Consider the following 55,854-nt stretch of genomic DNA (forward strand, 5'->3'; position numbering starts at 1 on the left):
GGGTTGGTGCCCGAGGTCCCGGGTTGGTGTCCGGACCCCCGACAGCTCCCCCGGGTCAGGGGACGAAGGCGCGCTGGGCGTGGTGGCGGAAGGCTCGGGGTGACAGGGAGTGGGCGGCGGTGAAGCAGCGGGTGAAGTAGGACTGGCTGGCGAAGCCGCAGCGGGTGGCGATCTCGGCGATCGGGTCGGAAGTCGCCGCCAGCAACGCTGCGGCGTGCTCCAGCCGGAGGTCGGCGATCAGGTTCGTCGGCGTCATCCCGTACGCGGCGCGCAAGGAACGAGACAGGTGCGCAGGACTGACACCGGCCAGCTCGAGCAATCGCGGCACTCCCCCACGCAGGTTCTCCTGGTCGCGCATCGCCGCGCAGGCCTCCACCAGCCAAGCCGGCGCCTTCTTGCCGGACGCTGTCGCCGGAAGTTCCTCGGGCGACACCTGGGGCAGCAGCTCGATCCAGAAGCGCATCAGGTCGAAGGTGCCGGGATCGTCGGAGAACCGCTCCAGCGCGCTCTCGAACGTTGCCATCACCGTCTGCGGGTCAGCCGGCCGGAACGTGATCGGTTGCCGGGCCGCGTCCCAGCTGCCGGTCGGGTTCGTCCTGGTCAGGTTCAGGAATCCCTGCCAGGCCGAACTCGGGAAAGCCACGTTGATGAACTCCAACCCGTCCGGCGCGCAGCCCCGGAACGCGTGCCGGTCGCGGGGGCGGACGAGGACGATGTCGCCCGTCTCCAGCGGGATCGTGCCGGTCTCCAGCAGGTGTTCGCCACGGCCGCTGGTCACGCCCATGAACTCGTGGAAGTCCGCGTGGGTGTGCAGCTCGGAATGAGGCGTCCGCGGCGCTAGCAGGACCCGCGCCGCGTGGTACGGACGACCGAACGCGGCGGACGCGAACCGCAGTACCTGACCCACATCAACAATCTACAAGTTTGCGTCAGCTTGTTGCTAGCGCTGCCGCGCGTGACGGACGACGATTTCTGGTAGGACGACCAGGGGGTGTTTGACGTGACATCAGTGGCGAAGAGTGAGATCTCCGCGGACGCGGTCGAGGCCTTCGAGCGTGACGGCTACGTCATTTTCCGCAACGTGCTCGACCAGGACCTGATCAACGAGGTGAACGGCCACGTCGAATGGCTGCAGGCGTGCCACCCGGAGGTCCGGCCCGAGCAACTCGGTCACGTTTTCGTGCGGAACGACCCCTTCTGGCTGCGTCTTGTGAGCGACCCGAGCTTGCTCGAGATCGCGTCACTGTTCGTCGGGCCGGACCTCGCGTTGTTCGCCTCCCACTACATCTCCAAGCCGCCGTACTCCGGCCAGCCCGTGCTCTGGCACCAGGACGCCGCGTTCTGGCCACTCGACCCGATGAATGTGGTCACCCTGTGGCTCGCGGTCGACCACTCCACCCCGCAGAACGGTTGCGTCCGGGTGGTTCCCGGCAGCCACCTCGGGCCGACGGCAGAGCTGCGCGACAACCTGGACGTGGAGAGCGTTCTCGGCAAGGAGATCGCGGTCGAGGTGGATGAGTCGCAGGCGGTCGACATGGTGCTGGCGCCCGGCGACGTCGAGGTGCACCACCCGAACATCGTGCACGGCAGTACTGCGAACACCTCACCCAACCGCCGCTGCGGGTTGACGATCCGCTACATCCCGACCTCGACCCGCATCACCGATCCCGAGGTGCCCTACCCGAGCGCCTTCCACCTCCAGGGCTCCCCCGGCACGAACAGCTACCAGCCGCGCCCGCGGTACGTCGAAGGCCGCGACTTCCCGTTCGCGGACAGCGCCAGATGGACCTAGCCGGCTCAGACTGCCTCTTCGAGGCAGATACGGAACGGGTGGCCGGCGGGGTCGGCGTACACGCGCCAGCCGCGTGCGTTCTCGGCGGGTGGGGCGTCGACCGGGTCGAGCGGTTCGGCGCCGAGGGCCACCACCGTCGCGTGCCCGCTGGCCAGGTCGTCCACGATGAGGTCGAGGTGAAGCTGCTGCGCTGCCGCCCCGGGCCAGGTGGCCGGGCTGTAGTCCTCAGAGCGCCGGAAGCCGAGCGTCGACCCGGGGCCGGTCAGGCTCCGCCAGTCATCGTCACCGTGCTCGTCGACCTCCAGACCGAACAGCGTCGAGTAGAACCGGGCAAGCTCGAGTGGGTCCGGGCAGTCCAGCACCACCGAGCCGAGCCGCCCGGCGGTGCTGCCCGGCTGCTCTGCCACCTGCGTCATCTGTCCTCCAGCTTCTTTGTCAGGATGATCCCTAGGCCGCGCCCACTCTGCTTGGCAGGCCCGGCCGACCGCCAACGATGACAGGTCGGACCGACAGTCCGCATCTTTCGACACGCCTTGTCGAGCAGTCTGTTGTCGCGGAGCGGCAGCAGACAGTAACCGAGCCCCTCAGACCCGTTAGGAGTACCCCATGGCTGTCCCAGTCAACGCTCCGGCTTTGTCCCCCCGCCGGGCGGCCGCCGCATTGACGATTCTGGCCGTCGCGACCTTCAGCTTCGTGACCACCGAAGTGCTGCCGATGGGGCTGCTCACAGTGATGGCGGACGACCTCGACCAGTCCCGATCGCAGGTCGGGCAGCTGGTCACCGGCTACGCGGTCGTCGTGGTCCTCGCCTCCATCCCGCTCGCGCGCCTCACCCAGAGACTGCCGCGCAGGCTCGTGCTGACCGGCACGCTCGGCGTCTTCGGTACGGCCACCTTGCTGTCCGCACTGGCCCCGACCTACCCGGTCCTGTTCGGCGCGCGCCTTGTCATCGCGCTGACCCAAGCGCTGTTCTGGTCGGTGGTCGCGCCCGCTGCCGTCGGACTGTTCCGGCCGGAGGTCCGCGGTCGCGTCGTTGCTCGCCTCGCCGTCGGTACTGCGCTCGCTCCCGTGCTGGGCATCCCGTTGGGCACCTGGCTCGGCCAGCAGGCCGGCTGGCGGACACCCTTCGTCGTGATGGGCGCCATGGGTTTCGTGGCCTCGGCCGGCATCGCGGTGCTTCTACCCACGATCGCGCCGGCGGACAGCAGTTCGGCCCGCGGTTCTGCGCCGGACAAACGCAGGTACCTCCTGCTGATGATCGCCACCGCGATCGCCGTCACCGGACTGCTGGTGGTCAACACCTACGTCGCGCCGTTCCTTCTCGATGTCGGCGGCTTCTCGCCCGCCGCGCTCGGACCGGTCCTACTCGCCACTGGGCTGGGTGGTCTGACCGGAACTCTGGTGATCGGCACGCTCCTCGACCGCCACCCCTGGGCGGCGGTCGTCTGGCCGCTCGGTCTTGCCGCCTGCGCGCTGCTCAGCCTCTTCGCCTTGGGCCAGTTCCGGCCCATGGCGATCGCCCTGCTGACGGTGACCGGCCTGGCCTTCAGCGCCTTCGCCGTGGCGGGGCAGAACAGGACCCTCGAGGTAGCGCCAGGCAGCACCGACATCGCGCTGGCAGGCAGCGGCTCCGCGTTCAACATCGGTATCGCAGGGGGCGCACTGATCGGCGGACTCCTGATCGACAACACCGGCGTGCGCAGCGTGGCACTGGCCGGCGGTCTGCTGACAGCCGTCGGGTTCGCGGTCATGCTCGCCGAACCCCGCCTGGTTCGCGGTCGCGCCCTGCCCGCAGACGAGGTCGGCCAGCCCCTGATCGCGCCTGCTCGGTCTGCGATAGAGGCTGCTCTGCCTGCGATCGGATCTCCTGCCGCCGCCGGCGAGGCGGCGTTGCCACCACTTGGAGTCGTCCTGCCCGCCACTGAACTGGTCGAGCCTCACCCGCCTCGTTGCCTCACTCAGTAGTCTCTCGCTCCTTTCCGCAGCTGCGGTCATGGCAGAGTGCCGCCATGACCGCCGGGCCCGACACCTTCGTGAAGCAGCGACACGACGCGCCGCCCGGATTCTTCGAGGTGGAAGCGGCGGGTTTGCGGTGGCTTGCCGTTCCGGGCGGCGTGCCCATCGTCGAACCGCTCGAGGTCTCCCCCGGCCGGCTAGCCACGCCGCGGCTCGACCCCGTACCGCCGACAGGCTCCGCAGCCGACGAATTCGGTCACCGCCTCGCCGCGATGCACAACGCCGGCGCGCGCTACTTCGGCGTACCGCCCGATGGGTGGCAGACCAACGGTTACATCGGCACCATCGAGCTGCCGCATGCGCCGCAGCCGGTGGAGCCGGTGGACTCGTGGGGCGAGTTCTACGCAAGCTTCAGGCTCCAGCCGTACCTGCGCACGGCGTACGACAATGGCACGATCGACGGGCATCAACTGGAGGCGTTCGAGCGGCTGTGCAGCAAGCTGGTTGCCGGTGGGTACGACGATCCGTCGGAGCAGCCGTGCCGGATCCACGGTGACTTGTGGTCCGGCAATGTCTTCTGGTGTGCGGATGGCGTCCACTTGATCGACCCCGCGGCGCACGGCGGCCACCGCGAGACAGACCTGGCGATGCTCGGCCTGTTCGGCATGCCGCAGCTAGAACGAGTACTGCGGGCCTACAACGAGGCACATCCGCTGGCAGACGGTTGGCGCGAGCGGGTCGGCCTGCACCGGCTGCACCCGCTCCTGACCCATGTGGTGATGTTCGGCTCGGCGTACGTTGCCCCCGCTCTGGCCATGGCACGCAAGTACGACTGAGTAATGCAGGGAGTTGGCTGAAAGATCTTGACTCGGGGAGTGAGCAGACGAACACTTCCGGTCATGAACCGACTAGTCCGCCCCAGTCGTCGGGTCTCGCTCGCAGGTCTCATCACGGCCGCCTTGCTCGCGACTCCCCTCATCGCCATCACCAGTTCCGCCGCCGCGCAACCGGAGGCAGCCATGCCCGCCGCGCTGATCCCCCAGCCCGTCTCACAGCACGCACTGCCGAACCAGACCTTCACACTGCAGCGGTCGAGCGTCGTCGGCGTCGATTCGAACGCCAAGGAGCTCCGGGCCGCGATGAAGGTCGCCGATCAGCTCACCGCGCAACTACGCCGGTCCACTGGCTATCCGTTGCCCGTAGTACCGGTCCGGCCTGGGTTCGCTGACATCAGGCTCTCCACGAACGGCCCGGCATCGCTTGGCGCGGAGGGCTACCAGCTGCGCGCCGACCGCTCGGGCGTCAGCATCACCGCGGCCACCCCGGAAGGCCTGTTCCGCGGGGTGACCACACTGCGCCAACTGCTGCCCGCCAAGGCCGACGCCACCACGCGGCAGGCCGGTCCGTGGACCATTGTCGGTACTGCGATCGCGGACTCCCCGCGATTCGGTTATCGGGGCGCCATGCTCGACGTGTCGCGGCACTTCTTCTCTGTGGACGAGGTGAAGCGCTATATCGACCTGGCCTCGCTCTACAAGCTCAACAAGCTGCACCTCCATCTCGCCGATGACCAGGGCTGGCGGATCCAGGTGGACAGCTGGCCCCGGCTCACGACGTACGGCGGAAGCCTGGAGGTCAACGGCACGCCCGGCGGCTCGTACACCAAGGCGCAGTTCGCAGAGATCGTCCGGTACGCCGGAGATCGCTACCTGACGGTGGTTCCCGAGATCGACACCCCGGGCCACACCAACGCCGCGCTGGCCTCCTACGCCGACCTCAACTGCGACGGGGTGGCTCCGCCGCTCTACACGGGCACCAATGTCGGGTTCAGCTCGCTCTGCGTCGGCAAGCAGGTCACGTACGACTTCCTGGACGACGTGTTCCGCGAGGTCGCCCAGCAGTCGCCTGGTGACGTCCTGCATCTGGGCGGCGACGAGGCGCACTCCACGCCGCACTCGGACTACCTGGCCTTCGTCCCGAAGGCAGCTGCACTCGTCACCAAGCAGCACAAGCGCGTCATGGGCTGGCAGGAGATCGCCGAGACACCCCTGCCGGCCGGCAGCATCGCGCAGTACTGGGGTACCGACGACGCGCGTTCGCAGGAGTTGGCCCGCAAGGCAGCTGCGCAGGGCGCCAAGGTTGTCCTGTCTCCTGCCAACCGGGCGTATCTGGACATGAAGTACGACGCGAACACGCCGTACGGGCTCAGCTGGGCCGGGCTGGTCAACGTGCAGAAGTCGTACGACTGGAACCCGTCGACCCTGATCCCGAATCTCCCGGAGAGCGCTGTCGCCGGTGTGGAGGCACCGATCTGGACCGAGACGCTGGACGACCTCGACAAGCTCGAGTTCATGGCGTTCCCGCGGCTGCCGGGCGTGGCCGAGCTCGGCTGGTCCCAGGCCTCCGCCCTCGACTGGACGGCCTACAAGGACCGGCTCGGAGCTCAGGGCTCCCGCTGGGACGTTCTCAGCGTGAACTTCTTCCGCGCTCCCGAGATCGACTGGCACTGACGGCTGCCAGGGAGCCCGGCGAACCGCTGGGCTCCCAGTCAGTGCTGCAGGACGCGGTCGAGGAGCCAGGCCGTGTCCTCATCCAGATCCTGCTCAGCGACCGTCAACTGGGTGGGCTCGGCCTCCGGGGCATCCCGGAGCTCGAGCCTGTAGACGTACCGATCGGGCTGTGGACGGCCGGAACCGAGCTGGGACGGGTCGAGCTTGCGAGCAGCCTGCTCGATTCGTTCGCTGTCCGGCTCGGCCGAGGTGTCCAGTTCGCCCTGGGCCACCAGGCCGGCGAATCCGCCGCTGCGTACCACTTTGAGGATCAACCTGGCCTCCAGTCGGCGTCGTACGCTCACCTTTTCGCGCCGTGCGGCGGATGTCCAGGCCGGCGCGACACGCCGAGAGAAGTCAGGGCGACAACCTGACCATTACCGGGCGTACAGGGCGCCTTGTCCCACCTTGTCTCGTGCCGGATTCACTGCTGGAACGGGGGTTCCAGCAGGGATCCCGGAGAAACCGCAGGTCGGCAGGGGTTTCGTTGTCTTGCGGCCTGGCCGGGCCCGCCCGGCCGGCAGCTGTCGGCGGCGCTACGGCGTGGACACCGAGCGTGGCGGGCGGCAACTTTATGCGACACGTGTTCCCGGTCACCCCCCACATCAGCCCCGAGATCGGCTACAGTTGTCGCGTTGCAGTTTTGGACTCCCACTGACTTTCGCTGTGCTGCATGGCCGGTTTTGTCGTCTGGGGCCTTTCGGCGACACGCGGCTCATGAGGTGTGGGTCGCGTCTTGTTACAAGCCATCAAGGAGATAGACACAAATGGCTGTCGGTACTGTCAAGTGGTTCAACGCTGACAAGGGCTTCGGCTTCATCACCCCGGATGACGGTGGCGCGGACGTGTTCGCGCACTACTCGGCCATCCAGACCTCGGGCTTCCGCTCGCTGGACGAGAACCAGCGCGTCGAGTTCGAGATCACCCAGGGCCAGAAGGGCCTGCAGGCGGAGAACATCCGCCCGATCTGATCTTTGGATCAGTCCTTCTAAGAACTGAAAACAGAGGGGCCGCACACCGACCGGTGTGCGGCCCCTCTCAGCGTTTCCGGACGGGTACATTCCAGGCGAGGCAAGGAGACCGATGACGACGGACGACGCGCGGGCCCGCTACACCCGGGACGACGAGAGCCCCGGCGAGCGACTGGACCGGCAGTGGAACGAGTTGCTGCAGGAACTGCGGCTGGCGCAGACCGGAACCCAGGTCCTGTTCGCGTTCCTGCTGAGCATCGCCTTCACGAACCGTTTCCAGGATGCCGACGACTTCACCCACGACGTCTATGCCGGCACGATGATCGCCTCCGCCTTCGCGGCCGCGCTGTTCCTGGCACCGGTCTCGTTCCACCGGATCCTGTTCCGGAAGAAGATGCGCGACCGGATGATCCCGATCGCCGGCCGGATGACCGCGGGCGGGTTGTTCTTCCTGATCCTGGCGATGAGTGGCGGCATCCTGATCGCGATCGACGTCGTGCTGTCCCGGACCGCGGCCTTCATCGTCGTCGCGTTCCTGCTCGCCTGGTTCATCGTCTTCTGGTACGCGATCCCCCTGTGGGTCCGCCGAGCTAGCCGCGTAGACGAGGGATGACGTCGGCCGCGACCTCCTCGAGCACAGCTTCGCTGCCGGCGTAGACCCCCTCGGTCCGCGGCCAGTGGGTGATCACGTCGGTGAACCCGAGCTCGGCGGCCCGCCCGACCGCGTCCTCGAACGCAGCCGCGCTGCTGAGCGAATACCGCTGCGAGTCCAGCGACAGGTACCGGTCGAACGGCTTCCCTTCGAGTAAGTCGTCCAGCCGGTGGCTGAGGTCCACCACCGAGGCGAACCAGCCGGCGAGATCGTCGGACTTCCTGCCGGTGGTCACCCAGCCGGCGCCGTACCGGGTGGCCAGGCGGAGTGAGCGCGGGCCGTTCGCCGCCATCACGAAGGGGACCCGTGGCTGCTGGACGCACCCCGGGAGCGTCCGGGCGTTCCGCGTCTCGAAGTACTCGCCCTTGAAGTCGACCTTGTCGGTGGTGAGCAGCCTGTCCAGCAGTTCCACGAACTCCGCCAGCCGGTCGACCTTCTGCCGCGGGCTCAGGTCGTCACCGCCGAGGATGGTCGTGTCGATACCACCGCCCGAGCCGATGCCGCAGAGGAACCGTCCGTCGGAGATGTCGTCGAGCGCCAGCACCTCGCGGGTCAGCGTCAGCGGGTGGCGGAAGTTCGGCGAGGTCACGAAGGTGCCCAGCTTGATCGTCGAGGTGACCAGCGCGGCGGCGGTCAGCGTCGGGGTGGTGCCGTACCAGGGCGCGTCCTGGAGCCCACCCCAGGTCAGGTGGTCGTAGGTCCAGGCATGGTCGAAGCCGAGCTCCTCGGCCCGCCGCCACTTCGAGGCCGCGTCCGACCAGCGGTACTCGGGCAGGATCGTGATTCCGAAACGCATGTCCGCACAGTAGCGGGGAACCAGGGTGTGTCCGAAACCACGATAGTTGCTTTCTGCCACGATCTTCGGCACGGTCGTGGGGCAGTTCCCCCTGGCAACCGGAAACGGAGGCGCGCCGAAGCAAGGCGTGATTCACACTGTGGCGACCGATCTCGACAGCCAGCCGACAACCACTGACCGAGCACCCGATGGCCAGGAGCATCCCGCGCTGGCGTCTCCACCACCGCCGGGCAGTCGAAGTCGCGATTCGGGACTCGACCGGGTCGTGTTCGGTGTCACCGCGGTGATCGCCCTGGCCTTCGTGGCCTGGGGGTTTGCGGATGCCACTGGCCTCGGTACGGCGTCCACCTCGGCCCTGGGCTGGGTCGAGCACAACACCGGCTGGTTGTTCGTCCTGCTCGCATCCGGCTTCGTCGTGTACGTCATCTGGCTCGCAGCCGGGCGGTACGGCCGGATCCCGCTCGGGGCGGACGATGAGGAGCCCGAGTTCAAGACCGTCTCCTGGATCGCGATGATGTTCAGCGCGGGGATGGGGATCGGGCTGATGTTCTACGGCGTCAGCGAACCGCTGTCCCACTTCACGAGTCCGCCGCCCGGGACCGCTCAGCCCGGAACCTCCGAGGCACTGCAGACGGCGATGGCGACGACGTTGTTCCACTGGACCCTGCACCCGTGGGCGATCTATGCGGTGGTGGGCATAGCGATTGCCTACGGCACCTTCAGGCGGGGCCGCTCCCAGCTGATCAGTTCCGCGTTCGCCCCGCTGTTGGGCCGGCGTACCGAAGGGCCGATCGGAAAACTGATCGACAGCCTGGCGATCTTCGCGACGCTGTTCGGATCGGCCGCTTCGCTGGGACTGGGCACGCTGCAGATCGGCTCCGGCGTGCGGATCCTGGGCTGGCTCGACCAGACCGGGAACGCGGTGCTGGTCGGCGTGATCGCCATCCTCACCGCGGCGTTCGTCGCCTCGGCGGTGTCGGGTGTCGCCAAGGGCATCCAATGGCTGTCCAACATCAACATGGTGCTGGCGGTTGTGCTGGCTGCCTTCGTGTTCGTCGTCGGGCCGACCGTGCTGATCCTCGACCTGGTGCCGACCGCGATCGGGGTCTACTTCCGCGATCTCGCCGACATGGCCGCCCGGACCGAGGCCAGTGGCGGTGACGCGATGGCGAAATGGCTGTCCGGCTGGACCGTCTTCTACTGGGCGTGGTGGATCTCCTGGACGCCGTTCGTCGGTATGTTCATCGCGCGGATCAGCCGGGGTCGCACCATCCGGCAGTTCGTCACCGGCGTGCTGCTGGTGCCGTCACTCGTCAGCCTGGTGTGGTTCTGCATCTTCGGCGGCGCCGCGATCGACACCCAGCGCAACGGCCTGGACATCGCCGGCCAGTCCACCACTGAGGGTCAACTTTTCGGCCTGCTGCACCACTTCCCGCTGGCTTCGGTGACCACCGTGCTGGTCGTGGTGCTGGTCGCCATCTTCTTCGTGTCGGGTGCGGACGCGGCCTCGATCGTGATGGGCACGCTGTCGGAACGCGGGGCGATCGAGCCGCGGAAGTCGCTGGTCGTGTTCTGGGGTGTGCTCACCGGGGCCGTCGCGGCGGTGATGCTGCTCGTCGGCGGAGGTGGCTCCAGGGCGCTGCAAGGCCTGCAGAACCTGACCATCGTGGCGGCGCTGCCGTTCGCGCTGGTGATGGTCGGGCTCGCCGTCGCCCTGGTGAAGGATCTCCGCACCGATCCGCTGATGCTGCGCAAGGAGATCGCCAGTGAGGCGGTCGAGGCGGCGGTGATCGAAGGGGTGTCTGCGCACGGCGACGACTTCGCGCTCGTCGTGACGGGGAGCGGGAACGACTCCTCTCCCGACAACCCCGAGACTCCCGGGTCGCCGCAGCCGCGCGGCGAGGTGCCGCCCCCGAAACCCTGACTGATCGCCGCGCCGCGTCCGGAGTACAGGAATATTCTCCGGACGCGGCGTGCTGTGCCCTGGGAATCAATTGAGGGTTCAACTATGTTGGGAGGTGTAAGACTTGGAGAGGTGGAGTGAAGTGAGCGAGACCCTGGAGATCAGCCGGACGCCGGTGCTGTACCTGAGCCATGGCGCGCCCCCGCTGGCCGACGACCCGACCTGGCGGGCCGAACTGGCGGACGTGTCCGCCGGGATCAAGAAGCCGACCGCGATCCTGATCGTGTCGGCCCACTGGGAGGCCGCGCCGCTCACCCTTGCCGCGACCGAGACTGTGCCGCTGCTGTACGACTTCTGGGGCTTCCCCGAGCGCTACTACCAGGTCCAGTACGCCGCACCCGGCGCGCCTGAGCTTGCTGCGCAGGTCCGCAAGCTGCTGCAGTCCCCCGGCACTCCCGTGTACGACGACCCCACGCGCGGCTTGGATCACGGTGCATATGTGCCGCTGAAGGAGATGTACCCGGACGCGGACATCCCCGTACTGCAGGTGTCGATGCCGACCCTCGACCCGACTGAGCTGTTCAAGATCGGCCGCAAGCTGGCTCCGCTGCGCGACCAGGGCGTGCTGATCGTCGGCAGCGGCTTCACCACGCACAACCTGAGCGCGGTGAACCTGGGCGGGCCGGCCGACGCGACGCCGCCGACCTGGTCTCGCGAGTTCGACGACTGGGCCAAGCGGGCCCTCGCCGCGCAGGACATCGACTCGCTGATCGACTTCCTGCACAAGGGCCCGGCGGCCGGGATCGCCCACCCCCGGACCGAGCACTTCGCGCCGCTGTTCGTGTCGCTCGGGGCGGCCGAGGATTCCCTCGGCAAGGCCGACACCGTGGTCGACGGCTTCTGGTACGGCCTGTCCAAGCGTTCCTGGCAACTCGGCTGACCCACCGCTTGCGTCCGAAGGACTGGGGGTCCTGCCCTTCAGTACTTCGGACGCAAGCGGGGGTTTTGGCGCGGTTAGCGCTGTGGTGTGGGGAAGGTGGCGAGGTGGGCGGTGCCGATGCTGCCCAACCAGACCTTGCCGTCGCGCTCCCGTACGCCGGTGGGCATCCGGAAGTCCGGGTGCTTACCCCGCAGATCGTGCACCAGGTTGCCGTCGTCGTCGTACGCCTGGATCTCGATGATGTCGGCGGCCTTCGGCTTCACCGCGTCGGGTAGCGCCCAGACCGCCTTGCGTAGTACAGGGTGTTTCGGCAGCAGGAAGTCCAGCGAGGTGTTGCGGGGCGAGCCGATCGCCACCCAGATGAGGCCGTCCGAACCTCGCGCGATGTTGTCGGGCAGGCCCGGGATCATCGCCACCAGTTCGGGCTCGGCCTCGGCGTTGGTCAGGTCGAGCTTGAAGAGGCCGTAGCTCGCCGTCTCCACGAAGAACAAGGTGAATCTGTCGCCGCTGAGCGCGACTCCGTTCGGGAACGGCCGGCCGGCCGCGAGGCGGGTCAGCCGGCCGTCCGGCGTCAACCTGTAGAGGCTGCCGGTGCTCGAGTGTTCGAGCAGATCGGCCATCCACTCCGCGACGCCGAACCGGGTCGACGAGTCGGTGAAGTAGATCGTGCCGTCGGGCATCACGTCCGCGTTGTTGCAGAACCTCATCGGCCGGCCGTCGATCGCGTCCAGTAGCGTCGCGATCCGGTTGTCCTTGTCGAGGGTGAGCAGCCCGCGGTTGGCGTCGCAGATCAGCATCTTGCCGTCCGGCAACCACTCGAGCCCGAGCGGCCGGCCACCGGTATCGGCCAGCAATGTGACGGTGCTCCGATCGGCACTGATCCGCAGGATCCGCCCGTCGAGCAGACCGGTGATCACACTGCCGTCGTCGTCGATCAGGACATCCTCCGGGCCGTGCCCGGGCAGTGCCACAGTCTCGACCTCGAGCTGCCGCGGCTGTCGCGCGGCGGGCGCAGGGGGCGGGGTCCAACGAACCGGGGCGATGCTCGACTTCGCGCTCATGACCCGACAGTAACCATCCGACCCCGATCCGTCTGGTTTACGGCGCGCGTCGCCAGAACTCACCGGGAGGATCGTCAGGTCCGTCAAGCGGCGCAGGTCATTCGCCGGTGGAGCCGTCCAGGCGCTCGCGGAGGAGGTCGGCGTGACCGTTGTGCCGGGCGTATTCCTCGATCATGTGGGCGAGCACCCAGCGGAGCGTGAAGCGGGTGCCTTCGTCCTCGCCGACATCGCCTGGCGCCAGGTCTGCGATCACCGCGCGGGCCTTGTCGACAGCCTCGTCGTACCGGCGCAGGTCATCGGCGTATGCGGCCGGATCGAGGCCTGTCCAGTCAGCGTTTGGGCTCTCGGGTGAGGAGTAGGCGTAGACGACCGGCTCGTCGGTGAACGTGCCGACGAACCAGCCGATCTCGACCTCGGTGAGGTGCCGGACCAACCCGTGCAACGTCATCCCCGACGGCTCGACCGCCGCGGTGCCGAGTTGCTCGGGGGTCAGCCCCTCGCACTTCCACCGGAGCGTGGCGCGCTGGAAATCCAGGAAGGCGGTCAGCGTTTCCTTCTCCCCGGCTTCCGTGGGCGGATCGGGTCTTCCGTTCAGGTCCATGCCGGGAACCTACCCGCCACATCCGACAGTTCCGGCCGACGCCGACCGGCTCGCCTGGCTACCGGCCCGTCCAGAGGCCGGGTGAAGGCCCCGGCTCTGCGGGTGGTGGGTAGATCGACGCTGCGCGGCCCGCCTCCGCACCACCCAGAAGACGCCGGGTGAGGGCGTCGCGGCTGGAGAGGAGATCCTCGGCTGCCGCGCGGAGTTCCGTGTCGCCGGGGACGGAGCGGTTCTCAGCGGCGAGCAGCACAACCCGCCGTACGAGCTCCTTGGCAAAGGAGGCAGTGGTTCCCTCAGTCATGGCGACGACCTCGTCGACAACCTCAGGGCTGAGGTCCAGCGCGGGTCCGTAGAGCGAGAGCAGGCGAGCTCGGCCGGCCGCGTCGGGCAGCGGAATCTCGACGGCCAGATCGACCCGGCCGGGGCGCTGGCTCAGCGCCGGTTCCAGCAGATCGGCGCGGTTGGTCGTCAGCAGGAACGCGACATCCGCCTCCTCGGTCAGGCCGTCCATCTCGTTCAGCACCTGGAACAGCAACGGCCCTCCCCCGTGCGTGAAATCGCGGGACTCCGCCACCAGGTCGCAGTCCTCCAGCACCACGAGCGCCGGTTGCAGCAGCCGCGCCAAGGCGCAGGCCTCACCGATGAACCCGATGCTCGTTCCCGCGAGCAGCACGACCGTGAACTGCGGCAACCGCGACAGCAGGTATCGCACGGTATGGGTCTTCCCGGTCCCCGGCGGCCCGTACAACAACACACCGCGCCGCAGATGCTGACCCGCCTCGAGGAGAAACTCCCGGTGTTCCGCGATGCCGATCACCTCGCGCTCGACCCGCTCCAGTACGCCGTCCGGCAGCACCACGTCGTCCCTCGCGATCTCCGGTCGCGGGTGCAGGCGGAACGGTCCGACGCCCTGGCCGAATTCGTGCCCCTCGAAGGAGATCACCTGGCCGCGGAACACGTTGTGCTCGCGGATCAGCTCCGGCAGCGCCGTCAGGAAGCGCTCTCCGGCTTGTTTGCTGACGGCAAGGACCTCCAGGTCGACAGTGCCTCGGCCGTACTGCGGGTTGGCCGCGCGCAGCAACCCGACGTACCGGTCGTCGCCCTGGCGGCCGAGGTAGAAGCCGACTGCGACGCAGTCCATCTCCTCGTCGACCGCGATCGAGATCCGCTGGTAGTCCACCGCGCCGACCCCGAACCGCTGCAGCTCGAGCAGCTCGGACAGCGAGTGGTGCCCGCGGTCCGATCCCTTCAGCCCGATCACCTCGAACTCGTCGAACCACGCCTCGATCGCGAGCTGCACGTTCGGCAGGTCGAACGACGGGAACGAGGAGGCGACCACGGGCAAACCCTCCGGGTCCACACCGAGATGCGCCAGGAAGCGATCTCTCAGGTTCTCCCGGGCGTTCCTGGCCGGCGGCAACTGCATCCGCTCCAGAAACCCGTTGAACAGCCGCGCGAACTCCTCGATCTCATCCGGCTCCGACATCCGCACCCCTTGGTCGACCCGTCGCCGCAGCTTCGCTACGGTCCCTGGGCTCAGCATGGCGGTCCGGGGTGTCAGGCCGCAGCACGCCGGCGGGCCGGCACGCCCTGTACCCCGCTACGCAGCACGATGCCTGCGGTGCCTGCAAGGTTGCGGTTCTCCGCTGCTCGAATGGTGGCCGTACCGGAGGAGCCTCCGATCTGGCGTATAGGCTTTCCACCATGACATCGACTGAGTCCACTGCCCGTCCGTACGGCGCCTTCCCGGTGCGGATCGGCGTTCAGGTTCAGCCCCAGCACGCCGAGTACGCCGACATCCGGCGGACCGTCGCCGCGGCCGAGGAGATCGGCGTCGACGTGGCGTTCAACTGGGATCACTTCTATCCCCTGTCCGGTGAGCCGGAGGGTCTGCACTTCGAGTGCTGGACCATGCTCGCGGCCTGGGCCGAGGCCACCGAGCGGGTCGAGATCGGTGCCCTGGTCACCTGCAACTCCTACCGCAACCCCGACCTGCTCGCCGACATGGCCCGCACGGTCGACCACATCAGCGACGGCCGGCTGATCCTCGGCATCGGCTCCGGCTGGTTCGAGAAGGACTACGACGAGTACGGCTACGAATTCGGCACCGCGGGCGGCCGGCTGGACGCCCTCGGCGAGGCGCTGCCGCGGATCGAGCAGCGCTGGACCAGGCTCAACCCGGCACCGACCCGGGACATCCCGGTGCTGATCGGTGGTGGCGGTGAGAAGAAGACGCTGAAGCTGGTCGCCCAGCACGCGAACATCTGGCACGGATTCGGCGACGCCGAGACGATCGCGCACAAGCACGACGTACTGGACGCCCACTGCAAGACCATCGGCCGCGACCCGGGCGAGATCGAGCGGTCGGCCGGCGTCGGCGCGAAGACCCCCGAGGAGCTCGGCAAGTCGCTGTTCGACGTCGGCACCCGGCTGTTCACCGTCAGCACCTCCGGCCCCGACTACGACCTCGGCCTGCTCCGCGACTGGGTCGCCTGGCGCGACGACGTCAACCAGTCCTGACCCAACCCCCCCGTTGCGTAAGCCCTTGCGTCCGAAGTACCGGAGGTCCTGCCCTCCGGTACTTCGGACGCAAGCGTGGGGGCGGCGGCTCGCTTCGCTAGGATTTCGGGCATGTCTACGCTGCCTACGAACGGTTCGGTGCTGCCCATCACGCGGTGGGGCGAAGATGTCATGCACCGGCTGAACAAGCCCGTCACCGAGTTCGGCGACGAGCTGCACCGACTGGTCGCGGACATGGTCGCGACGATGAACGCCGCCGAGGGTGTCGGCCTGGCCGCGAACCAGGTCGGCGTCGACCTCCAACTGTTCGTCTTCGACTGCCCCGACAAGGACGGCAACCGCGTCCAGGGCGTCGTCTGCAACCCGGTGATCGAGCTCCCGGAGGGCAAGGACCGCCAGCTGGACGAAGGCGAGGAAGGCTGCTTGTCCCTGCCTGGTGCGTTCACCAAGTGCGCCCGCCCGGACTGGGCCCGCGTCACCGGCGTCGATGAGAACGGCGAGCCCGTCAGCTACGAGGGCAGCGGTCTGCTCGCCCGTTGCCTGCAGCACGAGACGGACCACACGCAAGGCACCGTCTTCGGCGACCGGCTCTCCCGCAAGTACCGCAAGCGCCTCTTCGCCGAGGCCGAGGAACTCGCCCCCGACTACCCCGCCGACTGGCCCGTCTCCCCCGTGCTCAACCAGGAAGAGCACACCGACGAAGGCCTCAACGCCTGACCCTGCCGCCCATGGCTTGGCCGCCCGCCACAGCTAAGCGGCACGCTCGCAATGGCCGGCGGTCCCCAGGGCACAGAGCAGCAACGGCAGGGAGCGATGCAGCTCCCGCTCCCAGTACGGCCAGTTGTGCACCCCCGGCCCGTAGAAGTCAGTTGCCACCCGTACTCCGGCCTGCCGGAGGCGGGGAGCCACCAGGTGGTTCATCTCGTTGATCTGAGCCTCGAGCTCGTCGAAAGGCTCGCCTGGAGGTTCGAAGGGGCCCGCTGTGCCGTCACCACTGGACATGAACACGTAGGTGGATCGCAGTCGCTTGGCGAGGTAGTAGGGATCGTGCGCCTGCCAGATCCCGCGCTGAGCGACCGGGTCTCCCCAGAGCGCCAGCGGGTCCTCGCCGAAGTCCTCCTGCATGAACCCCATCATTCCTTCCGGCCAGCCGTCGTACAGCGGATGCACCACGCCGCTGTAGCTCGCGGCTGCGCGGAACATGCCGGGGTTGCGCCCGGCGTACGACAGAGCGCCCAAACCGCCCATCGACAGGCCGGCGACAACCCGTTTCTGCCCCGCGCCGTAGTCGTGCTCCAGCAGCACGCGAAGCTCGCGGGTGTGGAAGGTCTCCCAGGCCGGCGGGCCACCCTCGCCGTGGTTCCACCAGTCGCTGTACCAGCCGACGGCCCCTGCTTCGGGCATCACGACAAGCACGTTGCGAAGCTGAGCCAGCTCCTCCACGTCGGTCTGCAATGTCCAGCTTTCATAGGTGTCGCAACAGCCATGCAACAGGTAGAACACCGGCCAGCTGTCGCTCTTCCGCCGCTGTGTCCACCCGTCAGGCGTCAGCAGCCGCACCTTCGCAGTCCGGCCGAGCGCGGGTGACTGGATGGTGAGGTCCACCAGACGCGGACCGACCTGCTCTTCAGCGACGACCCGTGCGCCGCCTCGGCGCGCCTGTTCCACCTGGTCCGCATCACCTGCCGCAGCGGCTGCCGGGACGACCCCGATCACCAGGGCCAACAGCAGGACACCGACAGAACGACCGCTATGACGGAACATGACGTCACTCCCCAGCGCTGGTTCGACGCGAGGCGGCCCGTCCCTGTACCAACGCGCCCCGACACGACGCAGATCCAAACACCGTACGCATCCACCCGCCGGTTGTCGCCGGTGAACGCCCTCGATTCCGCCGCTGGCAGGTAGTTGCCAGGCGGAGCCATGGGTTCTCACCCCCCGCTGTGGATGCTGTAGTGGTATCGAGGCGGTGGAGCCAGGTGGAGATCGACAACGAGGTGTACGACCGGCTGGGGGACGGTTGGTGGGACGAGGACAACCTGCTGAACGCACTGCAGGGAAGCTTCACGTCCGGGAGGTTCGCCTACTTCCGCGAGATCCTGGAGCGGCTGGGACGCGAGCCGTTGGGGCTGAGGGTTCTCGACATCGGTTGTGGCGGCGGGTTCATGGCCGAGGAGTTCGCCCGGCTCGGCTGCCGGGTTGTCGGCATCGATCCGTCCCCAGTGTCGATCCGCGCCGCCCGGCGTCACGCCGCCTCGGCAGGGCTCCACATCGACTACTTCGTCGCGTCGGGTGAACGTCTGCCCCTGCGTGACTCGACCTTCGACGTCGCGTGTTGCTGCGATGTCCTTGAACATGTCTCGGACCTGGAGTTGGTGATCAGTCAGACAGCCCGAGTGCTCACGGGGGACGGGGTTTATCTGTTCGACACCATCAACCGGACGAGGGCCAGCAGCCTGCTCGTCATCAAGGTCATGCAGGAGTGGCGCCTCACCAGGTTCATCGACACCCCACTGCACGTCTGGGACCTGTTCGTCACGCCGGGCGAACTGGCTCTCGTTCTCCAGCGGCACGGCATGCAACTGGACGAGATCACCGGCTTGGGGCCGCGCACGACCAAATTCGGTGCCCTGATGGACTTCGCCCAGTTCAGACGAGGCCGCGTGACGTACGGCGAGCTGAGCCGCAGGATGAACGTCGGCCAGGTGAAGCGAACCGGCATCTCCTATATGGGTTTCGCGACCAAGAGCGCCTGAACAAGCGGCCAGTCCTGCGGGCAGGTGGTTACCAGACGGAAGACCTGAGGTCGTTCGCCAGGATCTGCTCGACCGATTCCTCCGGGGTCTGGCCGGTTGTATCGAGCCAGAGACCGCGTTGAGGAGTTTCCGCCAGGGCCTCGCGGAAGGACGCGACGGCCCCGGCCAAGCTCATGCCGGGCTCCTGCCAGTCCCGGTACGAGTTGGCGCCGCGGCCGAGCTCGCGCTCGACGATCGCGTCGACAGACGGGTCGAGGACGACCAGGTGAGCCTCGGCGACACCGGCGAACGATTCGAGCCAGCGGGTGACGTCGTCGCCGAACATGATGTCGGAGCAGACGAAGTCGAACCCGGCCTCGAGGTAGTGCCGCGCCACGAGCGCGCTCGCGTCGTACCGGAGTCGCAGCTGGCGAACCGCCTCCGGGTCCGGTTGCGGCGTCATCCCGACCTCGCCGGCGACAACCGCGTGATAGAAGACGTCGCCGTCGATCGTCGCTGCCGGTGGTCCGAGGCGGCTCGCCAGCAACGGCCCGATGGTGGACTTACCAGCAGCCTGCATCCCGGTAACCAGCACGACCTTCGGCACAAAGACCATCCCACCACAGCCGTCCAACGGTTTTCCCGCCGATGAGCAGCCGACAGCGTTAATGCTGGTGGTGCCAGATTTCGGCGGTGATGGAGTAGATGACGGCGTCGAAGGGAATGCCGTCCTCTTCGAGTTCGGCGGCGTGATCGAAAGTCATGCCCAGGCGCTGCATCACCGCGATGCTGCGGGCGTTCGGCGCATCGGTGATGGAGATGACGCGGGGCAGGTCGAGCTCCACGAAGGCGTGCTCCAACCACGACGACGCGGCTTCAGTGGCATAGCCGTGGCCCCAGTGTTCGCGCGCCAGGCGCCAGCCGAGCTCGAGCTCATCCGGATACCACGGCTCCCGCTGCAGTCCGCAGGCGCCGAGGAACGCCCCGTCGGATCGTCGCTCGATCGCAAGGAATCCGATGCCCTCAGCAACATACTGCCCGTTCACCGCGTCCGCGATCGCGTCGGACTCCCCTCGCGACAACGGACGTCCGCCGAGGAACTCCATCACGTCCGGATCAGCGTTCAAAGCGGCCCAGTGCGGCAGGTCCTCGTCCCGGAACGGCCTCAGCACCAACCGGCCCGTAGTACGCATCGAACCCTCCACAGCCGTCAGGGTCGCGTGGCGTAGAAGGCGACCGCTGCCGACGATGCCACGTTCAGGGAGTCAACCCCACCGGCCATCGGGATCCGCACCGTCACATCTGCCCGATCGAGGACGTGTTTCTTCAGCCCATGCCCTTCCGTCCCGAAGATCAGCGCCAGCTTCTCGTGCCGCGCCGCCACGAGCTCGTCGAGGCTGATCGACTCGTCGGTCAACGCGAGCGCCGCGGCCACGAATCCCCTGTCCTGCAAGCGTCGCAGGTCATCAGGCCACGACGAGAGTCGCGTCCACGGCACCTGGAACACCGTCCCCATCGACACCTTCACAGACCGCCGGTAGAGCGGATCGGCACACGTCGGCGTCACCAGCACCGCGTCCACCCCCATCGCCGCGGCCGCGCGGAACCCCGCACCCACGTTCGTGTGGTCCACGATGTCGTCGAAGATCGCGATCCGCCCATGCCTTACTCCGTCGAGCAGCGCGTCGAGATCCGCGGCAGGCCGACGCCTGTACGACGCCAGTGCGCCGCGGTGCACGTGGAACCCGGTGACCTGCTCGGCGAGTTCCTCGGAGACAACGTAAACAGGTGCCTCCGGCCACTTCTCCAACACGTCCCGCAGGGATTCCAGCCAACGCGGCGCGAGCAGGAACGAGCGAGGCTCGTATCCCGCTTCGGCCGCCCGGCGGATCACCTTGTCGCCCTCGGCGATGAACAGCCCGTGCTCCTCCTCGAGCAGCCGGCGCAGATTCACCTCGCGCAGTTGCACGTAGTCGGCCAGCCGGCCATCGTCCGCGGCGGAGATCGGCACCAACGGACTCATCCGGCAACCACTCGACCGGCAACCACCCGACCGGCCGCCATCACCGGCGGACCAGAGCTGCGACCTCGACGACGTTGCCGATGACAACGATCGCGGGAGCGCCGACGCCATTGTCCGCCATCGCCGACGCGATTCCACCGAGATCGGCGGAGATCATCCGCTGACCGGGAAGGGTGCCGTCGGCAATCGCCGCGGCCGGCGTGGAAGCCGGACGACCGAACCGGATCAGCGTCTCGGTGATCGCCGCGAGATTCTCGACCGCCATCAAGAGGACGAGCGTGCCCTGCAACTGAGCCAGCGCTTCCCAGTTGATCAGCGAATCAGGGTGCCCGGGCGGAATGTGGCCCGAGACAACGGTGAACTCGTGCGTCACGCCGCGATGCGTGACCGGGATCCCCGACACCGCCGGCACCGAGATGGAACTGGTGATGCCAGGGACGACGGTCCACGGGATCCCTGCCTCGGCGCAGGCGATGGCCTCCTCGAAACCGCGTCCGAAGACGTAGGGATCGCCGCCCTTGAGGCGCACGACCATCTTGCCCTGCTTGGCGCGATCGACCAGGATCCGGTTGATCTCCTCCTGCTGGGCGGACCGACCGCGCGGGAGCTTCGCCGCGTCGATCAGTTCGACGTCCGGGTGCAACTCCTCCAGCAGCGGTTGCGGCGCGAGGCGGTCCGCGACGACCACGTCGGCCTCGGCGAGCAGGCGACGCCCGCGCACGGTGATCAGATCCGGATCCCCCGGTCCGCCGCCGACCAAGTAGACGCCGGGATGCTTGTCCACCGAGTCCCGAGCACCGAGCGCACCGGTCCGGAGCCCCTCGAGGATCGCGTCGCGCACCGCGGCCGACCGGCGATGGTCGCCGCCGCCCAGGACGCCGATCGTCACCTGATCGTGCTGCCCGGAAGCAGGCGTCCAGGCCGTCGCGCGGGACCGGTCGTCGGAGCGCACGCAGAAGATCCGCCGCTCCTCGGCCTCGGCCGACACCTGATCGTTGACCGACGCATCATCCGTCGCGACGACGACGTACCACGCGCCATCCAGATCCCCGGCCTGATAGCCGCGCGCGATCCAGCGCAGGTCCGGGTTGGTCAGCAGACCCTCGATGGTCGGCGTGATCGCCGGCGAGATCACCTCGATCCGCGCACCCGTCTCGAGCAGGCGCGGCAACCGCCGCTGGGCGACTCCTCCACCGCCGACCAGCACCACCCGGCGCCCGGTCAGCACCAGCCCCGACAAGTACGGCGCCGGCTCGGTCACGCGCCGTCTCCGGAAGCGATCCCTGCCGATTCGAAGGTCGCCATCTCGGCCAGTGCCCGAACGGCGCACGTGAGGATCGGATAGGCCAGCACTGCGCCCGTCCCCTCCCCCAGCCGCAGGTCCAGATCCACGAGCGGCTGCAGGCCGAGCGTCTTCAACGCGATGGCGTGACCCGGCTCGGCCGAGCGGTGTCCGGCGACGCAGTAGTCGATCGCCGCCGGGTGGAACGCCTGCGCCACCAGCGCCGCGGCTCCCGCGATCACCCCGTCGAGGATCACCGGCACGTGGTTCGCGGCTGCGCCCAGGATGTACCCGGCGAGTGCGGCGTGCTCCAGCCCGCCGTACGCCGAGAGCGCTCCCTGCGGATCTGAGGCCGGCACGTCGTGCAACCTCAGGGCCGCGGCCACAACCTCGGTCTTGTGCGCCAGGGTGGCGTCGTCGATCCCGGTCCCCCGGCCCGTCACCTCCTCAGCGGTCGCGCCGGTGAAGGTGGCGATGAGCGCAGCTGACGCGGTGGTGTTGGCGATCCCCATGTCCCCGGTCAACAGGCAGCGGTAGCCGTCCCGGAGCAGCTTCTCGGCGAGCTCGAACCCGACCGCGACCGCGGCCACCACCTCTTCCGGGGAGAGGGCTTTCTCCTCCGAGAGATCCCGGGTGCCAGGGCGGACCTTCGCATGCACGATGTCCAGCTCGGCGACGTCCGATGCCACGCCGACGTCGACTACGCGGACGTCGACCCGGTTGTTGGCGGCGAAGGCGTTCACCGCGGCGCCACCGGCAGCGAAGTTCGCCAGCATCGCGGCGGTCACCTCCTGCGGCCAGGGCGACACGCCCTGAGCGTGCACGCCGTGATCGGCGGCGAAGACTGTGACGGCAGCCGGCGACGGTACCGCGGGCGGGCAGCTCGCAGTCATCCCGGCGACCCGGATCGAAAGGTCCTCCAGCACACCAAGTGATCCGGCCGGTTTCGTCAGTGCGAGCTGACGCTCCGTCGCGGCCCGCATCGCCGCCTCGTCCGCCGGGCCGATCCTGGCCAGGTACTCCTCCACCGCAGGTCCCTCCACTCACGTCACGGCCGTCCGGACACGGCCAGCACGATCTTCGCATCTCCCGGCGCGGCCCGGGCCGGGGCCCGTTCGGTCTGGACAGTACTGTCGGAATCACCACACGTCGCAAGATTGCGGAGGATCACCAGATGTCGCTCGATCGGCCAGTCGCACCGGATCCGTACGAACTCCTCCCGAAGGCCGGGTCGTTCACCGTCACCAGCACCGACGTCGCCGACCGGGAGCCGCTCGGCGATGACTTCGCCTTCGCCGGCGGCAACAAGTCGCCGCAGCTCAGCTGGGAGGGCTTCCCGGAGCAGACCAGAGGCTTCGTCGTCACGTGCTTCGACCCGGACGCCCCCACGCCGTCCGGCTTCTGGCACTGGGTGCTGGTCAACCTCCCGGCCACCGTCACCGAGCTGCCGACCGGCGCCGGCGCGACCCAGCGGCTCGACAACGGCGCCTTCCACGTCCGCAACGACTACAGCGTCAAGTCGTACGGCGGTGCCGCCCCGCCGGCCGGCGACCGCCCGCACCGCTACTACTTCGTGGTGCACGCGATCGACATCGAGGCCCTGGATGTCGACGACGAGGCGAGCGCGGCCGTGGTGAGCTTCAACCTGGCGTTCCACACGCTGGCGCGGGCGATCATCACCCCGACCTACCAGGTCACCGAGTAGCCGAGGCGGCGGGGAGCCGGTCAGGGGCTCCCCGCCGCGGTTCGGGCGGCTGGCTGTACTGCTAGTCCTTGATGCCGGACTGGGTGACGCCCTGGATCAGGTAGCGCTGGAGGAACGCGAAGATCAGCACCAGCGGCAGGATCGAGACGGCCGCCGCCATGAACAACTCGTGGATGTTGACCGTCTGGGCCGTGATGAAGGTCGACATCGCCACCTGGACAGTCCAGGACGACGAGTCCTGGCCGATCACCAGCGGCCAGATGAACGAGTTCCAGTTGCCGATGAAGGTGATCGCCGCGATCGCCGCGAAGAACGGCAGCGAGTTCGGCACCACGATCCGCCAGAAGGTCGCGAAGTATCCCGCCCCGTCGACCCGGGCCGCCTCTTCCAGCTCACGCGGGAAGCCCAGGAAGTACTGCCGGAACAGGAATGTCGCGAATCCACTGAACAGGGTCGGGATGATCAGGCCGCGCAGAGTGCTGACCCAGCCCAGCGACGAGACCACGATGAAGCTGGGGATGAAGCTCACCGCGGCGGGGATCATCAGTGTCGCCACGATCGCGTAGAACACCTTGTCGGCGTGCTTGTACGGGATCCTGGCCAGCCCGTATCCCGCCATCGAGGCGAGCAGCAACTGCCCGCCCGTGCCGAGGATGCCGACGACCGCCGAGTTGTAGAGCGCTCGCGCCATCGGCACGTTCTGGTCGTTGAACAGTTCGGTGATGTTCCCCCACTGCAGATTCGTCGGGAAGAACTTCCAGGTCGGCGCGGTGATGTCCGCCTCGGTCGACAAGGCGTTGCGCAGTACGAGGTAGAACGGGATCAGGAACAGCAGTCCGGCGAGGATGAGCGCGATCCAGCGCAGGACCGAGCCGACCACCCCTGCTGGGCTGCGGGTGTACCCGATCGGCTGCGGCGTTCCGGCGGTTCTCTCGATGGCCGCCATCAGTCGTTCGCCCTCCCGAAACCGAAGATCTTGTTCTGCAACAAGGTCAGCACCATGATGATCACCGCCAGGATCAGCGCTCCCGCACTGCCGTGGCCCAGGTCCTGGATCGATCCCAGCGAGATGCTGTACAGGTAGACCAGCGGCGGCCGGGCGAAGTTGACGTTGCCGATCAGGTTGTAGAACTCGTCGAACGCCTGGTAGGCCGCGATCAGGTTGAGCAGCAGTACTGCGACCGAGGTGGCTCGCAACTGCGGCAGGGTGATGTAGCGGAAGGTCTGCCACCCGGGCTTGGCTCCGTCGACGTACGCCGCCTCGTAGAGCACCGGCGAGATCCGCTGCAGTCCGGCGACGAACAGGATCATGTAGAAGCCGAGCTGCAACCACAGCCGGACCGTCACGAGCGGCACCCAGTACCAGGGCGGGTCGACCGTGGAGAGCCAGGCGATCTGGTCGGCGCCGAACCAGCCGAGCACCGTGTTGGCCAGGCCGAACCGGACGCCGTTGAAGATCGACAGCCTCCAGATCAGCGAGGCGACCACATACGAGCAGGCGGTCGGCAGGAAGAACACCGAGCGGAAGAACGCCCGGGCGATCTTCACCTGGTTCACCAGCAGCGCCAACGCGAGCGCAAGCACGAAGGTCAGCGGCACGATGAAGATCGCGAAGATCGAGAAGGTGCCCAGGCTGGAAAGGAAGTTGTGGTCGGTCAGCATGTCCACGTAGTTCCGCAGACCGACGAACTTCGTCGGCGTCACCGTGTTCTGGGCGTCGAAGAAGCTCAGAACCAAGCTCCAGATGATCGGCAGGTACGAGAAGACCAGCATGCCGATCACGAACGGCCCGACGAACACCCAGAACCACAAGGTGTTGCCACGGATCCCCGACTTGGGTTTCCTCCCGGCGACCCGGGCAGCGCTCCTTGTCGCGGCCGCCCTGTCCGCCTCGCCGGCCTCGGCGTCCCGGGTGGCAGACCTGGTGCTCACCCGAAGAGCCTCGACAACTCGGTCGTCACGGTCTTGTCCGCCTTGGCGAGCTCGGCTGCCGGGTCTGCACCCTTGCGGATCACGTTGGTGAGCATGTCGCTGAAGGCGGTGCCCATCTTCGGTGTCCAGGCCGGCAGGTCGACGACACCGAAGTCCTTGTTCAGCTTGACCACCTCGGCCGCGGGGCCGGTCTGCAGCTTGGTCGCCTTGGCGGCGAAGCTCGTCCGCGGCGGAATGTGGAAGCCGTAGTTGAGGTTCCAGTCCTCCTGGTCCGCGGGGTTGTCGACCCACAGCCACTTCACGAAGGCCTTCGCGGCATCGATGTTCGGGCTCTTGGCCGAGACGAAGGTGGACCAGCCGCCGGACGGCATCGCCTGCTTGCCCTGGGCATCGAGCTTCGGATAGGGGAAGACGCCGAAGTCGTCGCCGAGCGCCTTCTGGATCGCGGGCATCGCCCACAGGCCGCACCACTGCATCGCCGCCAGGCCCTGGACGAACGCGCCCGGATCCCACCAGTCGGCCGGGGCGCCGAGCAGTACGCTCTTGCTGGCGAACAGTTCGTGCAACTTCCCGAATGCCTGAGCCGCCCGCGGGTCGTTGAAGCCTGGCTTGTTGTCCTTGTCGAGGTAGGCGCCGCCGGAAGACCAGAGCGCCGGACCGCCGACGATGACACCGCCATCGTTGCCGATGTAGATGCCCTTCACCTTGTTGGTGGTCAGCGCCTTGGACGCCGCGATCAGGTCGTCGACCGTCTCCGGTGGCTTGATCCCGGCCTTGTCGAACAGGCTCTTGCGGTAGTAGAAGACCTGCGGGTCGTCGATCATCTTGATGCCGTAGAGCTTGCCGTCGATGGTGTTCGTGGTCAGGTCGTTCGGGTTGAAGTCGGCCTTGGCGTCGCCGAGGATGTCGTCCAGCGGCACGACCTGGTTGCTCTTCACCATCGCGATGTTGAGCTGGGTCTCGAACACGTCCGGGCCGTTGCTCGACAGCAGCCCGGAGGCGAGCTTCGCGGCATAGTCGCCCGGCACCCACTGCACGGCGACATTGGCATCCGGGTAGGCCTTGGCGTACCTGAGCGCGGCTTCCTTCGTCCCGGTCTCGCCGTACTGGTGGTACCACTGCGACAAGTTGGCCTTGCTCCCACCCCCACCCCCCGAGCTGGCGGGTCTACCGGTGTTGCTGCCGCACGCCGCGGCGAAGGCGGCCAGGGCAGCGAGGCCACCAGTGCGCTTGAGCAGATCGCGCCGGGACATCCCGGCGGGCGGAAAGTGAGCAGGCATGGATCACACCTCCGAAAGCGGCGCCGCGGACCTTGCGGCGCGAGCGGTTCCGGACTTACTTAACAGTGTCAAGCATCTCCGGTTTCGCACACGTTACAACTAAGTCCAACATCACAACAGTGCGGACAAGGTGACAGTTCGGGCACGGCGCGATCCGGACGGTTAGGTTCCACGAGGTTGAACCGGTGAATCGTCCGAGAAGTTTCCCGAGCCCGAAAGCTCCGCTTTGTGGGATGAGCAACCCAATTCGAGCTACCATCGAACTCGTGGAAGACAGCAGGAACCAGGGAAGGCAACTCACGGCAAAGGGGCAGGCTACTCGTGCCCGGATTCTTGCGGTGGCGGCTGAGCTGGTGCTGAGGAACGGCGTCGCGGGGACCCAGATCGAGGACGTGCGGAAGGCGGCCGGGGTCAGCGGATCGCAGATGACGCACTACTTCCAGGACAAGCGAACCCTGATCAAGGACGTCATCACCTGGCAGGCCGACGCCACGGTCGAGACTCATCACAGGCCTGAGCTCGGAGAGCTGGATACGTTCGCCGCCTGGCGCAACTGGGCCGAGCTGATCACGCAGCAGCAGGTCGGCCGCGGCTTCCAGGGCGGGTGCGACTTCGGTTCGCTCGCGGGACAGCTGGTCGAGTCCAGCCAGGAGACCCGCTCCGATCTGGCCGACGGGTACGAGCGGCTACTCCGGCTGTTCCGCCGGGGCCTGCAGGCGATGCGCGACCGCGGTGACCTCCGCGAGGACGCCGATCCCGACGCCCTCGCTCACGCCCTGCTCGCGGCTATGCAGGGCGGCATCCTGCTGAGCCAGACCCTTCGCCGCGCCGCCCCACTTCGCGACTCGTTCGACGCGGCACTGACCCAGCTCGAGAGCTTCGCGACCGACCACTGATCAGGCGAACTTCTCGCCCGCGTCGGCCTTGCGGACAAGGAGTGCCGGGGGCTCGAACCGCGATCCATAAGCCGCGGCGAGTTCGCGGGTCCGGGCGACGAAGCCTGGAAGGCCACCCTCGTAGGCATTGATGTACTGCAACGTACCGCCGTGCAGCGGGGGAAACCCGATGCCGAAGATCGAGCCGATGTTGGCGTCGGCGACAGAGCGCAGCACGCCCTCGTCGAGGCACTTCACCGTTTCCAGCGACATCGCGAACGCCATCCGCTCCTGCAGATCAAGCAGCGGCACCTCGACCTCCGCACGGACGAAGTGCTCCCAAAGCCCCGGCCACAGCTGCTTGGGGCCGTCCGCCGGATAGTCGTAGAACCCTGCTCCAGCAGCCTTTCCGCGCCGGTCGAACTCAGTCACCAGCCGGTCGGCGACGGCCATCCCCGGGTGATCGTCGAAAGCGCCGGCACTGTCGCCTGCGGCGCGGGCGGCGTCGCGGATCTTCATCGGCAGAGTCAGCGTCACCTCGTCCAGCATCGCCAGCGGCGGCGCCGGGAACCCCAACTGGGTCGCGGCCCGCTCGATCGTCACCGGGTTGACGCCCTCGGCAACCATCGCGGCGCCCTCCATCACCAGCGTGCCGAACACGCGCGAGGTGAAGAAGCCGCGGCTGTCGTTCACCACGATCGGCGTCTTCTTGATCTGCCGGACCACGTCGTAGGCCTTGGCCAGCGCGCGATCCGAGGTCTTCTCCCCCACGATCAGCTCGACCAGCTGCATCCGGTCCACCGGCGAGAAGAAGTGCATCCCGATGAAGTCGTCCGGCCGGTCGATCCCGTCGGCCAATGAGGTGATCGGCAGCGTGGAGGTGTTCGAGCAGAGCAAGGCGTCGGGCTCGATCACGCCGGCGATCTCGGCGAAGACCTTCTGCTTCAGCTCCTCACTCTCGAACACTGCCTCGATCACCAGATCGCACCCGGCCAGATCGTTCGGATCGGCGGTCGGCGTGATCCGGCTCAGGAACTCCTCGACCTTGTCAACCGACATCCGGCCCTTCTGCACCTGCTTGGCGAGCAACTTCTCGGAGTAGGCCTTGCCCTTCTCCGCGGCCGCCGGCGAGACGTCCTTGAGGACCACCTCGATCCCGGCCTTCGCGCATACGTAGGCGATCCCCGCGCCCATCATCCCGGCGCCGAGCACCCCGACCTTGCGAGCCTGGTACTTCGGGACTTCGGCCGGGCGTGACGCGCCGGCGTTGATGGCCTGGAGCTCGAAGAAGAACGCGTTGATCATGTTCTTCGCGATCTGCCCGGTGGCCAGCGACACGAAGTACCGGGACTCGATCCGGCTGGCGGTGGCGAAGTCGACCTGGCTGCCCTCGACCGCCGCGCTCATGATCGCCTTCGGGGCAGGGTAGGGAGCACCCTTGAGCTGCTTGCGAAGGTTCGCCGGGAACGCGGGCAGGAACGCCGCCAGCTTGGGCGAAGCCGGAGTACCGCCCGGGATCTTGTAGCCGTCGCGGTCCCACGGCTGCTTGGCATCGCCGTCGTACGACTCGATCCAGCGGTAGGCGGCCGCCAGCAGTTCTGCGGCGGGAACCACCTCGTCGACGATACCGACCGACAGTGCATGCGAAGGCTTCATCCGTTGGCCCTGCAGCAGCACCTTCATCAAGGCGTCCTGCAGACCGAGTAGGCGGACCGTGCGGGTGATCCCGCCTCCACCCGGGAGCAGGCCGAGCGTCACCTCGGGGACGCCGAGCTCGATGCGGTTGTCGTCGGCAACGATCCGGTGGTGACAGGCGAGCGCGATCTCGAGGCCACCACCGAGTGCGGCACCGTTGATCGCGGCAACGACTGGTACGCCGAGCGTCTCCAGCACGCGGAGCTGACGCTTGACCTCCTCGACGGTCTCGAACACCTCGGCCGCGTCCTCCGGCTGGATCTGCGACAACATCTGCAGGTTGCCGCCGGCGAAGAAGGTCTGCTTGGCGCTGGTGATCACCACGCCCACCAGGTCGTTCTTCTCGGCCTGCAACCGCTCGACGGTCGACGCCATCGCGGCGAGGTACGTGTCGTTCATCGTGTTCGCCGAGGCCGCCGGGTCGTCCATCGTCAGCGTGACGATCCCGTTGGAGTTGATCCAGTCGATCATGCCGAAAGCCTCTCGATGATGGTCGCGACGCCCATTCCGCCGCCGACGCACAGGGTGGCCAGACCGTAGCGGAGCTCGCGGCGCTCCAGCTCGTCCAGCAGGGTGCCGATCAGGATGGCGCCGGTGGCACCGAGCGGGTGGCCGAGCGCGATCGCGCCGCCGTTGACGTTCACCTTCTCGTGCGGGACACCGAGATCGGCCATGAAGTGCAGCACGGCCGCGGCGAATGCCTCGTTCATCTCGAACAGGTCGATGTCGCCAACCTCCAGCCCGGCCTTGGCCAGCGCCTTGCGGGCGGCCGGTGCCGGGCCCGTGAGCATGATGGTCGGGTCGGCGCCACTGACGGCGGTCGCCACCACCCGGCCGCGTGGCGCCTGCCCGAGCGCCTCACCAGCCTTCTCATTGCCAACGGCAACCAGCGCGGCACCGTCCACGATGCCGGACGAGTTGCCGGCGTGGTGCACGTGATTGATCCGCTCGACGGTCACGTACTTCTCCAGCGCGACCGAGTCGAACCCACCATGCTCGCCGATCGCCGCGAACGACACCGGCAGCCCGGCAAGCGTCTCGACGGTGGTCCCTGGCCTCACCAGTTGGTCGTTGTCCAGAATCGGCAGGCCGTTGCGGTCGACCACCGGCACGACGGAACGGGTGAAGTACCCGTTGGCCCAGGCCTTCGCGGCTCGCGCGTGCGACTCCGCGGCGTACGCGTCGACATCGGTCCGGGAGAAGCCGTCGATCGTGGCGATCAGGTCCGCGCTGATGCCCTGCGGGATGAAGTTCGTCTGCAGCGCCGTCTCCGGGTCCATTGCCCAGGCGCCACCGTCGGAGGCCATCGGCACCCGCGACATCGATTCGACGCCGCCCGCCAGGATGAAGTCCTCCCAGCCCGACCGGACCCGCTGCGCGGCCTGGTTGACCGCCTCCAGGCCGGACGCGCAGAAGCGGTTGAGCTGGACGCCACCGGTGGTCTCGGGATAGCCCGCCGCGAGCACCGCAGTACGGGCGATGTCCATGCCCTGGTCGCCGATCGGGGTGACCACGCCCAGCACGACGTCGTCGATCGCGGTCGGGTCCAGCTCGGGGTGCCGCTCGCGCAATTCCGTCAGCAGACCGGTGATCAGCTGGATCGGTTTCACCTCGTGCAGGGCGCCGGCGGCTTTGCCCTTGCCTCGGGGCGTCCGGATCGCGTCGTACAAGAAGGCTTCGCTGGGTGTGCTCATGGTGATCCCGTCGGTCTGCCGCAGGGTGCCGGAAAATGCCGGAACGAATACTGTCCTGATGTGCCTGATTGTGACAGTGGTGGTGTCACAGTGGTCAAGTGGGGCCCACTATGATCTGCGCCATGCCGCTGTCGCCTGTTCCCGCCGCCGATCCGCCTGGCGAGCACGAGGCCACCCTGACCGTTGACGAGCTGTCGGCCAGGGTCGGGATGACGGTCCGCACGCTGCGGTTCTATGCCGGCCGCGGTCTGATCCCACCGCCCGTACGCCGGGGGCGCGTCGGGTACTACGGTCCTGAGCACATCGCGCGGCTCGACCTGGTCCGGGAGTTGCAGGCGCACGGGTTCACGCTTTCCGCGATCGAGGGCTACCTGGACCGGATCCCGGTCGACGCCACCCCGCAGGACATCGCGTTGCACCGCACCCTGCTGACCCCGTGGATGCGCGATCTGCCCGAGACGCTCGATCGCGCCGCCCTGGTCCGGCGTACCGGCCGGGAGCTCAGCGACGACGACATCGAGATGCTGGTCGCGCTCGGCGTGGTCGAGCCGACGCCTGACGAGGACGTCTTCCAGGTCGCGACGGCCCACCTCAGCCTGGGGGTGGAACTCCTCGATCTCGACCTGCCGGTGGAGGCCGTGCTGGACGCCGGGCGCATCTTCACCGACCACGGCCGGGCGATCGCCGAGGAACTCACCGAGGTGTTCCGGACCAAGGTCTGGCCGCACTACCGCGATTCGGGTGGTCCGCCCGAGCACATCCAGCAACTGGTCGAGCGGTTCAAGCCGGTCACGATCCAGGGCCTCGTGCTCGCCTACGAGCGGGCCGTCGGCGAGACCCAGCGCGACACCATTCGCCGTTCCCGTACCAAGCCGTCCCGGCGCTGACGCTAGTCGGAATTGGGAACGCGGAGGTAGGTGAGGCCGCGGAGGTCCAGGTAGGTGTCGGTTGGTCTGGACACGACTCGGAGCAAGACGTTGTCGCAGCCGCTGCAGCGGGCGACCATGCCCGGGGCGTCGAGATAGAGGCGCGCCTCCGCGAAGACGCCGGTCCGGCCGCAGCCCGCGCACTGCGCGATCGCCGTGGTCAGGTCGACGGCGAAGATCTCCCGCAGCGCACCCGCGGCCGCATTGCCATCCAGATAGGTCGGAACGTCCGCGGTCATCGTGATCCTCCTGTCGGTCCGAAGCGTTCGGTTCTCACCAGGGCCGGACTGTGCCCGGCCTCGACGAGCAGATCGGCCACCGTCTCCACGAACGGAGTCGGCCCGCACACGTAGATCGTCGGCTCCTCCTCCGGGGCGAAGGCGACCGCCTTCAACAACTCCGCGTCGACCCGTCCGACCCGCGGCTCCCCCGGCGGCGCTTCCCGCGTGTAGGCGAACGTCAGCGTGACGTCATCGGAGCTCGCCAGCTCCTTCAGGTCGTTCACGTAGATGACGGACGAAGGACGGCGTACCGAATACAGCAGCCTGGCGCGCGCAGCGCTCCCGACCGCGGCATGGGCACGCAGCATCGCCATCAGCGGCACGACGCCCGATCCCCCGCCGATGAGCTGGACCGGACCCGCCTGCTCGGGCTTCCACACGAACCAGCCACCGACCGGGCCGCGGACCTCCAGCGGATCACCGACCTTGAGCACGTCGACCAGGTACGGCGAGACTTCGCCGTCCGGGACCTGCTCCACGGTCAGCTCGATGGTGCCCCCGGTCCAGGCGGAGGCAAGCGAGTAGGACCGGGACGCGCGATACCCGTCGGGAGCGGTCAGGCGCACGTCGAGGTGCTGACCGGCCAGGTGACCCGGCCAGTCCGGTACGTCCAGGACCACGGTGCGGGCGGTCTCCGTCTCCGTGCGGATCTCGGTGACGGTGCCCACCTGCCAGGTCAGTCGCCCGCGTAGCGCTGTTCTTTCCATGGGTCTCCGTACTCGTGATACCCGACGCTCTCCCAGAAGCCGAGATCGTTCGTGTCGGACAGGACCAGGCCACGCACCCACTTCGCGCTCTTCCACAGGTACAGGTGGGGAACCAGCAGCCGGGCCGGTCCGCCGTGCTCCGGGACGAGCGGCTCCCCGTCGTACTCGTAGGCCACCCAGGCCTGACCGTCCAGCAGGTCTTCCAGCGGCAGGTTCGTGGTGTAACCGCCGTAACTGTGCGCCATCGCGAAGTCGGCCGCGGTCTCGACGTCGGCCAGCAGGGTGTCGAGCGAAACGCCCTTCCAGGTCGTGCCGAGCTTCGACCAGCGGGTCACGCAGTGCAGGTCGCGGGTGACGTCCTCCGCCGGCAGCTGCAGAAACGCGTTCCAGTCCCAGCGGGAGATCTCGCCGGTCTCGGTGGTGACCGTGAACTCCCAGTGCTCGGGGAGGATGTGCGGCGTCGGCCCGGCGGACAGCACCGGGAAATCGCGAGTCAGGTACTGCCCGGGCGGCAAGTCCGAACCACTCCGGCGGCGGCCGGTGAACCCCGGCGACACGATGCCCATCAGGGGACCCCCTCAACTGGAAGCGCTGAGGGAAGTCAACCACGAACGGGCCGTCAGATTCCCATCGTGCGGCCGATGATTTCCTTCATGATCTCGGTGGTGCCGCCGTAGATGGTCTGGATCCGGGTGTCCAGGTAGGCCTTGGCGATCGGGTACTCGGTCATGAAGCCGTAACCGCCGAACAACTGCAGGCAACGGTCGGCCACCTTCTTCTGCAGCTCGGTGGTCCACCACTTGGCCATCGCGGCGTCCGAGACGGTCAGCTTGCCCGCGTTCAGCTCCTCGATGCAGCGGTCCACGAACACCCGGGCGATCTGGGTCTCGGTGGCCAGCTCGGCCAGCACGAACCGGCTGTTCTGGAAGGACCCGATCGGCCGGCCGAACGCCGTCCGCTCCTTCACGTACCGCAGGGTCGTCTCGAGCATGCCCTCGCACGCCGCGGCTGCCACCACCGCGATGGTGAGGCGCTCCTGCGGGAGCTTCTCCATCAGGTAGATGAATCCCTTGCCCTCCTCGCCGAGCAGATTCGCCGCCGGCACCCGGACGTCGTCGAAGAACAGCTCCGAGGTGTCCTGAGCCTTCAGGCCGATCTTGTCCAGGTTCCGCCCGCGCTCGAAACCGTCCATGCCCCGCTCGACCACCAGCAGCGAGATGCCCTGGTATCCCGCCGCCGGGTCGGTCTTGGCGACCACGATCACGAGGTCCGCGAGGATGCCGTTGGAGATGAAGGTCTTCTGGCCGTTGAGCACGTAGTGGTCGCCGTCGCGGATGGCGGTCGTCTGGATCCCCTGCAGATCACTGCCCGCGCCGGGCTCGGTCATCGCGATCGCGGTGATCGTCTCGCCGCTGCAGAACTTCGGCAGCCAGCGCTGCTTCTGCTCCTCGGTGGCATAGTCGAGGAGATAGCCGGAGACGAGGTCCGCGTGGATGCTGAACCCGGGACCACTCGCCCGCGCCTTGGTGATCTCCTCGATCACGACCGTGTTGAACCGGAAGTCCCGCGCGCCACCGCCGCCGTACTCCTGCGGGATCATGAAGCCGAGCAGGCCCGCGTCGCCGGCCGCGGTCCACAGCTCGCGCGGAACGATGCCGGCCTCTTCCCAGCTCTCGTGATGCGGCACGATCTCCTTGTCGCAGAAGGCGCGCGCGGTCTCCCGGAACGCATCATGGTCGGCTTCGAAGAGGTGTCGCTCCACGGGCGGGTCTCCTGTCGTCGGTTGGTACTTCGAGCTGCGGATCTCAGGCTTGTACTGCGGCGCCGGAGGCGAGGAGCTCCTCGACGCCGGTGACTCCCCAGTCGGTCAGGGCATCGCGGGTGTGTTCGCCGGGCCGCGCGGGTGGCTGGGTCAGCTCGGATGCCGTCCGCGAGAACCTCGGTGCCGGGGCTGCCTGGCGGACGCCGTCCTTCTCGATGAAGATGCCTCGGGCAACAAGGTGCGGGTGGTCGCCGGCCAGCGGCAGGACCGGCGACACGCAGGCGTCCGAGCCGTCGAACACCTCGGTCCACTCGGCCTGCGTCTTCAGCGCGAACGTCTCCGCAAGGACCTTTTGAAGCTCCGGCCAGCTCGCCACGTCGTACCGATCCGGCGGGTTGATCCGTAGCAGGCGGATCAGCTCATCGTAGAACTGCGGTTCGAGCGCTCCGACGGCCATGAACTCGCCGTCCGAGGTCTCGTACACGTCGTAGAACGGCGCACCCGTGTCGAGCAGATTCGTTCCGCGCTCCTGCTTCCAGCTCCCACCGGCCAGCGCGCCGAGCAGCATCGTGGTCAGGTGAGCCGCGCCGTCCACGATCGCGGCGTCGACGACCTGCCCGCGCCCGCTCCCCCGCGCTTCCACCACCGCGGCCAGTACGCCGACCACCAGGTACAGGGATCCCCCGGCGAAGTCGCCGAGCAGATTCGCGGGCACCTGGGGTGGTCCGCCCGCCCTGCCGATCAGGTGGAGCGCGCCGGACAAGGCGAGGTAGTCGATGTCGTGCCCGGCCGTCTGCGCGAGCGGGCCGTCCTGACCCCAGCCCGTCATCCGGCCGTACACCAGCTTCGGGTTGACCGCGTGACACTGCTCGGGGCCGAGCCCGAGCCGCTCAGCCACACCCGGCCGGAATCCCTCGACCAGGACATCGGCTTCCGCGACCAGCTGGAGTACCGCGTCGACCGCGGCCGGGTTCTTCAGATCCAGCGCGACACTGCGGCGTCCCCGATTGACCAAGTCGAGTTCAGGCGGCCCGAACGCGAGCCCGCCGCCGGGACGGTCGATCCGCAGCACCTCGGCGCCGAGCTCCGCCAACATCATGCAGGCGAACGGCGCCGGCCCGATCCCGGCCAGCTCGACGACCTTCACCCCACTCAGTGGACCCATGCCAGCATTGTGACAGTCCAACTGTCACAGTAGTCAAGTCACAGTCCGCATCACCCGGCCGGTCCCAGGCATTTGCCGGCTTGGTGATACCGGTGGTCGGCGTCCTCGGAGCAGCTCAGAGGTGTAGCCACGAGTCCGCGTCACACGTCGGCTCATTCCTCGGGTGGAACCGGCGACTTTGTGCACGGCTCAGCCGTTTCCCGGGCGAGGAAATGCGCGAGCCGTGCACAAAGTGGCCCGGATCGGCCGGTTCCCGGGCCGCGGTGTACCGACCGACAGGAGGTAGTCGCCACCCCGGGCCAAGGTTGCGCCTGGAGCAGCGGTCCGGACACCGGATCGGGCCACTACGTCCTGTCGGTCGGTACACCCCGGTCGCCATCATGACTCGATCAAGCCGAACCGGACTACTAGCTCAAGCCCTCCACCTTCGCGAGCAGCACAGCCCGGCCCTCGCGCAGCTTGTTGTGCAGTTCCGCCTTGATGTCCGTCGTCAGGTCAGCCTCCCTAACCCGGTGCGCCAGGTGGGATGAAGGGGAGCCCGGCACCCGGACCGTTCTCGATCAGGGCCAGCAGAGCGGTGGTGTCGAGGTATTCGTCGATGGCGTCGGCCAGGCGGTCGAGCCGGGACTCGCGAAGAGCGGCGAAGGACACTGTGCCGTCGGGAGCCGGTCTGCCTGTCAGCGACGCGACCTCGGCGAGGAACGCGTGCCGGGCACGGTCGTCGTCGAGCAACCCGTGCCAGATCGTCCCCCACACCACCCCGGACCGGCACCCACCCGGGAACTCCGTCGCCTCCCCGACGACGCTCACGTCGCCATGATGAATCTCGTACGCCGTGGGTGCCGGGCGGGCCAGGATCTTCGACACCGCGAACTCGGTTGCCACCGGCAACAAGCCCAGGCCGGTGTGGCTGCCGCCGCCCTCGACCCCGTGCGGGTCCTCGATCGCTCCTCCGAGCAACTGGTAGCCACCGCAGATGCCGAGCACAGGACGCCCCGCCGCAACTCGCGCGACCACCGCATCGGCCAGGCCGGTCGAGCGCAGCCAGGCCAGGTCGGAAGTCGTCGCCCGCGACCCCGGCAGCACCACCAGATCGGCATCGCGGACCTCGGCCGGACTGGCCGTGAAGAACACGCTCGTGGTCGGTTCGACGGCGAGCGCGTCCAGGTCGGTGAAGTTGCTGATCCGTGGGAAACGAACCACCGCGACGGTCAGGACCTCCGAAGTACGGGGGTCCGAGGCGCGGCGGGCCGGGATGTCCAGAGCGTCTTCCGAATCGAGCCACAGATCGGGCAGCCACGGAAGGACGCCGTACGTCGGCCGGCCGGTGACGCCGGTCAGCATGTCGACGCCCGGCTGCAGGAGGGAGGCATCGCCGCGGAATTTGTTGACGATGAAGCCGCTGAGCAGGCCCTGGTCAGCCGCGGAGAGCAGCGCGACCGTGCCGAACATCGAGGCGAACACCCCGCCTCGGTCGATGTCTCCGACCACCACGACCGGGGCCCGGGTGTGCTGGGCCAGCCCCATGTTCACATAGTCGGACTGGCGCAGATTGATCTCGGTCGGACTCCCCGCACCTTCGCTGATGACCACGTCGTACCGCGAGGCCAGGTCGTCGTATGCGGCGAAAGCGGCCTTCGCGAGTTCGGCACGCTCGGTCAGGAAGCCGCGGGCGGTGAGTTCACCCCACGGCTCCCCCATCAACACGACGTGACTGCGGCGGTCGCTGCCGGGCTTGAGCAGCACCGGGTTCATCGCAGCCTCGGGTTCCGCCCCGGCCGCCACGGCCTGGATCCACTGGGCCCGTCCGATCTCGGCGCCATCCGCACAGACCATCGAGTTGTTCGACATGTTCTGCGCCTTGTACGGCGCCACCCGGACACCTTGCCGGGCCAACCACCGGCAGAGCCCGGTCACTACAGTCGTCTTGCCCGCGTCGGACGTAGTACCGGCAACCAGCAGTGAGCCCACCCGGTGATCTTAGTTTCGGCCCCGGCTGCAGAGCTCAGCACCCTGCTGAGCTCTGCAGCAGCGGGCGTCTCAGCTGGACGGCGGCCGGTCCGGCGGATTCCCGCTCGGAGGCTGTGCACCCGCGTCTGCCGGCGTCTGCTGTCCCTGTTGGTCGGGCGGCAGGACCGGGGTGATGCGACGGCCCTGGGCATCCGTGCTCGGGAGGCGCGGAGCTGTGCCCTGGAAGCGGGTCGCGCCCGCGGCCGCCCGGGCAGACAGCGGCGTCGCGACGTTCTCGAGTGACTGGCCCTCCGCGTCGACGCCGAAGAACCAGGCGATCAGGCCGCCGATCACCATCACCACCGCGCCGATGATGTAACCGACCGTCAACGGCCCACGGGCCGGATTGTCGCCCGAACCGATCAGCGACGCGAACAGGAACGGTGCCACAACTCCACCAGTGAGCTGTGAGATGGCGAAGAAGAACGAGATCGCCTGACCGCGGAGCTCGATCGGGAAGATCTCGCTCACCGTCAGGTAGGCCGACGACGCGCCTGCCGAGGCGAAGAAGAACACCACGCACCACAGGGCGGTCAACGTCGCTGCCGTCAGCGCGCCCGCGTTGAACAGCAAGGCGGTGATGAACAGCACCACGCCCGCGATCGAGTAGGTCGCGAGGATCATCTTGCGACGCCCGATCGTGTCGAAGAAGTGCCCGAGCAGCAGCGGCCCGGCCAGGTTCCCGATCGCGAAGGGGAAGAAGTAGAGCGCGACACCGGAGTCGCTCAGGCCGAAGTACGTCTTCAGCACGAGGGCATAGGTGAAGAAGATCGCGTTGTAGAGAAACGCCTGGGTGACCATCATCGAGAACCCGAGGAACGACCTGCTGCGGTAGTCGCGCAGCATCACCCGGGCGATCTCGCGGTACGACACCGGCGGGTAGTCGACCACGTTGATCGCCTCGTCCGGCGAGACCTCGCGCAACTGACCGCCCTGCCGCCGGACCATCTCCTCGATCCGGTCGACGGTCCGCTCGGCCTCCTCGACCCGGCCGTGCGTCATCAGCCAGCGCGGGCTCTCGGGGATGTGCCGGCGCAGGTAGATGATGATCAGGCCCATCACCGGGCCGATCAGGAAGCACAGCCGCCAGCCCCACTCGATCGGCACCAGGTTCTTGTCCAGCAGGACCAGGCCCACCGCGGAACCGATCAGCGCACCGGCCCAATAGGTGCCGTTGACGCTGATGTCCACCCGGCCCCGGTACCTCGACGGAATCAGCTCATCGATCGCGGAGTTGATCGCGGCGTACTCACCGCCGATGCCCATCCCGGCGACGAACCGGCACAGCGCGATGGACCAGAAGTCCCAGGCCAGGCCGCCGGCGCCGGAGGCGACCAGATAGACCATCAGGGTGATGATGAACATGCTGCGGCGGCCCCACTTGTCGGTCAGTCGACCGAACAGCAACGCGCCGACGACCTCACCGGCCAGATAGATGGACGCCAGCAGACCGACCTGCGCGGTGGTCAGGCCGAGCGTCTCGGGTTCCTTCAGCACGTTGCCGACCAGCGACACCAGCTGGATCTCGAGGCCGTCGAGGATCCAGGAGACACCGAGGCCGACGATCACCATCCAGTGGAACCGGGTCCATGGCAATCGGTCCATCCGGGCCGGTACCAGACTCGGTATCGCCTTGCCTTCTTCCAACGCGTGTTCGCTGCTCATACCCCGCTCCTCCCGGCCGGCTCTGCAGTCCTGGAACAACCCGATACCCCGTACCCCTCGCGTTATGGGGTCCAAACCCACCGTCGTGCCGGCTGGCTAGAGTTGCTCGCATGGAGAACGACATCCGCGTCCTGGACGCCAAGGAGCAGAGCCGGTACGAGGCCCGCGACGCCGACGACAACCTGATGGGGTTCGTCGACTACAAGCTGGCCGGTCCGGCGATCGCCTTCCTGCACGCCGAGACACTGCCGGACTTCCGGGGACGTGGCGTCGCCGGCCGGATCGCGTCGAAGTCGCTCGACGACGCACGCGAGGCGGGGCTGCGGGTCAGGCCGCTCTGCCCCTTCTACCAGGACTACCTGGCCGAGCACGCCGAGTACGCGGACCTCGTCGACGGGCAGGACGCCCAGTGACGGCACCGGCGATGGGCAACCTCGACTGGCAGCCGGCCGCCCAGGTCCCGGACCTGCTGGCGGAGCCCGTCCGCACCGGCCTCGGCGACCTGCCGGCCTCCGCGGCGGCGATCGACCCGACCCTGGCCGACACGGCCGCCTTCTGCGCGGAGTACGACGTACCGATGGCTGCCTCGGCGAACTGTGTGATCGTGCACGGCAAGCGCGCCGGCGAGTCGACGTACGCCGCGGTGATGGTGCTGGCGACCCACCGGGCGGATGTCAACGGGGTGATCCGCAAGCACCTCGGCGTCCGCAAGATCTCGTTCGCGGCCCAGGACGACGCGGTCTCCTCGACCGGGATGGAGTACGGCGGCATCACCCCGATCGGGCTGCCGGCGGACTGGCCGGTGCTCGTCGACGAGGCGGTCGCCCAGGCCGGTCCGGTGGTCATCGGCAGCGGGATCCGGGCCTCGAAACTGCTCGTCGAGGGCACCGACCTGGCCAAACTCCCCACCGCGACGGTGCTCGCCCTCGCCTCTCCCGCCTGAACTCCGGATAACATCAGCAACGTGACGGTGGCTGGGGGCGAAGGCGGACCGACCGCGCTGCGGATCATGCTCGGCGGGCACCTGCGCCGGATGCGTGAGGCGGCCCGGATCAGCCGCGCGGACGCCGGCTGGCAGATCCGCGCCTCGGAGTCCAAGGTCAGCCGGATGGAGCTCGGCCGGGTCGGCTTCAAGGAGCGTGACGTCAGCGACCTGCTGGATCTCTACGGACTGCAGGACGAGCAGGAGCGCAGCCGGCTGATGGAGCTCGCCCGGGCCGCGAACAACCCCGGCTGGTGGTCGCGGTACGGCGATGTGATGCCCAGCTGGTTCGCCAACTACGTCGGGCTCGAGGTGGCGGCCAAGCTGATCCGGACGTACGAGGTGCTCTTCGTGCCCGGCTTACTGCAGACGGAGACCTATGCCCGGGCCGTCGTCCAGCTCGGCAAGGCGTACCTGCCGCCGGACGAGATCGATCAGCGCGTCGCACTCCGGGTGACCCGGCAGCAGATCCTCACCAGGGCGGATCCGGTCCGGCTGTGGGTCGTGATCGACGAGGCCGTGCTGCGGCGTCCGATCGGCGGGCGGGATGCGATGTGCGAGCAGATCGAGCACCTGCTGAAGGTCTCGCAACTGCCGAACATCACCCTGCAGGTGATGCCTTTCAGCAGCGTCGGCTACCCGGGTGCCGGTGGCGCGTTCACGATCATGCGGTTCCCGGAGGGCGATCTGCCGGACGTCGTCTACATCGAGCACGCGGCGAGCGCGTTGTACCTCGACAAGCTCGAGGACCTGGACGAGTACGCGGCCATCATGGACGCACTGACCATCGCGGCGGCCCCGGTGAACGAGACTCCCGCCAGGCTGACCGAGGCCCTCGAGCGGATGCGAAAGAGCTGAGGGCCGGCGGAGTCACCACCGGCCCTCGGTCGAACCGTCAGGGTCAGACGACGGTCAGGGTGAACTTGAGGTTGCCGCGGGTGGCGTTGGAGTACGGGCACACCTCGTGGGCCTTCGCGACCAGCTCCTCGGCGGCAGCGCGCTCGACGCCGGGCAGGGACACCTCCAGGGCTACCTCGAGGCCGTAGCCGGCGCCGCCGTTGATCGGGCCGATGCCGACCACCGCGGTGACGGTCGAGCCCTCGCTGTCCTGGCGGGCCTTGCGGGCGACCAGCTTCAGGGCGCTGTGGAAGCAGGACGCGAAACCGGCCGCGAAGAGCTGCTCGGGGTTCGTACCGTCGCCCGTGCCGCCCATCTCCTTCGGCGGCGCGACGGTGACGTCGAGCTTGCCGTCGTCGGTCGCGGTGCGGCCGTCACGGCCGCCTTCGGCGGTGGCGCGGGCGGTGTACAGAACCTTCTCTACTGCGATTGTCACTGGTGGAACTCCTCTTTCGGGGCGGGATATTTTCCGGACTGGATCAGCGGGTGGGGTCGAGCAGGAGCTTGCCGACAGTCCGGCGGGCTCGCATGTCTTCGTGGGCGGTGGCGATCTCGGAGAGCGGGTAGTCGCCGCCGGTGATCGGGTGCAGCTTGCCCTCGACGGTCAGGGCGAACAGCTCGTTCAGCGGGTCACCGAGCAGGGCCGGGTTGTGGAAGCAGTCCGCCAGCCAGAAGCCGGCGACCGTCTTGGAGCCCTTCATCAGCCGGCCGGGCTCGATCGGCTTGGCGCTCTGCCGGGAGGCCGCCCCGAAGGTGACGAGGCGACCGAAGCGGCCCAGCGCGTCGAACGACTCGTCGAACGTCCGGCCGCCGACCATCTCCAGCACGATGTCGACCGGCTTGCCGTTGTTCGCCTCGATGATGCGGTCCTTCAGCCCCTCGGGCGTGCCGTCGATGGCGGCGTCCGCACCGAGGTCCAGCACCTGCTTGCGCTTGTCCTCGGTCGACGCGGTGGCGATCACACGACCTGCGCCCCAGAGCTTGGCAAGCTGCACAGCGAGCGAGCCGACACCGCCGGCGCCCGCATGCACAAGCACCGACTCCCCCGGCGTCAGGTGGGTCGACGTCTTCAGCAGATGCCAAGCGGTCGTGCCCTGCAGCACCAGCGCCAGGGCGTCCCCGTCACTGACACCCTCCGGCACGTCGAACGCGTATGGCGCGTGTGCAACCGCCTTCTCCGCATACCCGCCGGAACCGACCAGAGCGACCACCCGGCGACCGTCCGGGGTGTGGCCGACGACCTCGCCGCCCGGGATCAGCGGCAGCTCCGCCTTCGACAGGTAGCTGTTCTCGACCTGATGGGTGTCGGCGTAGTTGACGCCCGCCCGGTCGACGGTGATCAGGACCTGGCCCTCGCCCGGCACCGGCTCCTCGACGTCACGGACCTCGAGGACCTCGGGGCCACCGAACTCGGTGATCTGTACGGCTCGCACGCTGATCTTCCCTTCACGTCTTCGGCTGCGGTTGGCTGCTCTACGGTGTACTATACACCGTACGTTATAGCTTCACGAGGTGACCTTGATCGCGGCCACCAGCCGCGAGAGGTGCCCAGAAAGGGGATCGACCATGCCAGCCGGCCGGACCAGGACGCCGCGGAACACCCTCAGCCCCGAGCTGATCGTGCGCACCGCGCTCGACCTGATGGAGGCCCAGGGCAACGACGCGTTCAGCCTCCGCGGCCTCGCCGCCGAGCTGGGCGTCGGCCCGATGGCCCTCTACACCTACTTCCGGAACAAGGACGACCTGTACGACGCGGTCCGCGACCACCTGATGGCCCTGGTCCCCGGGGTGCCGGAAGATGCTCCGTGGCCGGACCAGGTCCGGGCGGTCTGCCGGGGCCTGCGCCGGCTGATGTTGCAGCATCCTTGCCTCGCGCAACTACTGGCGAGCCGCCCGCTGAGTGGCCACGAAACCGCCCGGGTCGCGGAAGGACTGCTCGGCGTACTGCGCTCGGCCGGGTTCGACAAGGAGACGGCGGCCCGGACGCACACGACCCTGTTCACCTACGTGCTCGGCGCGACCTCGTGGGAGATCCAGATGGCCGCGGAGCGAGGGAATCCCGAGGGTTGGCGGCGGCTGCGGACCACGATGGCGACGCTGTCGCCGGAGGAGTTCCCCACGGTCGTCGAACTGGCCCCCGAGTTGTCCCGGACCACCGGCGGCGACGAGCAGTTCGACTACGGGCTGGACCTCTTGCTCGCGGGTCTACAGCAGCAGGTCAGAACACCATCGTGACGATGGCGACGATGCCGATCATCACGATCAGGCCGCGCAGCGCGATCGGCGGCAGCTTCCGGCCGTAGCGGGCGCCGACGAATCCACCGATCGTCGAGCCGGCCGCGATCAGGCCGGCAGCCAGCCAGTCCACGTCCGCGACGAGGATGAACAGGATCGCGGCCACCGTGTTGACGACGGTCGCGAGCACGTTCTTCAGCGCGTTCATCCGTTGCAGGTTCGGGTCCAGCCCCAGGCCGAGGATCGCCATCAGCAGGACACCCTGAGCCGCACCGAAGTACCCGCCGTAGACGCCGGTTGCGAACACCGCCGGCATCACCCACCAGGCTCCGCGATGGGTGTGTTCGGGAACGCTGATCCACTTGGACAGCCACGGCTGCAGCGCCACCAGGAGGCAGCCAAGCAGGATGAGGCCGGGAACTATCGCCTTGAACGCGGAGTCCGGCAGCTTCAGCAGCAGCACTCCCCCGACGACGCCGCCGATGAGCGAGGCGGGAATCAGGCGGATCATCCGGCCGCGCTGGCCCGCGAGCTCGCGCCGGTAACCGATCGCGCCGGCCGCAGTACCGGGTGACAGCCCGATGGTGTTGCTCACGTTGGCCAGCACCGGCGGGATGCCGACAGCAAGCAACGCGGGGAAGGTCAGCAGAGTGCCCGAACCCACCACCGCGTTGATCGTGCCCGCGCCCATCCCCGCCAAAAAGACGAACAGCGCCTCGAACCATGTCATCGTTGCCAGACTCTACGCACCTGACACCTGCTCGCGCCTGCACGTCCGACGGGTGAACGCTCAATGATGTTCAACGTCACACGGCCCGCCCCACACCGTCGTGGTGTCAGGCGGGCCGTGTGCGGTGCGTAGTACCAGGTCGTCAGCGGTCCTGCGGAGGCTCGGCCGCCGGCGGAGCAACAGGCTCGGGGCTCGCCGTGACAGCAGGCGTCGCGGTCTGGCTGCGGGAACTGACGGCCGCATTCTGAGCGGCCGCGATGGCTTCCTGTACTGCGTGGTCTGCCTCGGCGACGGCTGCATCAGGAGTCGCCGCCGTCCCCATCCCGCTGTCGACCTGAACGGCTGCCGAGTCACCCAGTTCGGGCGCCGGGAACGGACCCTCGGCCTTCTGGGTGATGCCGGCGATCTGGCCGACGGCACTGCCGAGGCCCTCCATCGCCTTGCCGATCTCGCTCGGGATGATCCACAGCTTGTTCGAGTCGCCTTGAGCGATCGACGGCAGCATCTGCAAGTACTGGTAGGCCAGCAGCCCCTGGTCCGGTTTGCCGGCGTGGATCGCGTTGAAGACGGTGGTGATGGCCTGCGCCTCACCCTGCGCCTTCAGGATCCTGGCCTCCCGCTCGGCCTGCGCACGAAGGATGCGGGACTCCCGATCACCTTGTGCGGTGAGGATCGCGGACTGCTTCTGCCCCTCGGCCGACAGGACCGCGGACTGCCGCATACCTTCCGCGGTGAGGATCGCGGCGCGCTTGTCACGGTCGGCGCGCATCTGCTTCTCCATCGAGTCCTGGATCGAGGGCGGCGGGTCGATCGAGCGCAGCTCCACCCGGTTCACCCGGATGCCCCACTTGCCGGTCGCCTCGTCCAGCACGTAGCGGAGCTTCTCGTTGATCTCCTCGCGGCTGGTCAGCGTCTGCTCCAGATCCATGCCACCGATGATGTTTCGCAGCGTCGTCATGGTCAGCTGCTCGATCGCCTGGATGTAGTTGGAGATCTCGTACGTCGCCCGGACCGGGTCGTTCACCTGGAAGTAGATGACGGAGTCGATCGACACCATCAGGTTGTCCTCGGTGATGACGCCCTGCGGCGGGAACGCGACGACCTGCTCACGCATGTCGATCGTGTAGCGCACCTTGTCGACGAAGGGGGTCAGCAGGTTCAGGCCGGGCTGCAGGCCGACCTTGAACTTCCCGAACCGCTCCACGATACCGACGGTCTGCTGCTGCACGACCCGGACGGACTTGGCCAGTGTGACGACCACCAGCAGGGCGACCAAAGCCAGCACTATGAGGAACGCGGTCACAATGACCCTCCACTCGAAGAACCCTCAGGACGGACAGTCTTTCCTATCGACGGGCCACTGACCACCGCGGTTCCCTCACGATCCGGCTACCTGATCAGGAAGCTTGTCAGACGATCCGGAACCCCTGTGGCAGGTGCGCCGAAGGCAACGACGTCCTCACTTCCGACAGTACTTCGCGCGCACCGCCGCTCAAGCAATGTCAAGCGGCGCGGCGGCCGTGGAGGTTCTTGACGGGTCAGCCGTTAGCGACCCGTAAGACCTACTGAGGCGGTTCGGGATCCTTGCCGCTGTCCGGGGACGCGCCGCCCTGGCCGAGCTCGGGCTGGTGATGGCTCAGCGGATCGCCGATCGGATAGACGACCGCGGTCGCGCCGTCGATCAACATCACCTCGACCCGGGTGCCCGGCGGAATCGTGGAAACCTCGTCGTACGGGCTGGCGGTCCACAGCTCGCCGCCGAGCTTGACCGAGCCGCCGCCGTCCGGATGGATCTCCTTCACCACCACGCCGGTCCGGCCGATCACGTGCTGGGAACCGGTCTTCAGCTCGCCCCCGTGGTGCAGTTTGCGGACCAGGAGTGGACGGATCGCGGCCAGCATCGCGGCGGAGGTGATCAGCCCGACGACGATCTGGAGCCACAGCAGGTGCGGGAAGAAAGCGCCCACGCCAGCTGCGGTGATCGCCCCCGCCGCCAGCATCAGCAGCGTGAAGTCCAGCGAAGCGAGCTCCGCCAGACCGAGTACAGCGGCGATCGCGAGCCAAGCCGCCCAGACGTTGTCCCGCAGCCAATCCATCATCTGCCAAGCCTATCCGCCATCGGGCCTGGAAACAGGCCCGTCGCCCCCTCCGACGCACGCGCCGCCCCGCCGGATTCCTCCTACGTCCGAACAACCGCGGGGCTGACCCCTCACCCCTTCGGACGCAAGCACCGCGCCGGACGCTTGGGGCGCCGGGGGGCGGATCTCCGGTTGGGGGTCAGCTTCAGCTTGGGGTACCACTGCGACGGGGTGGTCACCCCCTCCGCCGTACCTGCCCTTGCGTCCGAACAACCGCAGGGCAGGACCCGCAGTACCTCGGACGCAAGCACCCCGAACACCCCGCCCACCCCCGACTCCCGGCCTTGCGTCCGAACAGCCGCAGGGCAGGACCCGCAGTACCTCGGACGCAACCACCCCGAACACCCCGCCCACCCCCGACTCCCGGCCTTGCGTCCGAACAACCGCAGGGCAGGACCCGCAGTCCCTCGGACGCAAGCACCCAGAACACCCCGCGCACCCCCGACTCCCGGCCTTGTGTCCGAACAACCGCGGGGCGGGACCCGCAGTACCTCGGACGCAAGCACCCCGAACACCCCCGCACGCCACCTTGCGTCCGAACGAGCGCGGGGCAGGACCCGCAGTACCTCGGACGCAAGCACCCCGAACACCCCGCCCAACCCCCGCGCACCACCTTGCGTCCGAACAACCGCGGGGCAGGACCCGCACTACTTCGGACGCAAGCGTGGAGGGGCGGTCAGAGGGCGCGGGCGGAGTAGCGGCCGTCTTGGTGGTCGAGGGTCAGGGGGAGGTCGAAGGTCTCGCTCAGGGTCGGGGCGGTGAGGGCCTGGTCGATCGGCCCGGCGGCTACGATCCGGCCCTGCTTCAACAGCAAGGCGTGGGTGAAGCCGGGCGGGATCTCCTCGACGTGATGCGTGACGAGCACCATCGCGGGGGAACCTTCAGCGGTCGCGATCGAGCTCAGCGACCGGACCAGTTGCTCGCGGCCGGTCAGGTCGAGCCCGGCGGCCGGTTCGTCGAGCAGCATCAGCTCGGGATCCGTCATCAGCGCCCGGGCGATCTGGACCCGTTTGCGCTCGCCCTCCGACAGAGTCCCGAAGGTGCGCTCGCTGAGGTGACCGATGCCCAGCTCGGTCAGCAGCTCCTTGGCCCGCTGGTGGTCCTGCTCGTCGTACTCCTCGCGCCAGCGGCCGAGCACGGCGTACGAAGCAGAGACGACCACATCGGAGACTCGCTCCGAGCGTGGCAGTCGGTCGGCGAGGGCGGCGCTGGTCAGGCCGATCCTCGGTCGCAGCTCGAACACGTCGACCGCGCCGAGGACCTCGCCGAGCAGTCCGGCGACCCCGGTGGTCGGGTGCATCTGGGCCGCCAGGATCTGCAGCAGGGTCGTCTTGCCGGCACCGTTCGGCCCGATCACCACCCACCGGTCGGCCTCGTCGACGGACCAGTCGATGTCGTCCAGCAGGCGCGCATCACCACGGACGATCGAGACGCCGGCCAGCTCCACCACAGCAGTCATGGGCCAAAACCTACGTGGTCGGCATCAACAGGTCGCGCCGACCCTGCTGGTGTCGGGCGGACCTGATCCGGATGGGACACTGGAGGGCGTGCTGACCACTGCCGCCTCGGTGCGGTTCACCGTCTGGACCAACGCGATGCTGACCGGTGCCTGCGACCCGGACACCGCCGCGCACAAGATCCTCGGCGAGGACGTCGGCCATCACGTGTCCGGACTCGCGGCACATCCCGCACCCGCGACCTTGCCCGTCGCCCTGAACCTGCTGCGCGCCGCGGGTGCCACCCAGGCCCACCTCGCACTGCCGATCCCCGGCGACCCGATCGGACTGGCCGGACCACCTACTTTCAACGAGGCCGCCCTGGAGACGGGCGAGGCCGTAGTACTGAGTGGGGCCGAGATCGGTCTGGTTCCTTCGTACGTCGGGCCTGCCGTGCAGTGGACTGTGCTACCCGCGACGAGCCCGCAGCCGGCGGACTTCGGCGAGGCCGACCGGGGACTTCGCGCGGCGTTGATCCAGGCGGCCGAATCCCTCGCGGCGCTCGAGGTGGCGAGGTGGAAGCCCGAGGTCGCGGACGCGCTGATCGACATCCGGCGGATCGGGACGGGCAAGGGCGATGACCTTGCCCCCGGCTACGAAGCTCGTGCGGTGAAGACGGCGGCCACCGCCCGGCGATGTCTGGCGATCGCGGATGCCGCCCTGGAAGACGACGGGGCCGCAGTGACCGGCGCCGAAGCCGATGCCCGGCGGCGCGCGCTGCTCGATCTGGCGGCGGCCGCGCGGCGTGCGCTCGTCGCGGCATGTGGACCGCCCACCAACCGTTAACCGGTCTTGGGTAGCGTCATCCCTGTCATGACTGGACAGGCTGAGCAAGAGACGACCGCGCTGGATCGCCCGACCCTGCTCGTCACCCTCACCGGTACGGACCGGCCGGGCCTGACGTCCGCAGTACTGTCCACTCTGGCCGGCCGCGGCCTGGACGTGATCGACGCGGAACAGGTCGTACTGCGGGGCCGTCTGGTGCTGGGCGTCCTGCTGACGGCTCCGCGCGACCACAAGGACCTGAAGAAGGATCTGCAGACCTTGGCGAAGAGCCTCGAGGTCGAGATCGACGTCAAGAAGGGCGTCGGCGACAACGAACCCCGCCGCAAGGGCCGCAGCCAGGTGACGGTGATCGGCAATCCCCTGTCGGCCGCGGGTCTGGCTGCGATCGCGGGGCGGATCGCCGACACCGGCGCGAACATCGACCGGATCAGCCGGATGGCGCGGTATCCCGTCACGGCGATGGAGATCGCGGTGTCCGGTGCCGACCCGGACAACCTCCGCGCGGTGCTCGCGATGGAGGGTGTCGCCCAGGGGCTCGACGTCGCAGTACAGGCGGGTGGTTTGTACCGGCGGGCCAAACGGCTGATCGTGATGGATGTCGACTCGACCCTGATCCAGGGCGAGGTGATCGAGATGCTCGCCTCGCACGCGGGCCGGCTCGAGGAAGTTGCCGAGGTCACCGAAAAGGCGATGCGCGGCGAGCTCGACTTCGCCGAGTCGCTGCGGCACCGGGTCGCCAGGCTCGAGGGTTTGCCGGCGACGGCCCTCGACGAGGTGTACGCCGCGATCGAGCTCGCGCCGGGCGCCCGGACGCTGGTGCGGACGTTGAAGCGGCTGGGGTACCAGTTCGCCATCGTCAGCGGCGGGTTCAGCCAGATCACCGACAAGCTGGCGGCGGACCTCGGCATCGATTTCGCCGCGGCGAACGTGCTGGAGATCGTCGACGGCAGGCTCACCGGCAAGGTGGTCGGGGACATCGTCGACCGGGCCGGCAAGGCGACGGCGCTACGGCGCTTCGCGGCCTCCTCGGGCACACCGCTGTCCCAGACGGTCGCGATCGGCGACGGCGCGAACGACCTCGACATGCTCGCCGCGGCCGGCCTCGGGATCGCCTTCAACGCCAAGCCGGTCGTCCGTGCGGCGGCCGACACCCACCTGAGCGTGCCCTACCTGGACACGATCCTCTATCTGCTCGGCATCAGCCGCGAAGAGGTAGAAGCCGCCGACGCTGCCAGCGACCTCACCTGACCTTCGCCAGCTTGCCCGCGGGCGGAGCTGCGATGGTGACCCGCTGGCCGAACCTGCTCAACATCGCCCGGAAGCTCGTAGCGTTGCCGTCCTTGTCCGCCAGCACGAACTCGATCCGCCGCGGCAGGTCGTTGTCGTCCACTGCGATCGACACGCTCAGGCTCGTCGACGTCCGCTTCAGGTCGCTTCGATCCAGGAAGCCGCGCAGCGCGTTCGCCGCGACCGCCTTGTTCAGGTCGATCGTGAAGAGGTACTCCAGCGAGTCGACCCTGTCGATGGTGAACTGGCCGCCAGGCTTGAATCCGGTCGCGTATGCCGTCGCCGCGACCATCTGGTAGGCCAGCGCCCGGCTGAGCTGTATGGCGGCCGACTCGGCAACCGCACGAGCGCCAGCGGTCTTGCTCTTCGGGTTCACCTTGGCCCACGGGCCTTTCGTACCACCGGTCAGCTCGGCGTCCTGCACGTAGACGGAGTCGCCGATCCGGACCAGCTGGTTGGCGCCGTCGACGACAGCCAGGTCGGTCACAGCACCCTTCATCCGCACGGTCGTGGTGACCTTGACGTCGTCGTCCCAGGAGCCCTTGTCGAGCAGGAAGGTCTCCACCCGGAAGGTGCTCTTGGCCTTCAAGGCCGCCAGCACTCTGGATGCGAAGTTGACCTTCGTCAGCTCTGCCTTGGCGGCCGCGGGTGAGGTGGAGGCAGGGCTCACGGTGCTCTTGACCTCCGCCGACGGTCGCTCGTCCGAGGTCCCACAGGCAACCGGCAGGATCAGTACTGCGCTCAGCGTGATCGCACGCGGAAGGGTGACACGCACAGCGGACTCCTCGTCGATCTGAGGGTCTTGCTGCGCTCGTTTCAGGTCGACCCGGTTCAGAGCACAGATGATGACAGAAACACGGGCGATCGCGCGGCGGATCCGCGTTGCAACAACCTGCAAACGAGTTTGCCAAGGGTGGTTGACGAGCAGAGGATCTGGAGCATGTCTGCTGAGCTCGTGCTGCCGGTCGGATACACCGGGCGGGCGGCAACGCTCGACGATGTCGACGCGATCCACCGATTGATGGCGGCAGGTGAGCAGGCGCTGAACGGGCGGGTCGAGGTCGCTCCGGACGGTGTCAGGGCGGATCTCCTTCGGCCCGGCCTGGTCTTGGCTGCGGATACCCGGCTCGTCCAGGACGTCGCCGGCAATGTCGCCGCCTGGGCTTGGCAGAACCAGGGCCGACGGTCGCAGATCGATGTCCACCCTGCCTTCCGCGGGCAAGGGATCGGCGGCGCCTTGCTCGACTGGGCCGAGGCACGGGCGGCAGAGCGCGGCAGTCAGCAGGCGGCGCAGACGGTTGACGACAAGGACCTCGCGGCGACTGCATTGCTGCGCTCGCGCGGGTACGAAGTACTCGCGACCAACTGGCTGCTCGAGATGCCGGTCGCGACCGAGCCGCTGCTGCCCGAACTCCCGGCGGACATCCACGTGCGTCCTTTCCAGCCGGGCGACGAGAAAGCGGCGTACCGACTGATCCAGGACGCCTTCGACGAGTGGCAGCCACGGCGGCAGCCGTACGACGAGTGGGCCCGGCTGATGATCGAGCGGGAGAGTTTCGTCGCGGAGGTCTCGCCGGTGGCGTTCGTCGGAGACGAGCTCGTCGGAGCGGCGCTGTGCCTGGACGTTCCCGGTAGCGATGAGGGGTATGTCGAGCAACTGGCCGTCCGTCGGGACCAGCGGAACAAGGGGCTCGCCCGTGCCCTGCTCGCCGTGGCAAGCACGGAGTTCTACCGCCGGGGATCGAGGAACCTCACGCTCTGGACGCACTCCGGGACCGGGGCACTGGCGATGTACGAGCGCCTCGGCATGACCGTCAGGCGGAGTACGACGGTCTATCGCAAGCCGCTCTCCGCCTCCTAGCGGAGGTCGTGATCGAGAGTGAACGGAAGCGGTTCCGGGGACTACCTTGGGTGAGAACCGTAACGAGGCGTTGACACACGGCTATGAGAGCGCTCCCATGGGGTGCAATTCATCGTCGGCGTCGCTCTGGTGAGGCGCCGGCCAGACCGTGGAGGTCACCATGCGTTCCCGCCCGAAGCACCCATCCCCACGTCGCCGCACCATCCTCAGCGCGCTGCTCGCCCCGATCCTGGTCGCCGTCCCGCTCACGATCGCGGCCCAGGCCAGCGTGCCGCCACCGGCCCCCGGCTGGACCACAGTCTGGAGTGACGACTTCAACGGCGCGAGCGGCTCGCTGCCGTCCAACGCGAACTGGATCATCGACACCGGCCACGGCTACCCCGGCGGCCCGGGCAACTGGGGCACCGGCGAGATCCAGAACTACACCAACAGCACCAACAACCTCGCTCTCGACGGCGCCGGCAATCTCCAGATCACTCCCCGGCGCGACGGCGCCGGCAACTGGACGTCGGCCCGGATCGAGACCCAGCGGAGCAACTTCAAGCCACCGGCCGGCGGTGTCCTCGCGATCGAGGGACGGATCCAGATGCCCAACGTGACCGGCAATGCCGCGCTCGGGTATTGGCCCGCGTTCTGGGCGCTCGGCCAGCCCTATCGCGGCAACTACTGGAACTGGCCGGGCATCGGCGAGTTCGACATCATGGAGAACGTCAACGGGATCAACTCCGTCTGGGGTGTGCTGCACTGCGGCGTCAACCCGGGCGGCCCGTGCAACGAGACCAGCGGCATCGCGAACAGCCGCGCGTGCCCCGGCGCGTCCTGCCAGTCCGCCTTCCACACCTACCGGTTCGAGTGGGACACGAGCATCTCGCCGAACCAGTTCCGCTGGTATGTCGACGGCACCCAGTTCCACTCGGTCAGCCAGGGTCAGCTCCCGGCAGACACCTGGGCCAACATGACGTCGCACGCGGGCTACTTCATCCTGCTGAACCTCGCGATCGGCGGAGCCTTCCCGGACGCGCTCAACGGGCCGACCCCGCGGGCGGAGACAGTGCCCGACCGCCCGATGGTGGTCGACTACGTGGCTGTCTCGACGCGCGGTGGCGGCACTCCCCCGACCACCCCGCCCACTACCCCGCCCACCAACCCGCCGGGCGGTGGGGGCAGCGCCTACAGCACGATCCAGGCCGAGTTATTCAGCCAGCAGGGCGGAGTCGGCGTGGAGACGACGACAGACTCGGGCGGCGGCCAGAACCTGATGCAGGTGGGCAACGGTGACTGGGCGCTCTACCCGGGCATCGACTTCGGAAGCTCGGCCGCGCACCAGTTCGTCGGCAGGGTCGCGTCCGGCGCGGCGGGTGGGGTCAGCGGACTCGTGGAGGTCCGCCTGGACAGCAGGTCGAACCCACCGATCGGCAGCTTCGCCATCGCCAACACCGGCGGCTGGCAGAGTTGGCGGAACGTCCCGGCCAACATCAGCGCGGTCACTGGGGTTCACGACGTCTACCTGACCTTCACGAGCGGCCAGCCGGCCGACTTCGTGAACGTCAACTGGTTCACCTTCGGCCACTGAGCTCCGAGGGGTGGTGCCGCGCCCGACACCACCCCTCTCAGCTCTGTCGGGCGATCTCGGCCGCCGGCCGTGCCTTCACCACGTCGACCTCACTGGCCCAGGATGGCCTGTCCGGAGCACTCGATGTTGATCCCGTCAGGCTCAGGATCCAGGCTCTAGCGCGCCGGGTCAGTGGCCGTGGTCTTCAGGGGGCGGTTGAGTAGCAGATCGGCAGCGCGGACGAGGACCTGGGCTCGGGTGCGGTCGCCGTGGTCGGCGACGAGGAAGTGCTCGCCGATCGCTACACAGAAGGCAAGCAGGCTGCGGGCCTCGACCTCGTCGGCATCGAAGCAGAAGGTGCCGATCATCTCGCGCAGCAGCGCCATGCGCCGGTTGTCCACCCGTCGCAGGCGCTCGGCGACCGCCGCGTCGCGCCGGGCCCAGTCTCGGATCGCGAGGTCGATCGGCAGCAGGCGGTCGCTGGAGAAGGTGAGCACGCCCGCGCGCTGGATTTTGGTCCTCGGATCGCCGCCCTCGCGCTCGACGCGGTCCATCACCTCATCGGTGCTCTCCCGCTCCCAGGCGTCCAGCATCGCCTCCAGCAGCGCGTCGCGGTCGGGGAAGGCCCCGTAGAACCCGCCTTTCGTGACGCGGAGCCTCTTCGCCAGCGCCTCGACGCGGACGGCATCCGGGCCGCCGGCGGCGAGCGCCTGCAACCCCTGCTCGATCCACTTGTCACGCGGCGTGCGCGTCGCGTTCACGCTGTGCCTCACCCCTCCCTATACGCCACCGTATAAACGGGGGTAGCCTGCTTTTATACGGCATCGTATACATGAACGGAGACAATGACATGACCGCCGGCTTTGTTGACAGCGCCGTGGGGACGCACAACATCCCCGAGGCCGTCCGCGCGCTCACCTCGTTGCCTGACATCGACTACGCCGACCTGTTCGCCCTCCCCACGGACGCGGACGCAACACCGGAGCAGTGGGCTCGGGCGATGTTCGGCGACGTCCCCAGCGTCGCGGAGCTGCTGATCTGGCGCGGTCTCCTCGGTCTCCGACTCAGCCGAGGACGATCGCCGGCCACCGTGGCCGGATGGCAGATCGGTGAACGTGGCGAAGATTGGATCCGGCTCGAAGCTGCTTCCTGGTTTCTGACCGGCAACCTCCTTGTACAGACAGCCGCTGGGCGGGTGTCGCTGGGGACCTTCCTGCACTATGACCGGCGCCTCGGCAACGGCGTGTGGCCCCCGTTGTCCGCCATCCATCGTCGACTGGTACCCGGGTTGCTCCGCGACGCCACGGCAAGGATTCGAGCACTCGATGAGGCACGGACAGCCGTCGTGGGCAAGGGCGGCCGACAGCATGACTGAGCATTGGCCTGGCCGACGCTGAAGCAGCCCGACCTGGACCAGGCACTCCTCCAGCTTCACGATGGGCACCACGCCCGGGGTGACTGAGGGCGTGGGCCGGGGGCGACACCACCTATCCTTCCGCTTATGTCAGAACAGCAGGGTGGGGTGAACGGCGGGCCGGGGGCCCTGTTCGCCATCGGTGGCGCCGAGGACAAGCTGAAGAAGCGGACGGTGCTGCAGGAGTTCGTCGAGGCGGCCGGCGGGTCGAAGGCCCGGATCGTCATCGTGCCGACCGCTTCCGCGCTCGGCCCGGACGTCGTCGACGTGTACTCCGCGCTGTTCGCCGCCCTCGGGGCCGCCAGCGTGGTCGGGGTCCGCCCGGAGAACCGCGAGGACGCCGACGACCCCACCTTCATCGAGCCGCTGACCGAGGCGAGCGGCATCTTCATGACCGGCGGCAACCAGCTGAAGCTGAGCGGTGTGGTCACCGGTACTGCGTTCGGCCGGGCCGTGACCGCGGCGCATGCCCGCGGCGCGGCCGTCGGTGGTACGTCGGCCGGCGCGAGCATCCTCGCCGAGCACATGATCGCGTTCGGGCGGTCCGGGGCGACTCCGCGGCAGCGGATGAGCCAACTGGCCGGCGGACTCGGCCTGGTCCAGGGCGCGATCGTGGACCAGCACTTCGCCCAGCGCAACCGGTACGGCCGGCTGCTGTCCCTGGTCGCCCAGTCGCCCGGGCTGCTCGGGATCGGGATCGACGAGGACACCGCGGCCGTAGTACGGGGTAGTCATCTGGAGGTGGTCGGCCGCGGCGCGGTGACCATCTTCGACGGCAGCCGGATCACCTCGAACGCGCACTACGCGACCCGGTCCGAGGCGATCCTCGCGTCCGGCGTGGTGTTGCACGTGCTGCCGGCGACCTCGACCTTCGATCTGAAGGCACGGGCGCTGCTGTCCTACGGCAAGCAGCCACCCGCGGAGGAGATCGCCTCGATCGAGGCCGCCGAGGCGGACCTGCGGGCTCTGGCCAAGGAGATCGCGGCCGAGGGGGTGTC

Annotated in this window: 57 protein-coding genes (1 of these 57 only partly in view); 24 read left to right on the forward strand and 33 right to left on the reverse strand. The window is 68.2% G+C overall.

What is annotated here, in order from left to right; genetic code table 11:
• Positions 1–55: 55 nt before the first annotated feature.
• The gene (locus tag ABD210_RS29840) at positions 56–907 is read right to left on the reverse strand and encodes an AraC family transcriptional regulator (protein ID WP_344116032.1); all 852 of its coding nucleotides are present in this window, start codon (positions 905–907) and stop codon (positions 56–58) included.
• 93 nt (positions 908–1,000) lie between these two features.
• On the opposite strand from ABD210_RS29840, the gene ABD210_RS29845 reads away from it, so the two are divergent.
• Positions 1,001–1,792, forward strand: a complete 792-nt coding sequence (locus ABD210_RS29845; protein WP_344116034.1) for a phytanoyl-CoA dioxygenase family protein — start codon at positions 1,001–1,003, stop codon at positions 1,790–1,792.
• A 5-nt stretch (positions 1,793–1,797) separates the two neighbouring features.
• On the opposite strand, the gene ABD210_RS29850 is transcribed toward ABD210_RS29845, so the two are convergent.
• Positions 1,798–2,208: a VOC family protein gene (locus ABD210_RS29850; RefSeq protein ID WP_344116036.1), complete on the reverse strand. Its 411-nt coding sequence runs from the start codon at positions 2,206–2,208 to the stop codon at positions 1,798–1,800.
• A gap of 190 nt (positions 2,209–2,398) precedes the next feature.
• On the opposite strand from ABD210_RS29850, the gene ABD210_RS29855 reads away from it, so the two are divergent.
• The 3 genes from ABD210_RS29855 to ABD210_RS29865 all read left to right on the forward strand — a co-directional run bounded on the left by ABD210_RS29855 (position 2,399) and on the right by ABD210_RS29865 (position 6,258).
• The gene (locus ABD210_RS29855) at positions 2,399–3,757 is read left to right on the forward strand and encodes an MFS transporter (protein WP_344116038.1); all 1,359 of its coding nucleotides are present in this window, start codon (positions 2,399–2,401) and stop codon (positions 3,755–3,757) included.
• A gap of 44 nt (positions 3,758–3,801) precedes the next feature.
• Positions 3,802–4,584 (forward strand): fructosamine kinase family protein, encoded by a 783-nt coding sequence (locus tag ABD210_RS29860; protein ID WP_344116040.1) that lies wholly within the window; start codon positions 3,802–3,804, stop codon positions 4,582–4,584.
• Between the two features lie 63 nt (positions 4,585–4,647).
• Entirely contained in the window at positions 4,648–6,258 is a 1,611-nt protein-coding gene (locus ABD210_RS29865; protein WP_344116041.1) for a beta-N-acetylhexosaminidase, read from the forward strand.
• A gap of 38 nt (positions 6,259–6,296) precedes the next feature.
• On the opposite strand, the gene ABD210_RS29870 is transcribed toward ABD210_RS29865, so the two are convergent.
• Positions 6,297–6,602, reverse strand: coding sequence for a protealysin inhibitor emfourin (locus tag ABD210_RS29870; RefSeq protein WP_344116042.1), 306 nt, complete (start codon positions 6,600–6,602; stop codon positions 6,297–6,299).
• Positions 6,603–7,064: 462 nt separating this feature from the next.
• Here ABD210_RS29870 and ABD210_RS29875 point away from each other — a divergent pair, with 462 nt between their 5' ends.
• Positions 7,065–7,268 carry a cold-shock protein gene (locus tag ABD210_RS29875; protein WP_012921273.1) on the forward strand — a complete coding sequence of 68 codons (204 nt, stop codon included), beginning with the start codon at positions 7,065–7,067 and terminating at the stop codon, positions 7,266–7,268.
• Between the two features lie 112 nt (positions 7,269–7,380).
• A complete protein-coding gene (locus ABD210_RS29880; protein WP_344116044.1) occupies positions 7,381–7,881 on the forward strand; it encodes a DUF6328 family protein in 501 nt (166 codons plus the stop codon).
• On the opposite strand, the gene ABD210_RS29885 is transcribed toward ABD210_RS29880, so the two are convergent.
• Positions 7,859–8,716, reverse strand: coding sequence for an LLM class flavin-dependent oxidoreductase (locus ABD210_RS29885; RefSeq protein ID WP_344116045.1), 858 nt, complete (start codon positions 8,714–8,716; stop codon positions 7,859–7,861). The genes ABD210_RS29880 and ABD210_RS29885 overlap by 23 nt on opposite strands.
• Positions 8,717–8,855: 139 nt before the next feature.
• Between ABD210_RS29885 and ABD210_RS29890 the strand changes: the two genes are divergently transcribed.
• Positions 8,856–10,640: a BCCT family transporter gene (locus ABD210_RS29890; protein ID WP_344116047.1), complete on the forward strand. Its 1,785-nt coding sequence runs from the start codon at positions 8,856–8,858 to the stop codon at positions 10,638–10,640.
• A gap of 121 nt (positions 10,641–10,761) precedes the next feature.
• Positions 10,762–11,559: a dioxygenase family protein gene (locus tag ABD210_RS29895; RefSeq protein ID WP_344116048.1), complete on the forward strand. Its 798-nt coding sequence runs from the start codon at positions 10,762–10,764 to the stop codon at positions 11,557–11,559.
• Positions 11,560–11,633: 74 nt separating this feature from the next.
• Here the strand turns inward: ABD210_RS29895 and ABD210_RS29900 are convergent, their stop codons facing one another.
• From ABD210_RS29900 to ABD210_RS29910, 3 genes are all read right to left on the reverse strand, one after another.
• Positions 11,634–12,620 (reverse strand): SMP-30/gluconolactonase/LRE family protein, encoded by a 987-nt coding sequence (locus tag ABD210_RS29900; RefSeq protein ID WP_344116049.1) that lies wholly within the window; start codon positions 12,618–12,620, stop codon positions 11,634–11,636.
• 97 nt (positions 12,621–12,717) lie between these two features.
• Positions 12,718–13,221 carry a DinB family protein gene (locus ABD210_RS29905; protein ID WP_344116050.1) on the reverse strand — a complete coding sequence of 168 codons (504 nt, stop codon included), beginning with the start codon at positions 13,219–13,221 and terminating at the stop codon, positions 12,718–12,720.
• A 58-nt stretch (positions 13,222–13,279) separates the two neighbouring features.
• Positions 13,280–14,707 (reverse strand): AAA family ATPase, encoded by a 1,428-nt coding sequence (locus tag ABD210_RS29910; protein ID WP_344116052.1) that lies wholly within the window; start codon positions 14,705–14,707, stop codon positions 13,280–13,282.
• Between the two features lie 218 nt (positions 14,708–14,925).
• On the opposite strand from ABD210_RS29910, the gene ABD210_RS29915 reads away from it, so the two are divergent.
• Positions 14,926–15,741, forward strand: a complete 816-nt coding sequence (locus tag ABD210_RS29915; RefSeq protein ID WP_344116054.1) for an LLM class F420-dependent oxidoreductase — start codon at positions 14,926–14,928, stop codon at positions 15,739–15,741.
• Between the two features lie 111 nt (positions 15,742–15,852).
• A complete protein-coding gene (gene def, locus ABD210_RS29920) occupies positions 15,853–16,458 on the forward strand; it encodes a peptide deformylase (protein WP_344116056.1) in 606 nt (201 codons plus the stop codon).
• Between the two features lie 33 nt (positions 16,459–16,491).
• Here def and ABD210_RS29925 read toward each other — a convergent pair whose 3' ends face one another.
• Positions 16,492–17,505 (reverse strand): alpha/beta hydrolase, encoded by a 1,014-nt coding sequence (locus ABD210_RS29925; RefSeq protein ID WP_344116057.1) that lies wholly within the window; start codon positions 17,503–17,505, stop codon positions 16,492–16,494.
• Positions 17,506–17,720: 215 nt separating this feature from the next.
• On the opposite strand from ABD210_RS29925, the gene ubiG reads away from it, so the two are divergent.
• On the forward strand, positions 17,721–18,497 hold the full coding sequence (gene ubiG, locus ABD210_RS29930; RefSeq protein ID WP_344116058.1) for a bifunctional 2-polyprenyl-6-hydroxyphenol methylase/3-demethylubiquinol 3-O-methyltransferase UbiG: 777 nt from the start codon (positions 17,721–17,723) through the stop codon (positions 18,495–18,497).
• Positions 18,498–18,525: 28 nt separating this feature from the next.
• Here ubiG and ABD210_RS29935 read toward each other — a convergent pair whose 3' ends face one another.
• From ABD210_RS29935 to cobT, 5 genes are read right to left on the reverse strand one after another with little or no spacing between them, the layout of a single operon-like run.
• Positions 18,526–19,092, reverse strand: coding sequence for a P-loop nucleotide/nucleoside kinase family protein (locus ABD210_RS29935; protein ID WP_344116060.1), 567 nt, complete (start codon positions 19,090–19,092; stop codon positions 18,526–18,528).
• A gap of 49 nt (positions 19,093–19,141) precedes the next feature.
• Positions 19,142–19,669 carry a GNAT family N-acetyltransferase gene (locus tag ABD210_RS29940; protein WP_344116062.1) on the reverse strand — a complete coding sequence of 176 codons (528 nt, stop codon included), beginning with the start codon at positions 19,667–19,669 and terminating at the stop codon, positions 19,142–19,144.
• Between the two features lie 17 nt (positions 19,670–19,686).
• Positions 19,687–20,499: a TrmH family RNA methyltransferase gene (locus ABD210_RS29945; RefSeq protein ID WP_344116063.1), complete on the reverse strand. Its 813-nt coding sequence runs from the start codon at positions 20,497–20,499 to the stop codon at positions 19,687–19,689.
• A 40-nt stretch (positions 20,500–20,539) separates the two neighbouring features.
• Positions 20,540–21,760 carry a uroporphyrinogen-III C-methyltransferase gene (cobA, locus tag ABD210_RS29950; protein WP_344116064.1) on the reverse strand — a complete coding sequence of 407 codons (1,221 nt, stop codon included), beginning with the start codon at positions 21,758–21,760 and terminating at the stop codon, positions 20,540–20,542.
• Entirely contained in the window at positions 21,757–22,809 is a 1,053-nt protein-coding gene (gene cobT, locus ABD210_RS29955; RefSeq protein ID WP_344116065.1) for a nicotinate-nucleotide--dimethylbenzimidazole phosphoribosyltransferase, read from the reverse strand. Before cobT ends, cobA begins: the two co-directional genes overlap by 4 nt.
• 146 nt (positions 22,810–22,955) lie before the next feature.
• Here cobT and ABD210_RS29960 point away from each other — a divergent pair, with 146 nt between their 5' ends.
• The gene (locus ABD210_RS29960; protein ID WP_344116067.1) at positions 22,956–23,486 is read left to right on the forward strand and encodes a YbhB/YbcL family Raf kinase inhibitor-like protein; all 531 of its coding nucleotides are present in this window, start codon (positions 22,956–22,958) and stop codon (positions 23,484–23,486) included.
• A 61-nt stretch (positions 23,487–23,547) separates the two neighbouring features.
• Here the strand turns inward: ABD210_RS29960 and ABD210_RS29965 are convergent, their stop codons facing one another.
• The 3 genes from ABD210_RS29965 to ABD210_RS29975 are packed head-to-tail and all read right to left on the reverse strand — an operon-like array spanning position 23,548 to position 26,698.
• Positions 23,548–24,432: a carbohydrate ABC transporter permease gene (locus tag ABD210_RS29965; protein ID WP_344116069.1), complete on the reverse strand. Its 885-nt coding sequence runs from the start codon at positions 24,430–24,432 to the stop codon at positions 23,548–23,550.
• Positions 24,432–25,418: a carbohydrate ABC transporter permease gene (locus ABD210_RS29970; protein ID WP_344116071.1), complete on the reverse strand. Its 987-nt coding sequence runs from the start codon at positions 25,416–25,418 to the stop codon at positions 24,432–24,434. Before ABD210_RS29970 ends, ABD210_RS29965 begins: the two co-directional genes overlap by 1 nt.
• On the reverse strand, positions 25,415–26,698 hold the full coding sequence (locus ABD210_RS29975) for an ABC transporter substrate-binding protein (RefSeq protein WP_344116074.1): 1,284 nt from the start codon (positions 26,696–26,698) through the stop codon (positions 25,415–25,417). The genes ABD210_RS29970 and ABD210_RS29975 overlap by 4 nt, the downstream gene beginning before the upstream one ends.
• Positions 26,699–27,036: 338 nt before the next feature.
• Here ABD210_RS29975 and ABD210_RS29980 point away from each other — a divergent pair, with 338 nt between their 5' ends.
• Positions 27,037–27,594 carry a TetR/AcrR family transcriptional regulator gene (locus ABD210_RS29980; protein WP_344116076.1) on the forward strand — a complete coding sequence of 186 codons (558 nt, stop codon included), beginning with the start codon at positions 27,037–27,039 and terminating at the stop codon, positions 27,592–27,594.
• On the opposite strand, the gene ABD210_RS29985 is transcribed toward ABD210_RS29980, so the two are convergent.
• Together ABD210_RS29985 and ABD210_RS29990 are read right to left on the reverse strand one after the other, a co-directional pair.
• Positions 27,595–29,739, reverse strand: a complete 2,145-nt coding sequence (locus tag ABD210_RS29985) for a 3-hydroxyacyl-CoA dehydrogenase NAD-binding domain-containing protein (RefSeq protein ID WP_344116078.1) — start codon at positions 29,737–29,739, stop codon at positions 27,595–27,597.
• On the reverse strand, positions 29,736–30,962 hold the full coding sequence (locus ABD210_RS29990) for an acetyl-CoA C-acetyltransferase (protein ID WP_344116079.1): 1,227 nt from the start codon (positions 30,960–30,962) through the stop codon (positions 29,736–29,738). The genes ABD210_RS29985 and ABD210_RS29990 overlap by 4 nt, the downstream gene beginning before the upstream one ends.
• Positions 30,963–31,084: 122 nt before the next feature.
• On the opposite strand from ABD210_RS29990, the gene ABD210_RS29995 reads away from it, so the two are divergent.
• Positions 31,085–31,849 (forward strand): MerR family transcriptional regulator, encoded by a 765-nt coding sequence (locus tag ABD210_RS29995; RefSeq protein WP_344116080.1) that lies wholly within the window; start codon positions 31,085–31,087, stop codon positions 31,847–31,849.
• A gap of 2 nt (positions 31,850–31,851) precedes the next feature.
• On the opposite strand, the gene ABD210_RS30000 is transcribed toward ABD210_RS29995, so the two are convergent.
• From ABD210_RS30000 to ABD210_RS30030, 7 genes are all read right to left on the reverse strand, one after another.
• A complete protein-coding gene (locus ABD210_RS30000) occupies positions 31,852–32,127 on the reverse strand; it encodes a DUF6510 family protein (protein WP_344116082.1) in 276 nt (91 codons plus the stop codon).
• Entirely contained in the window at positions 32,124–32,876 is a 753-nt protein-coding gene (locus ABD210_RS30005; RefSeq protein ID WP_344116083.1) for a ferredoxin reductase, read from the reverse strand. The genes ABD210_RS30000 and ABD210_RS30005 overlap by 4 nt, the downstream gene beginning before the upstream one ends.
• Entirely contained in the window at positions 32,846–33,442 is a 597-nt protein-coding gene (locus tag ABD210_RS30010; protein WP_344116085.1) for a sulfite oxidase-like oxidoreductase, read from the reverse strand. Before ABD210_RS30010 ends, ABD210_RS30005 begins: the two co-directional genes overlap by 31 nt.
• Before the next feature lie 53 nt (positions 33,443–33,495).
• Positions 33,496–34,638, reverse strand: a complete 1,143-nt coding sequence (locus ABD210_RS30015) for an acyl-CoA dehydrogenase family protein (protein WP_344116086.1) — start codon at positions 34,636–34,638, stop codon at positions 33,496–33,498.
• Between the two features lie 43 nt (positions 34,639–34,681).
• Complete coding sequence (locus ABD210_RS30020) at positions 34,682–35,803, reverse strand: CaiB/BaiF CoA transferase family protein (protein WP_344116087.1); 1,122 nt, start codon at positions 35,801–35,803, stop codon at positions 34,682–34,684.
• A 504-nt stretch (positions 35,804–36,307) separates the two neighbouring features.
• Complete coding sequence (locus tag ABD210_RS30025; protein ID WP_344116088.1) at positions 36,308–37,774, reverse strand: cobyric acid synthase; 1,467 nt, start codon at positions 37,772–37,774, stop codon at positions 36,308–36,310.
• A gap of 69 nt (positions 37,775–37,843) precedes the next feature.
• Positions 37,844–39,478 carry an MFS transporter gene (locus tag ABD210_RS30030; protein ID WP_344116089.1) on the reverse strand — a complete coding sequence of 545 codons (1,635 nt, stop codon included), beginning with the start codon at positions 39,476–39,478 and terminating at the stop codon, positions 37,844–37,846.
• A gap of 110 nt (positions 39,479–39,588) precedes the next feature.
• Between ABD210_RS30030 and ABD210_RS30035 the strand changes: the two genes are divergently transcribed.
• From ABD210_RS30035 to ABD210_RS30045, 3 genes are all read left to right on the forward strand, one after another.
• Positions 39,589–39,891, forward strand: a complete 303-nt coding sequence (locus tag ABD210_RS30035; RefSeq protein ID WP_344116090.1) for a GNAT family N-acetyltransferase — start codon at positions 39,589–39,591, stop codon at positions 39,889–39,891.
• Entirely contained in the window at positions 39,888–40,421 is a 534-nt protein-coding gene (locus ABD210_RS30040; protein ID WP_344116093.1) for a YbaK/EbsC family protein, read from the forward strand. The genes ABD210_RS30035 and ABD210_RS30040 overlap by 4 nt, the downstream gene beginning before the upstream one ends.
• A 66-nt stretch (positions 40,422–40,487) precedes the next feature.
• Positions 40,488–41,318, forward strand: coding sequence for a helix-turn-helix domain-containing protein (locus ABD210_RS30045; RefSeq protein WP_344116237.1), 831 nt, complete (start codon positions 40,488–40,490; stop codon positions 41,316–41,318).
• A 43-nt stretch (positions 41,319–41,361) separates the two neighbouring features.
• Here ABD210_RS30045 and ABD210_RS30050 read toward each other — a convergent pair whose 3' ends face one another.
• Positions 41,362–41,793: an organic hydroperoxide resistance protein gene (locus ABD210_RS30050; protein WP_425552765.1), complete on the reverse strand. Its 432-nt coding sequence runs from the start codon at positions 41,791–41,793 to the stop codon at positions 41,362–41,364.
• Positions 41,794–41,836: 43 nt separating this feature from the next.
• Entirely contained in the window at positions 41,837–42,790 is a 954-nt protein-coding gene (locus ABD210_RS30055; protein ID WP_344116095.1) for a quinone oxidoreductase family protein, read from the reverse strand.
• Positions 42,791–42,923: 133 nt separating this feature from the next.
• On the opposite strand from ABD210_RS30055, the gene ABD210_RS30060 reads away from it, so the two are divergent.
• Positions 42,924–43,592, forward strand: a complete 669-nt coding sequence (locus ABD210_RS30060; RefSeq protein ID WP_344116097.1) for a TetR/AcrR family transcriptional regulator — start codon at positions 42,924–42,926, stop codon at positions 43,590–43,592.
• On the opposite strand, the gene ABD210_RS30065 is transcribed toward ABD210_RS30060, so the two are convergent.
• The 4 genes from ABD210_RS30065 to ABD210_RS30080 all read right to left on the reverse strand — a co-directional run bounded on the left by ABD210_RS30065 (position 43,576) and on the right by ABD210_RS30080 (position 47,919).
• Positions 43,576–44,322, reverse strand: a complete 747-nt coding sequence (locus ABD210_RS30065) for a sulfite exporter TauE/SafE family protein (protein WP_344116098.1) — start codon at positions 44,320–44,322, stop codon at positions 43,576–43,578. The genes ABD210_RS30060 and ABD210_RS30065 overlap by 17 nt on opposite strands.
• 142 nt (positions 44,323–44,464) lie before the next feature.
• A complete protein-coding gene (locus ABD210_RS30070) occupies positions 44,465–45,625 on the reverse strand; it encodes an SPFH domain-containing protein (RefSeq protein ID WP_344116100.1) in 1,161 nt (386 codons plus the stop codon).
• A gap of 259 nt (positions 45,626–45,884) precedes the next feature.
• Positions 45,885–46,421 carry an NfeD family protein gene (locus ABD210_RS30075; protein WP_344116102.1) on the reverse strand — a complete coding sequence of 179 codons (537 nt, stop codon included), beginning with the start codon at positions 46,419–46,421 and terminating at the stop codon, positions 45,885–45,887.
• A 715-nt stretch (positions 46,422–47,136) separates the two neighbouring features.
• Complete coding sequence (locus ABD210_RS30080) at positions 47,137–47,919, reverse strand: ABC transporter ATP-binding protein (protein ID WP_344116103.1); 783 nt, start codon at positions 47,917–47,919, stop codon at positions 47,137–47,139.
• An 88-nt stretch (positions 47,920–48,007) separates the two neighbouring features.
• On the opposite strand from ABD210_RS30080, the gene ABD210_RS30085 reads away from it, so the two are divergent.
• A complete protein-coding gene (locus tag ABD210_RS30085; RefSeq protein WP_344116105.1) occupies positions 48,008–48,742 on the forward strand; it encodes a hypothetical protein in 735 nt (244 codons plus the stop codon).
• Positions 48,743–48,769: 27 nt separating this feature from the next.
• Positions 48,770–49,990, forward strand: a complete 1,221-nt coding sequence (serB, locus tag ABD210_RS30090; RefSeq protein ID WP_344116106.1) for a phosphoserine phosphatase SerB — start codon at positions 48,770–48,772, stop codon at positions 49,988–49,990.
• Here serB and ABD210_RS30095 read toward each other — a convergent pair.
• The gene (locus ABD210_RS30095; protein ID WP_344116107.1) at positions 49,983–50,804 is read right to left on the reverse strand and encodes a hypothetical protein; all 822 of its coding nucleotides are present in this window, start codon (positions 50,802–50,804) and stop codon (positions 49,983–49,985) included. The genes serB and ABD210_RS30095 overlap by 8 nt on opposite strands.
• A gap of 165 nt (positions 50,805–50,969) precedes the next feature.
• Here ABD210_RS30095 and ABD210_RS30100 point away from each other — a divergent pair, with 165 nt between their 5' ends.
• Positions 50,970–51,890, forward strand: a complete 921-nt coding sequence (locus ABD210_RS30100; protein ID WP_344116109.1) for a GNAT family N-acetyltransferase — start codon at positions 50,970–50,972, stop codon at positions 51,888–51,890.
• Between the two features lie 160 nt (positions 51,891–52,050).
• Positions 52,051–53,463 (forward strand): glycoside hydrolase family 16 protein, encoded by a 1,413-nt coding sequence (locus tag ABD210_RS30105; RefSeq protein WP_344116110.1) that lies wholly within the window; start codon positions 52,051–52,053, stop codon positions 53,461–53,463.
• A gap of 155 nt (positions 53,464–53,618) precedes the next feature.
• On the opposite strand, the gene ABD210_RS30110 is transcribed toward ABD210_RS30105, so the two are convergent.
• Positions 53,619–54,203 (reverse strand): TetR/AcrR family transcriptional regulator, encoded by a 585-nt coding sequence (locus ABD210_RS30110; protein WP_344116112.1) that lies wholly within the window; start codon positions 54,201–54,203, stop codon positions 53,619–53,621.
• Between the two features lie 89 nt (positions 54,204–54,292).
• On the opposite strand from ABD210_RS30110, the gene ABD210_RS30115 reads away from it, so the two are divergent.
• Together ABD210_RS30115 and ABD210_RS30120 are read left to right on the forward strand one after the other, a co-directional pair.
• The gene (locus ABD210_RS30115) at positions 54,293–54,817 is read left to right on the forward strand and encodes a hypothetical protein (protein WP_344116113.1); all 525 of its coding nucleotides are present in this window, start codon (positions 54,293–54,295) and stop codon (positions 54,815–54,817) included.
• 126 nt (positions 54,818–54,943) lie between these two features.
• Positions 54,944–55,854 carry the 5' portion of a cyanophycinase gene (locus ABD210_RS30120; protein ID WP_344116115.1) on the forward strand. 169 nt of this gene lie beyond the right edge of the window, so 911 of the gene's 1,080 nt are visible here — the first part of the coding sequence; it begins with the start codon at positions 54,944–54,946; the stop codon falls past the right edge of the window.

The organism is Kribbella alba (genome assembly GCF_039529635.1).
In the GTDB taxonomy this organism is placed as follows: domain Bacteria; phylum Actinomycetota; class Actinomycetes; order Propionibacteriales; family Kribbellaceae; genus Kribbella; species Kribbella alba.

Excerpts from the sequence above, each read along its gene's own strand:
- ABD210_RS29990 (WP_344116079.1), bottom strand. The coding sequence starts at position 30,962 with ATGAGCACACCCAGCGAAGCCTTCTTGTACGACGCGATCCGGACGCCC.
- ABD210_RS30005 (WP_344116083.1), bottom strand. The coding sequence starts at position 32,876 with ATGGAAAGAACAGCGCTACGCGGGCGACTGACCTGGCAGGTGGGCACC.
- ABD210_RS29860 (WP_344116040.1), top strand. The coding sequence starts at position 3,802 with ATGACCGCCGGGCCCGACACCTTCGTGAAGCAGCGACACGACGCGCCG.
- ABD210_RS30020 (WP_344116087.1), bottom strand. The coding sequence starts at position 35,803 with ATGGGTCCACTGAGTGGGGTGAAGGTCGTCGAGCTGGCCGGGATCGGG.
- ABD210_RS30115 (WP_344116113.1), top strand. The coding sequence starts at position 54,293 with ATGACCGCCGGCTTTGTTGACAGCGCCGTGGGGACGCACAACATCCCC.
- ABD210_RS30035 (WP_344116090.1), top strand. The coding sequence starts at position 39,589 with ATGGAGAACGACATCCGCGTCCTGGACGCCAAGGAGCAGAGCCGGTAC.
- ABD210_RS30060 (WP_344116097.1), top strand. The coding sequence starts at position 42,924 with ATGCCAGCCGGCCGGACCAGGACGCCGCGGAACACCCTCAGCCCCGAG.
- ABD210_RS29995 (WP_344116080.1), top strand. The coding sequence starts at position 31,085 with ATGCCGCTGTCGCCTGTTCCCGCCGCCGATCCGCCTGGCGAGCACGAG.
- ABD210_RS29935 (WP_344116060.1), bottom strand. The coding sequence starts at position 19,092 with ATGGTCTTTGTGCCGAAGGTCGTGCTGGTTACCGGGATGCAGGCTGCT.
- ABD210_RS29940 (WP_344116062.1), bottom strand. The coding sequence starts at position 19,669 with ATGCGTACTACGGGCCGGTTGGTGCTGAGGCCGTTCCGGGACGAGGAC.
- ABD210_RS29855 (WP_344116038.1), top strand. The coding sequence starts at position 2,399 with ATGGCTGTCCCAGTCAACGCTCCGGCTTTGTCCCCCCGCCGGGCGGCC.
- ABD210_RS29975 (WP_344116074.1), bottom strand. The coding sequence starts at position 26,698 with ATGCCTGCTCACTTTCCGCCCGCCGGGATGTCCCGGCGCGATCTGCTC.
- ABD210_RS30105 (WP_344116110.1), top strand. The coding sequence starts at position 52,051 with ATGCGTTCCCGCCCGAAGCACCCATCCCCACGTCGCCGCACCATCCTC.
- ABD210_RS29945 (WP_344116063.1), bottom strand. The coding sequence starts at position 20,499 with ATGAGTCCGTTGGTGCCGATCTCCGCCGCGGACGATGGCCGGCTGGCC.
- def (WP_344116056.1), top strand. The coding sequence starts at position 15,853 with ATGTCTACGCTGCCTACGAACGGTTCGGTGCTGCCCATCACGCGGTGG.
- ABD210_RS29965 (WP_344116069.1), bottom strand. The coding sequence starts at position 24,432 with ATGGCGGCCATCGAGAGAACCGCCGGAACGCCGCAGCCGATCGGGTAC.
- ABD210_RS29910 (WP_344116052.1), bottom strand. The coding sequence starts at position 14,707 with ATGTCGGAGCCGGATGAGATCGAGGAGTTCGCGCGGCTGTTCAACGGG.
- ABD210_RS30080 (WP_344116103.1), bottom strand. The coding sequence starts at position 47,919 with ATGACTGCTGTGGTGGAGCTGGCCGGCGTCTCGATCGTCCGTGGTGAT.
- ABD210_RS29900 (WP_344116049.1), bottom strand. The coding sequence starts at position 12,620 with ATGAGCGCGAAGTCGAGCATCGCCCCGGTTCGTTGGACCCCGCCCCCT.
- ABD210_RS30075 (WP_344116102.1), bottom strand. The coding sequence starts at position 46,421 with ATGATGGATTGGCTGCGGGACAACGTCTGGGCGGCTTGGCTCGCGATC.
- ABD210_RS30030 (WP_344116089.1), bottom strand. The coding sequence starts at position 39,478 with ATGAGCAGCGAACACGCGTTGGAAGAAGGCAAGGCGATACCGAGTCTG.
- ABD210_RS30000 (WP_344116082.1), bottom strand. The coding sequence starts at position 32,127 with ATGACCGCGGACGTTCCGACCTATCTGGATGGCAATGCGGCCGCGGGT.
- ABD210_RS29915 (WP_344116054.1), top strand. The coding sequence starts at position 14,926 with ATGACATCGACTGAGTCCACTGCCCGTCCGTACGGCGCCTTCCCGGTG.
- ABD210_RS29850 (WP_344116036.1), bottom strand. The coding sequence starts at position 2,208 with ATGACGCAGGTGGCAGAGCAGCCGGGCAGCACCGCCGGGCGGCTCGGC.
- ABD210_RS30045 (WP_344116237.1), top strand. The coding sequence starts at position 40,488 with ATGCTCGGCGGGCACCTGCGCCGGATGCGTGAGGCGGCCCGGATCAGC.
- ABD210_RS29865 (WP_344116041.1), top strand. The coding sequence starts at position 4,648 with ATGAACCGACTAGTCCGCCCCAGTCGTCGGGTCTCGCTCGCAGGTCTC.
- ABD210_RS30010 (WP_344116085.1), bottom strand. The coding sequence starts at position 33,442 with ATGGGCATCGTGTCGCCGGGGTTCACCGGCCGCCGCCGGAGTGGTTCG.
- ABD210_RS30100 (WP_344116109.1), top strand. The coding sequence starts at position 50,970 with ATGTCTGCTGAGCTCGTGCTGCCGGTCGGATACACCGGGCGGGCGGCA.
- ABD210_RS29985 (WP_344116078.1), bottom strand. The coding sequence starts at position 29,739 with ATGATCGACTGGATCAACTCCAACGGGATCGTCACGCTGACGATGGAC.
- ABD210_RS29905 (WP_344116050.1), bottom strand. The coding sequence starts at position 13,221 with ATGGACCTGAACGGAAGACCCGATCCGCCCACGGAAGCCGGGGAGAAG.
- serB (WP_344116106.1), top strand. The coding sequence starts at position 48,770 with ATGACTGGACAGGCTGAGCAAGAGACGACCGCGCTGGATCGCCCGACC.
- ABD210_RS30065 (WP_344116098.1), bottom strand. The coding sequence starts at position 44,322 with ATGACATGGTTCGAGGCGCTGTTCGTCTTTTTGGCGGGGATGGGCGCG.
- ABD210_RS29875 (WP_012921273.1), top strand. The coding sequence starts at position 7,065 with ATGGCTGTCGGTACTGTCAAGTGGTTCAACGCTGACAAGGGCTTCGGC.
- ABD210_RS29960 (WP_344116067.1), top strand. The coding sequence starts at position 22,956 with ATGTCGCTCGATCGGCCAGTCGCACCGGATCCGTACGAACTCCTCCCG.
- ABD210_RS29925 (WP_344116057.1), bottom strand. The coding sequence starts at position 17,505 with ATGTTCCGTCATAGCGGTCGTTCTGTCGGTGTCCTGCTGTTGGCCCTG.
- ABD210_RS29885 (WP_344116045.1), bottom strand. The coding sequence starts at position 8,716 with ATGCGTTTCGGAATCACGATCCTGCCCGAGTACCGCTGGTCGGACGCG.
- ABD210_RS29880 (WP_344116044.1), top strand. The coding sequence starts at position 7,381 with ATGACGACGGACGACGCGCGGGCCCGCTACACCCGGGACGACGAGAGC.